This is a genomic window from Halorubrum sp. JWXQ-INN 858 (assembly GCF_009806985.1).
Taxonomy (GTDB): Archaea; Halobacteriota; Halobacteria; order Halobacteriales; family Haloferacaceae; genus Halorubrum.
This window is the reverse complement of the sequence record NZ_WUAX01000011.1, coordinates 390307-447254: the sequence shown is the minus strand read 5'-3', so window position 1 is coordinate 447254 and position 56948 is coordinate 390307. Positions and strand designations below refer to the sequence as shown.

Genomic DNA, 56948 nt, shown 5'->3' with positions numbered 1-56948 from the left:
ACGGGAGCCGGGTCGCGTCGCCGGCGACGACCGACAGCGACGTCGCCTCGCGGGCGACCGACAGGAGCGCCGGGTCGGCGTCGACGCCGATCACGGTCGCGTCCGGCGGGGCTTCGGCGGCGAACACGCGCGTCAACTCGCCAGTCCCGCAGCCGACGTCCAGGACGCGGCGGCGGCCGGGGAGGTCGAGGTCGGCGAGCGCCTCGCGCCCGTCGGTCCACATCCCCTCGCGGGTGCGTTCGAGGTAGTCGGCGGAGAACCGTCGCACGCCGCGGCGTTCGCGGCGGGGCGGATTAAGCGCCCGGATCGCCGTCGAGGGGCGGATCCCGATCAGTCGCGGTCGGGTCGACTGCGTTCCGATCAGTCCCGGGCGGAACCGACCCCGATCACGTCGGCGACGAGCGCGGCGGTGACCCCGGCGCAGAACCCGACGAACGCGCTGGTTACGCCGACGAGCGCGAACCGAACGATGAGACCGCCGACCGCCGCGCCGGACCCGATCCCGGGGACTCCGGCGACGGTCGTGACGACGAGGAGTGCGGCGAGGACGGTCGCGGGGACGACGCCGACGGCGAGACACGCCGGACCGCCACAGCGGGCGTACGCCCCGGCAGCCGCGATCGGCGCGGGTGCGTAGAACAGCAACAGCGGGAAGCCGCGGTCGACCAGCGCGCCGACGGTCGGAAGGTCGGCGGCCTCCGCCGCCAGCGCGGCGAGCATCGCGGCCCCGACGGCGACGGCGAACCCGCCGACAAGCTTGACCGCGAGGTCCCGCCGCCGACCGATGAGTAGCGCTTCGGTGGTGGCCATACCGGCCGGCCACGGCCGCCAACGGGATAAAGACGCGTCGGACGCCGCACGGGTTCGTGACCGATCGCGGCTTATTTCCGTCGAGTCCGACTACCTCGGGTCGACCATGGACCCGCTCCACGCCAAGTACCCGTTCTTCGAGGCCGCCCGCGACGCCGTCGCGGAGGCCTCGGTGTCGCTACCGGAGCTGGTCGCGGCCGACGCGCCGGCGGTGGAACGGGCGCGCGAGCGCGTCGAGCGCGCGCTGTTGGAGGGAACCGTCGAGCCGGAGGACGGCCCGTTCGAGCCGTCCGGCGGCACCGACGCCCGGATGGAGCTGCTCTCGTACCCCATCGCTCGGATCCTCGTCTCGCTGCTCGACTCCGCGCCGGCGGTCCGCAAGTACGCGGCCGCGGAGGCGGCCACCGCCGCGGAGCGGTTCCGCGCCGACTTCGAGGCGGACGACGACGACCTCCAGTCGGTGTCGACGCCGACCATCGACCTCGACGACGTGCTCGGGGAGTTCGAGCTGGACGGCGCGGTCCGATCCGAACCGATCCGCGGGTCGCGGGACCCGACCCACTACCGGATGGGCGTCGGGGCGTACCTCCGGCTGACCTCCCCGTCGTGGGGGGTCTCGTGGCGGCTCGTCAACCGCGAGCTGGCCGACGGGGAGGTGCGGGTGACCCGCGAGGAGCTGCTCGACGCGGTCGAGGTCGCCGTTGAGGAGCGCGTGCTCGAGGGGCTCCCCTTCGAGCTGGAGTCCGGTGAGGGGATCGCGGCGGAGCTGGAGTCGGGGGTCGCGGACCTCAAGCGGCTCCTCTCCGAGCGCACGTACGCCGGCCCCGTCGACGTCGTCGTTCCCGACCTGTTCGCCCCGTGTATGACGAACCTGATCGAGAAGGCGGAACGCGGCGTCGAGCTGTCGCCGCCGGAGAGCTTCGCGCTGATGGCGTTCCTGACGGGGATCGGGATGTCACCGGACGAGATCGTCGCGTTCTGTGCGGACACGAGCCTCGAGGCCGAGGGCATCCGGTACCAGACGGAGTACCTCCGCGACGACCGCGGGACGCAGTACCCGCCGCCGACCTGCGAGACGCTGTCGAACTACGGGATCTGTCACAACGAGGAGGACCACATGCGGATCGCCGCGGACCCGCTCTCCTACTACGAGAAACGGGTGGAAGCAGCCGACGACCCGACCGACTGGCGGGAGACGCAGGCCGCCGACGGGACGGAGGGGGCGATCGACGGCGAGGCGGACTGACCGCGGTCGCTGGTGCGGGGGGCGGACTCGCTGGCAGGAGAGGCGGACTGACAACGGCTAGCGGCGGCTGTCGGCGATGACGGACACGAGTGACGGGAGACACGGCGTGTGACGGGAGACACGGCGCGAGCCGGACACGATGCGGACGAGCGTGCGCGCGGCTCCTACTCCTCGTCCCCGCGGTTCGCGCGGATGAGGTACGCACCGACGACCGCCATCAGCAGCACGAACCCCGTGAGTAGCCCGAGCAGCGCGATCGCACCGTCTTCGGGCAGTCCTCCGGCCCCCCCGAACGTCACCCCGATGGCGATCAGCCCGGCCACGAAGACTGCGGCCGCCAGCAGGGAGACGACGATCTGCCGACGGAGCTCCGCGTCGATTTCCATGGAAGCGGGTTCCCGTCGCCGCTAAAAAAGGACTTCGAAGGGGCCGCCGGCCGATCGGCGACGGTCGTCCTCGCGGAACCCCCGCCGTCTGCGGCCTCGTGCCCGCCACGGAACCGCACCGAGCTCCGCATCCAGACGGGTCCGAAACCCCCGATACCGGCCGGGAGGACCCTTAAGCCCCTGGAGAGCCTACTATCGAACGAGACGGGAGACCCTCCCGAAACCCGATCATGACGCCACGACGAGACGGTCCCACGCCACCGACCGCACGACGGTCGCCGTCGGCGGTCGCCCCGCCGATCGACGGGCTCCGGTTCCCCTCGACTTCGGGCGGCGACCGAAGACACACCGCTGACGGAGTCCGTGCCGGCACCGCCGACAGCGACGCCACCGCCGACAGCGACGCCACCGCCGACAGCGACGCCACCGCCGACAGCGACGCCACCGCCGACAGCGACGCCCCCGGTGGCGACGACGGACGGTCGGCGCGGGCCCGTACGGATCGGATGACGGTCCGGCCGCTCCGCGACCGTCGGTACGTCGTCGAGACGGACGGCGGCACGTACGTCGTCGCGCTCGACGCGGGCACCTGCACCTGCCCGGACCACGCGATCCGCGGGTCGCGGTGTAAACACCTGCGGCGGGTCGCCATGGAGGTGACCGAGGGGACGATCCCGGGCCCGGACGAGCGCGTCGGCGTCTGTGCCGTCTGCGGCGCGGAGACGTTCGTCCCGTTCGACGCCGCGGGGCCCCAGCTCTGTGCTCGCCACGGGTTCGAGTCGGGCGACCTCGTCCGGGACCGCGAGACGGACACCCCGCTCGTCGTCGTCGCGGTCACGGCCGAACGCGCCGACGCGTACCGGACCGAGACGGGGCGGCCGATCGCGGCGTACGCGACCAACGCGGCCTACGGCGACCACGAGCCGGTCGTCGAGGCGGTGTACGTCGACTCGCTCCGGCCGGGCAGCGACGTGGTCGACGCGAAGCGGTACGGCTTCCCCGCCTCCCGGCTGGTTCGGGCCGACGACGCGGAGCGGGGCCGATCCGACGACGCGGGACGGGAGACGAACGACGCCGCCGAGGGGAACCGCTGACGACGAGGACCGGGGACGACGAAGATGACCGACGAGCACCGCCGACGGCGTCCCCGGCGATCGTTCTCGAACGATTGATATCCGCCGGGATGGTAGGGAGGCTCATGAGTGAGAGTCACTCGCAGATCCATCTGTACTGGGCGACCGGCTGCACCAGCTGTCTCCGGGCGAAGGAGTTCCTGGAGCGCAACGAAACGCCGTTCGTCTCACACAACGTCATCGAGGACCGGAGCTTGCTCGACGAGATGGCCGAGCGAGGGATGCCACAGCACGTCCCGATCGTCAGACGCGGGGCGGACTGGGCGAACGCCCAGGAGCTGAGCGCCGTCGCCGAGATCGCGGGGATCGAACACGAGGCGGACCCCCTCCCCGTGGACGAGCTGCGCACCCGTCTGAACGTCGTTTTCGACGCGCTCGAACGCGCGCTCGAGGCGCTCTCCGACGACGACCTCGTCACCGACATCCCGAACCGACCGCGGAGCGTCGGCGAGATCGTGTACCACGCGTTCAGCATCCCGGAGTCGTTCCTCGAACACGAGGACGGGTCGCCGCTCAAGAGCTACAAGCCGGAGCCCGCCTGGGCGAACCGGTCGACGGCGGCGCTGGCGACGTACGGGCGACACGTCCGGGCCCGGACGGACGACTGGTTCGACGCTCACGGGGCGGACCGCGACTGGTCGGCGACGGCGGACGTCTACTACGGGACCCCGTCGGTCCACGAGTTCTTCGAGCGGACGGTGTGGCACGCCGGCCAACACACCCGCCAGCTGGAGTGGATGCTCGTGGAGGAGTTCGGAGCGGAGATCGACCCCGTCGATCCGTCCGTCTGGGAGGGGTTACCGATGCCCGAGAAGGTCTGGGACGCGCTGTGAGCGGTGATCCGCTAAGCGTCACATGACGTCGACGGCGTCGTCGACGGACATGTGGCCGTCCCGGACGGCCTCGAGGATCCCGCGTCGTTCGGCGTCCGGGTCGCCCGCGCCGTCCGCCGCGTCCGCCGCCTCACGGCCCACCTCGTCTAAGGTCACCTTTCGGGTGTCGCCGACGAACTCGGCGAAGTCGACGCCGTCGGCCAGCGCGGTCTCCTTTTTCACGCGGTAGGAGCCGGCGTCGGTCGTGTAGAGGTCGCCCGGGTGAAAGAAGTACCAGTCCTCGCGGTCGAACCGGACCGCGATCCGGGCTTTCGCGCCGAAGTTCCGTGCGAAGAACAGCAGCGCCTCGACCTCCTCGCCGGTGAGGTAGATCGGGTTGCCCGCGCTCGATTTCGCCTCGATCGCGTAGAAGACCTCGCCGTCGCCCGCGAGCACGTCCGGGAGCTCGCGCTCGGTGGCGGAGCCGCTCGCCGGCGCGCGCATCACGGCGAAGCCCGCGTCGTCGAGCGCGTTGACGAGCTCGCGTTCCCGCCGGTCGCCCTTCCGGTTAGCGGACATCTGTCTCACCCGGATCGGTCATTGTCGACCGGTACTCCCGTGGGAGACAAAAGGGGCGCGACTCGTGACCGCGCCGTCCCCACGGCCGCACCGTCCCTGCGACCGTGCCGTCCCCACGACCGCACCGTCTCCGCGATCGTGCCGTCCCCACGACCGCACCGTCCCCGCGATCGTGCCGTCCCCACGACCGCACCAGATCCGCGATCGTGCCGTCCCAGCGATCGCACTGCTTTTGTATTACTGGGTAAAATCACTCGGTAATGAACCGACGAGCGTTCCTCGCGACCGGTGCCGGGACGGTGAGTGCCGGATTGGCCGGCTGTGCGGCCGAACGAACCGACGACGGGGCTGGAGTCGGCTCCGACGACGGGGGCGGAAGCGGCTCCGACGACGGGTCGGCGGGCGGCGACGGAACCTCGACCGAAGGGGAGACGGTGGGGGAGACCGACGACACGCCGACGCTGACGGTCGCGACGTACGACACCCTCGTCGACGCCCCGACGACGAGCCCCGGCGAGTGGATCAAGGAGCGGTTCGAGGCGACCCACGACGCCGAGCTGGAGTGGGCGGTTCCCGACGGCGAGGTGAATCACTACATCCAACGTCGGCAGGCCGGGCTGGACGTCGAGCCGGAGGTGTACCTCGGCGTGAAGCCGTCGGACCTGTACCGGGTCGACGCGGAGACCGACGGCGACCTCTTCCGCGCGACGGACCGGTCGGCGCTCGCGAACGTCGACGACGTGCGCGAGGCGTTCGAGTTCGACCCCGACGGACGGGTGATCCCGACGTACCAGAACTACTGTGCGGTCGTGTACGACGGCCGGACCGTCCCGGAGCCGACCTCGTTCGCGGACCTGCTCGACCCGGTGTACGAGGGCGAGATCGGGATCCCGAACCCGTTGGAGGGCGACACCGGCGAGATGTTCCTGCTGTGGACGATCGCCGAACACGGCCCGGACGGCTACCTCGACTACTGGAACGACCTCCTCGAGAACGCGGTCGTCCTCTCCTCGTGGTCGGAGATGTACCCGCAGTTCGAGGCGAACGAGCTGAACGTCGTCGTCTCCTACTCGAACGACCGCGTGTACGCCGAGCGGTTCGGCAACGACTTGGAGAAACACCGGGTCGCGTTCCTCGACGGCGGCGGCTACGCCAACCTCAACGGGATGGCGCGGTTCGCCGACGGCGACGACGACGAGCTGGCCCACGCGTTCATGGACTTCGTCCTCGCGGACGACACCCAGCGCGCCATCGCCGAGCTGAACGTCACGGGGCCGGTGACGGGCGTCGAGCCGCCCGCGGTGTACCGCGAGTTCGCGGAGGAGCCCGCGGACATCGTCCACTTCGACTACCCGACGCTCCGCGAGAACCGCGCCGACTGGCTCGACGCGTGGGAGCGCGAGGTCGCCGGCGGTCGGTGACGAGAGAGTGAGGGAGAAACGGGAGTGTGGCGGCGTCCCGGGTCGGAGGCCCCGTCAGACCTCGATGATGTCGTCATCGTCCGCGGCGTCGGGGAGCGCGAGCTCACCCCGCAACGAGACGACGGCGTCGCCGCCGACGCGCACCTCGTCGCCGTCGACCCGCACGTGGACTAGCCCCGGTCGGTCGAGGAAGTGCCCCTGCTCGAAGCGCATTTCCGCGGGCGCGTCGCCGTCGAACGCGTCGACCGCGTGGAGGTACGCGCCGCACGCGCCGCTGGCGGTCCCGGTCACCGGGTCCTCGGGGACGCCCGCCGCGGGGGCGAACGCCCGGCCGTGGAGCGTCGATCCCGCCTCGACCGCGTCGAAGGTGAACGCGTAGACGCCGGCGACGTCGTGTTCGGCCGAGAGCGCCTCCACGGCGCTCAGGTCCGGGTCGGCCTCGCCGAGCCGTTCGAGGAAGTTGACGGGGACGACGAGGAACGGAAGCCCGGTCGAGGCGACCGCCACCGGGAGGTCCGCGCCGACGTCGCGGAGCGCGGCGGGGTCGACCCCGAGCGCGTCACCGAGCCGGTCGTAGTCGACGTCGACCGGCCGCACCGTCGGGGCGTCCTGTGTCATCCAGACGCGGCCCGACTCCTCGACGTCGATCGGGAGGTCGCCGACGTTCGTCCGGAGGACGTCCGCGCCGGCGTCGACGACTCCGTCCGCGAACAGCGCGACGTAGCTCGCGATCGTCGCGTGGCCACAGAGGTCGACCTCGGTGGTCGGCGTGAAGTAGCGCACCCGGCGGTCGGCGTCCGCGCCGTCGTCGAGCGGCGTGAGGAACGCCGTCTCGGACGCCCCGAGCTCGGCGGCGATCCGCCCCATTCGGTCCTCGCTCAACCCCTCCGCGTCGGGCACCACGCCGGCGACGTTGCCGGCGAGCGGCTCGTCGGTGAACGCGTCGACGAGCAGCGTGCGTCGCGTCTCCATGCGCGGTCGTCGCGGGCCGGGTTCAAAAGGACCGGGGACGGCTGCCGCCACCGTCGGCTCTCCCCATCGGCTCCGTGACCGTGTCGACACACGCCACAGGAGTTCCGTTGCCTTCGCGGGGCGTTTATAAGTGAGTTCGGTCGGATTCGCGAGGCGTTTATAAGTAGTTCCTGCCGGATCCGCGGGGGCGTTTATATACTATTCCCGTCCGCTCCGATCGCTTATAAACCGAGCCGTTGTCGCGGACAGAGCCGTCATCACGGACCGAGCCGGCCGGCGGCGGTCGGCTCACTGCCGGGTCGGGACCGCGGCGAGGTGTGGGACGCCGTGGAACGCGATCCGCGCCCCGCCGTCGTCGCTCTCGGCCGCCTCGACGCGCCACCCGTGCGCCGCCGCGATCTGCGAGACGATCCCGAGCCCGAAGCCGGTCCCGTGCTCGCTCGTGGTGTACCCCAGCTCGAAGACGTGCTCGCGGCCGTCCGCCGGGATCCCGGGGCCGTCGTCGTCGACGCGGAAACCGGTCGTCGTCCGCGTGACGGTGATCGTCACGTCGTCGCCGCCGTGTTCGACCGCGTTCCGGAACAGGTTCTCGAACAGCGTCCGGATCCGGGAGCGGTCGCCGGCGACCGTGCCCGGATCCGCGACGACGAGCGTCGCCGCCCGGACGTCGACGGTCGCCCACGCCTCCCGGGCGACGTCGTCGAGGTCGACCCGTTCGACGTCGACCACCTTGGTCCCGAGCCGGGCGAACGAGAGCGCGTCGTCGATCAGCTCGGCCATCCGATCGAGCGCGTCCGCGGCGCGTGCGAGCCCCGGCGAGTCGCCGTCCTCGCGGGCCAGGTCGACGTGGCCGGCCGCGACGTTGAGCGGGTTCCGCAGGTCGTGTGAGACCGTGCCCGCGAACGTCTCCAACCGGTCGCGCTCGCGGGCCGTCTCCGCCTCCGCCGCCCGCCGCTCCAGCTCGTAGCTCACCCACCGCGCCATCAGGTCCACGAGGGTCACTTCCCACTCGGAGAACGGCTCCACTCGTTCCTCGCGGTCGTAAAAGCAGAACGTGCCATACACGTCGTCGTCGACGACGACGGGGGCCCCGAGGTAACAGGAGATCCCGAGCTCCGTGAAGCCGGCTCGCCGGGACAGCTCCGTGTCCGTGCCGACGTCGCCGATCTGTAGCGACTCTTCGCTGACGATCACCCGCTCGCAGTTGGTCGCGTCGAGCGGGGTCGTCGCTCCGCGCTCGAACGTCCCCGTGTCGTCGTCGACGACTTCGGCGGTGTACTCGCCACCCTCGACGCGGGAGAGGACCCCCGACTCGACGCCCAGCGTCTCCTTGCCGAGCGCCAGGAGCGCTCCGACCTTCGTCTCGAACGTCCCGTCCTTCCCCGCGATCGCCTCGTACAGCCGGCGCATGGTTCGCTCGCGACGCTCCAGCTCCCGACGCTCTCGGACCGACTCGGTGACGTCACGGAAGTACATCGACACGCCCGACTCGGAGGGGTACACCCGCGACTCGAACCAGCGGTCGAGCGGCTCGACGTATCCCGTCGCCGCGGTCGCTTCCCCGGTCGCCTTCGCCTCCGCGAACGCCGTGGCGAACGCGTCGTTGTCCACGCCCGGGAACGCCTCCTCGAGGGGTTTCCCGACGAGGTCCGCCGGCTTCCGGTCGACGATCCCCGCCACCCGGTCGTTGGCGTAGGTGACGTGGCCGTCGCCGTCGACCGCGACGAACCCGTCGGTCATCCGGTCCAACAGCTCGACGCGCTCCTCCGCGAGACGGGTCTCCTCGGTGATGTCCGTCGCGATCCCGTACATCGCGTACGGCTCGCCGTCCTCGTCGAACAGCGGGATCCGGACGGTGACGAACCGCCTGACGCCGTCGGGACGCGGGTAGTGCTCCTCGAAGCGCCGGAGCTCCCCGACCCGTAGCGTCTCGGCGTCGTGTTCGTCGATCCACGGCACGGCCGACGCGTCGTGGAGCTCGGCGGCGGTCCGGCCGATCACCTCGTCGCGGCCGCGACCGACGAACTCCACGAACGCGTCGTTGACGAGCACGTACCGCCCCTCGAGGTCCTTCATGAACACGATGTTCGTCGTGTGCTGGAGGATCGCGTCCAGCCGCCCGGCGAACCCTTCGAGCCGCTCGGCGGTTTCCGCGCGGTCGACGTGGACGGCGACGAGGTCCGCGACGGACCGGAGGAGGTCCGCTTCCTCGGGTAAGAACACGCCCGGGGCGTCGTCGGGGTCGGCGCCGGACCGGCCGTCCGCGAAGCCGAGATCCGCAGGGTCACCGACGTCCGCCACCGTGAGCCGGACGGTCGTCTCTCCCGCGGTCGCCTCGACGGACTGGGTCGCGACCGAGTCGTCGACGAAGTTCGGGGTCCGGTACTCGACGCCGTCGAACGCGAGACGCGCCGCGGTCCGGTCCGGTCGCTGCCAGCCCGCGGGCAGCGCCGTGACCACCTCCTCTAACCGCTCCGCAAGCGGGGCGTCCGCGGCGAGCGCGGCGCTCACGGCGTGGAGCGTCGCGAGCTCCCGGGTCCGCTCGTGCCGGGCCCGTTCCGCCCGGTAACTCGCGACCGCGCGGCGGATCCGCTCGCCGATCAGGGCGACGGCCTCCGGGTCCCGCTTCCTGACGTAGTCGGTCACGCCCGCGCCGATCGCGGCGGCCGCGACGCGCTCGTCGCCGTCGGCGACGAACACGAACGGGAAGGCGTGGTCACGTGACCGGACGCGTTCGAGGAGGTCGAGGCCCGTCCCCGACCCCAGGTCGCGGTCCGCCACGACGCAGTCGATGTCGTCGGTACCCCCCGTTCCCGGCTCGCCGATGCTCGCCGCGTCGACCGCCGCGACCGCCTCCGCGTACGTCCGAGCGCGGGTCAGCTCGAATCCGATCTCCCCGTCGTCGAGGTCCCGCTCGACCGCGGAGACGAACGCGTCGTCTCCGTCCGCATAGAGGACGTGCAACGGGGGGCCGCTCATGGGGACCGTACTCCCCATCGGTACTTGGATGTGGCGGGACTACCGCGGTCGTTCGCGTCGGCAGGGGGTGCGTTCACGTCGGCGGGGAGCGCGTTCTGGCCGTCGATCGTGACGTCACGCGGGATGAACGGATGTGAACCCTTTTGGGGGCTACCATGGAATGGGTGTGTATGGGTCTATTCGATCGGTTGCGGGGCGGTGACACCCCGCGCGTCGCGTTCGTCGGGATCGACGGCGTCCCGTACGACCTCGTCGCCGACAACCCCGAGACGTTCCCCACGCTGACGGCGCTGGCGAAGGAGGGGTCCAGCGGACCGATCGACAGCATCGTTCCGCCGGAATCGAGCGCGTGTTGGCCCGTGCTCACCAGCGGGGTCAACCCCGGAGAAACCGGCGTGTACGGCTTTCAAGACCGAGAGATCGGATCGTACGACACGTACGTGCCGATGGGGCGGGACGTACAGGCCGACCGGATCTGGGACCGCGCCACGGAGGCGGGCCTCGACGCCACGGTGATGAACGTCCCCGTTACGTTCCCGCCACAGCGGAGCGTTCAGCGGATGGTGTCCGGCTTCCTCTCGCCCGACGTCGACAAGGCGGCACATCCCGAGGAGCTACGGAACTACCTCGTGGAGTCGGGGTACCTCCTCAGCGTCAACGCGAAGCTCGGCCACAAGGCCGACAAATCGGCGTTCTTCGACCACGCACACAAGACGATCGAGCGCCGTGCCGCCGCGTTCAAACGGTACGTCGAGCGCGACGACTGGGACCTGTTCCTCGGCGTCTTCATGACTCCCGATCGAGTCAACCACTTCCTGTGGCGCGACTACGTCGAGAAGGGGACGTACCACGAGGAGTTCATGGAGTTCTACCGGTCCCTCGACGGCTACCTCGGCGAGCTCCGCCGGGCGCTCCCCGACGACGTCACGCTCGTCGTCGCCTCTCCACACGGGTTCACCACGCTCTCGTACGACGTCAACTGTAACGAGTGGCTCGAACGCGAGGGGTGGCTCTCCTATGCGGACGACGATCACGGGTCGCTCTCCGACATCGACGACGACACCCGCGCCTACTCGCTCATCCCCGGGCGGTACTACCTCAACCTGGAGGGGCGCGAACCGCGCGGAAGCGTCCCGCAGGACGAGTACGACGACGCTCGCGCGGAGCTGAAAGCGGAGCTGCAGGCCATGGAGGGGCCGACGGGGCGGCGGGTCGCGCGCCGCGTCGTCGAGCGCGAGACCGCGTTCCGCGGCGACCACGACGAGATCGCCCCCGACCTCGTCGTGATCCCGAACCACGGTTTCGACCTCAAGGCCGGCTTCAAACCCCACGAACGGGTGTTCGACTCGGACGGCCCACGGACCGGGATGCACACGTTCGACGACGCCGCGCTGTTCGTCGACCACCCGGACGCGACGATCGACGACGCGGACCTGCTCGACGTCGCCCCGACGCTGATGACGCTGCTCGACCTCGAGTACGCGCGCACCGACTTCGACGGCGCGAGCCTGATCTGACCGGGCGGCTCTGGTCCTCGCTGCGCCGGAATCGACCTGGAGCGCGCTGGAATCGACCTGCAGCGCGCCGGGAACGCCGATAATTCCGTCCCCCTACTCGATCACGGCCACGCTGTCGACGCGGACCCGTTCCCCGTCGACCCGTTCGCCCGAGAACAGGTCGCGATCGAACCCCGCCGGCACCGTGACCGTCGCCGGCTCGGGGTCGAAGTTGACGACGACGAGGAGCCGGTCGGCGGCCGTGTCATCCTCCCCATCGGTCGTGTCCTCCCCCCCATCGGCCGTGTCATCCTCCCCATCGGTCGTGTCCTCCTCCCCATCGGTCGTACCGCCCTCTCGACGACGCAGGTACGCCGTCACGCGCTCGGCGTCGCCGTCGTCGACGGCGACCGCCGCGGCCGCGCCGTCGAACGCGACCTCGCCCTCCCGCAGCGCCGGCTGGGCGGCGCGGAGCGCCGAGAGGTCGCGGTGGTAGTCGGTGAGCGCGTTGTCGCCGTCGTGCCATCGCATCGGGCCGCGGGTGGACACGTTGCCGCGTTCCTGGCCCGCGTACACCATCGGCGCGCCGGGGAGCGTGAACGTCACCGCGGCGGCCGCCCGGAGCGCGGCCTCGCCGTGCGCCGCGAGGTAGCGGTCCTCGTCGTGGTTCTCGACGTACCGCATCTGGACGCCGGGGTCGTCGAAGCCGAGCCACGTGGCCCGGTCGAGCGCGTCGGCGACGGCGTCGGCGGGCTCGTCACCCGCTCCGATCCCCCGGAGCGTTCCGTACAGCGAGGTGTCGTAGTGGAGGTCGAACTCCCCCTCGCCGTAGAAGGGGTCGTGCGGGAGCGTCTCGTCGAGCAGGAGCACGTCGTCGGGGACGCGGTCCGCGACCTCCTTCCAGAAGCCGTGGGGGACGCCCCACGCGACGTCGGCGCGGAACCCGTCGACGACGGCCGCCCAGTCGTCGACGACGTCGAGCAGCCACGCCCTGACGGTCGGGCTGTCGAAGTTCAGGTTGGGGATCCGCCGCCAATTGAAGTAGTACTCCGGCATGTCGCCGGGATCGAGCGACGCCCAGTCCGTGTCGGTGACGTCGAACGCGCCGTCCGTCCGTCGGTAGTGGTCCCGATAGGCGTCGACGCCGGCCGCGTGCAGCTGGAACGCGGGGTGGTCGCGGGAGGTGTGGTTGATCACCAGGTCGAAGACGACACGGATCCCCGCCTCGTGACACCTGTCGACGAGCGACTCGAACGCCTCGCGGGGGCCGAGGTCGGCGGCGGTCTCGGCGAAGTCCGTCACGTGATAGCCGTGGTCCGTCGGCGACGCGAGCACGGGGGTCAACCAGAGGACGTCGACGCCGAGGCTCTCGACGTACGGGACGCGGCGCTCGATCTCCCGGAACGTCGTCGGAAGGGTGTCGCCCGCGAACGACCGGACGAACACCTCGTAGATCGTCGGCGACGCCGCCCACGCGGGCCGCTCGTGCGGGTCGGTGACCGATATCGGCTCGCGATCGCCGTCCTCGCCGAGGTCGATCCGGACCGTGTCGATCGCGCCGTACCGCTCGGCGTGCGGGACCGCGTGGACGCGAACGCTCCCGGACAGCTCCGCGAGCGGCACGGACAGCACGTGGCCGTCCGCGCGGGCCTCGATCCGGGCGGCGGCCTCGGGGTCGACGTCGCGGTCGTCGAGCAGGAACGCGACGTCGACGTCGGCGGGGTCGGTCCCGGAGCCCGGCGGGACCGCGACGTCGGCGGTGATCCGGAGGGTCGCGGCGTCGGTATCGGCGGCCGCCGTCCCGGCGTCGATATCGGTGGCCGCCGTCCCGGCGTCGGCTCCCGCTCCGGCGACGACCTCCTCCCCGTCGGCGTCGAGGGGGACGCCGTCGAGCGTGAGACGTGGGCGACCCGGGCCGGGGACCTCGACGCCGTCGCGATGCTGGTCGGTCAGGTCGTCGTCGACGACGAAGCCGAAGCCGTGGCGGCCTGGCGGCGCGCGCGTCTCGATGACCCAGTCGTCGCCGTCGCGTTCCGGCCGGTCCCGCGCGAGGAGACGGTCGTTCCGCGCCCACATGAGCGAGACGCGGTCGACCGACGCCGGGTCGTCGACCGGGAGGTCGGCGGCGGGGACGCGGAGGTCGACCGGGCGTCGCTCGTCCGGGAAGGCGAGAACCCGTTGGCGATGGGTCCCGTCGGGGGCGTCGAGTTCGAGGACGTAGGTCCCCGGCGCGTCCGGATGGAGGTGGACGACCGGGTCGTCCCGGCGGGTCGTTTCGCCGGCACGCAGGACGCCGTCCCGCGCGTCGCCGGGCGTGGTGTCGACGGCCGCGGCGCTTCCGGCGGGAACCGAACGGAGCGTCCACCCGTACTCGCCCGACGGGTCCGGGTTCCGCGGGGCCAACTCGACCGACTCCCCGACGCTCGTCGCGCGCGGCGGACCGGGTTCGTGCATACCGATACCCCGGGCCGCCTCGGCTTGAGGGTTCCCCCTTTCGAAAAAAGTGTGAACGATAATTACACCAAAGATTAATGCCTTCGGCACCCGCAGCGCCGGGTATGCAGCTCCGCGAGGCGATCGACGACTACAAGCGCCATCTCGGCCACGAAACGCGGTTCCCGGGCGAACGGCGGACGACCGAGGGCCGGTTCACCGGGGCCGACGGGCGGCTCGTCCACGTCGACCCCGGCGGTCGGCTCCGCGACTTCGGCGAGCCGTTGACCGGGCTGACCGGGGCGACCGTCGTCCGGTTCGGGCTCGCCGTCGACGACGACCTGTGCTGGCTCGACGGCTCGCCGACCGAGCAGCGCTACGTCGGCGACACGACGCTGGTGGAGACGGTTCACGACGCCGCCGTCGCGACGGTCACGCGACACGACCTGGCGGTCGGCGACGCCCACCTCACCCGCGCGACGGTGGAGCCGGCGGCGGACGCCGACGTCGCGGCCGACGACCCGTCGCTCGTCGTGTACGCGTCGTTCGCGCCGGACGGCCGGGACACGCGGGTCGGACAGCTCCGCTACGACGACGCCGTCGAGGTGTACCACGCGGACGAACACGACTTCCTCGCGAGCGCGACCGGCTTCGACGACCTCCGCGGACAGCTCCCGGCGACGTTCCCGGAGATCCTCGACGACCGACCGCTGGACCTCCCGCGCGACCGCGACAGCGGCCGATACGAGGAGGAGCGGCTCTCCGGCGAGGTCGTCGTCGAGGTCCCCTTCGTCGACGGCGTGGCGACGGTCGGATCGCTGCTCACGGACCGCGCCGAGACCGACCGCGAGGCGGCGCGCGAGCGGCTCGACGCGCTGTTCGCGGACCTCGACTCCACCGAAAGCCTTCACGAGGCGGCGGCGGGGTCGCTCCCGTCGGTACCGGCGTCGACCCCCGAACGGGACGCCGCGGTCGCGGACCTCCGCGTGCTCTCGCTGCTGTCGGCCGACTCCGGACTCCGGATCGCGGGGCCCGATTTCGACCCGCACTACCGGCACTCCGGCGGCTACGGCTACACCTGGTTCCGCGACGACGCCGAGATCTCGACGTTCCTGTTGACCGCCGACGAGCGCCTCGGGCTCGGGCTCGACGAGTGGCACGTCCGGTCGGCGCGCATGTACGTCCGGACACAGCGGGCGGACGGCTCGTGGCCCCACCGCGTCTGGCCGCGGAACGGCGCGATCGCGCCCGGCTGGGCGAACGCGCGGATCGAGGACGGCCCCGACGTCGACTACCAGGCGGACCAGACCGGGAGCGTCATCGCGTACCTCGCGCGGGCCCGGGCGGCCGGCGTCGACGTCGACGGGCTCGACGCGACGCTCGTCGACGCGCTCGCGGGGCTCGACGAGACGCTCGCGGACGACGGCCGACCGGTGGTCTGTCAGAACGCCTGGGAGGACATGATCGGCCGGTTCACGCACACGACGGCGACGTTCCTCGAGGCCTACAGCGACCTCGCTCGGTACGGCGAGGGGCTGGCGGCGAGCGAGGGAACGTCGTCGGTGGGTTCGAGCGCGGGAACGTCGGTGGATTCGAGCGCGGGGACGGCCGGGTCGGACGGCGAGGACGTCCCGGCCCACGCCGCCGCGCGCGCCCGGGAGGTGTACGATGCGCTCGACGACCTCTGGGTCCCCGAGCGCGGGTGTTACGCGCTCCGCGAGACCGCCGACGGCCGGATCGACGACCGGCTCGATTCCGCGACCCTGGCGCTCCCGAGCGCCCATCGGTCGTTCGACGCGATGACGGACGGCGGGGTCGACGCCGACCGGCTCGACCGGCTCGTCGCCCACGTCGAGACCGTCGTCGACGGGCTCGCGACGGGGACCGATGCGATCGACGGGCTGATCCGCTACGAGGGCGACGGCTGGCGGCGGTCCACCCAGGGCTCCGAGAAGGTGTGGACGGTGTCGACGGCGTGGGGGGCGAACGCCTGCGCCGAGCTCGCCGTCCTGCTCGCGGACCGCGACGACCCGCGTGCGACCCGGCTGGCCGCGCGGGCCCGTGAGCTGCTCGGCCACGTCTCGCCCGACGGCCCGCTCTGTGCGTCGACGACGTACCTGCCCGAGCAGTTCTTCGACGACGGCACCCCCGACAGCGCGACGCCGCTCGGCTGGCCGCACGCGATCCGGCTGTCGACGGTCGCGCTGCTCGACGCACACGACCACCGCTCGACCGACGCGCTCGCGGCCGACGACGACTGACGCCCCGGCGGCGGTGGTTTATAAACAGATCGGCTCCGTTGAAATCCGCCGACCTGACGAGAATCGAGTGTCGAATACAACACGGGCATCTCACACGGAGAGTTCAAGCGAGACCGATCGTTCCGATCGGTCTATACAGGTGAACAACACACTGCGTTCAGACTCTTCCGTCAATATAAATAACCTATTTATGTATTTATAAACAAGTCCCATACAGTACTCATGCAATCCGATTCTCCACCATCGAAAAACGTGCTTATGTTTGGTTCTGGGACACTATTGTTAGTGCTTGGGTATGTTTTAAGCGGGGCATTTGGATCGGCGATCGGGTTTGTAGCGGGATTAACGATGGGCGAACGCTACTTTCTATATCAGAAATCGCGATTTGAAATGTTGAACAGAATTGAGGAGTTGGAAAACAGAATGGAAGAGGTCCACGACACTGATTAAAATCAACACGCAACTGAACCTCAACTATTTGATGCCTTTCGTTTCATTACTACGAGATACGTGGCCCGTGTCCTGCCGCTATCGGCGGACCCGTCATTCAGGATCGTGTCTGAATGGTCGCGTTCAACGGAGTCGGTGAGCGACGCTCCGCCGACGATCGTTTCCGAGTGAGCGGCGCGCCGGCGACGCTTTCTTATAAGTGTCCGCGTGTCGGCGGCGGCGTCGACCGGCGATCCGGTTCGGCGTCGTCTCACGCCGTCTTCCCCACACCGTCTCGCCTCACACCATGTCGCCGCGCACGGACGACCCCTCCTGCTCGTCGCGCCGGGCGGCGAGGACGGACGCGATCTCGGCGGCGACGTCGTCGTCCGCGCCCAACATCCCGAGCGCGGCCTCCAGCGTCGGCATCGCGAACTCGGCGCGGCGGAGCCGGTCGAACGCGTCGTCGTCGCGCTCGCCGTCGACCCACAGGCAGACGCCGCGCGGGTCGAGCACCTCCGCGTACGCCTCGCGCGCGAGCGCCCCCTTCAGCCGCTGGGTGACGTTGTCCCCGAAGCTCGCGTTACACACCTCCAGGTGGATCGGCTCGTCCGGTTCGAGCAGCTCCGCGGCCAGACACGCCTCGGGCGCGGCGTAGCCGTTGTCGCTCGCGCGGACGCGGTCCGGGTTCGCCTCGGCCCAGTCCGCGCGAACGGACGTGCCAACGCCCTTGACGCCGTACTCCGCCTCGAACGCCCGCGCGGCGTCGGCGTCGCCGCGCAGCAGCACGTCCTTCGTGACGTAGACGTCGAGTCGCGACACCGGGTCGAGCCCGAGCGCGACGTCGCCGAACGCCCACACCTCGCGGACCGGGACGGGCATGGTCTCCGACTCGACGCGGTCGACGATCGCTTCAAGCCGGTCGACGGCCGCGTTGCGGTCCATCGGCGGCTACCCGTCCAGCCGGTCGCGGAGGAGCCCGTTCACCTGACCGGGGTCGGCGCTGCCGCCCGTCGCGGCCATCACCTGTCCGACGAGGAAGTTGATCGCGCCCGCGTCGCCGTCGTGGTAGTCCGCGACGGCGTCGGGGTTCTCCTCGATGGCGGCCGCGACCGCGGCCTCGACCTCGCCGGTATCGGCCGTCCCGAGCCCCTCGCGGTCGATGACCGTCTCCGGGTCCGCGCCGTCGTCGAGCATCGCGCGCAACACGACCTCCTCGGCGTTCTTCGTCGTGACCTCGTCGCCGTCGACGAGCGCGATCAGGCGCGTGAACTCGTCGAGGCGGTCCTCGACGTCCGTGATCTCCATCTCGCGGTAGTTGAGCTCGCCCAACAGGTTGTCCGCGACCCACGTCGCCGCGAGGTCGGGGTCGAACTCGCTGGCGACGTCCTCGAAGAAGTCGGCGACCGACTTCGTGGACGTGAGCTTGGAGGCGGCCTCGCGGTCGAGCCCGTACTCCTCGCGAAAGCGCTCGCGGCGGGCGTCGGGCAGCTCCGGGATGGGGATCCGTGCCTTCCAGTCGGACACCTCCAGCGCGGGGAGGTCGGCCTCGCGGAAGTAGCGGTAGTCCTTCTCCGCCTCCTTCGAGCGCATCGAGACGGTGACGCCGCGGCCCTCGTCCCAGTGGCGGGTCTCCTGTTCGATCTCGCGCCCGCGGCGCAGGCGGTTCCGCTGGCGGGTCACCTCGTACGCGAGCGCGCGTTCCGCGCCCCTGTGACTGGAGATGTTCTTCACTTCGGCGCGGTTGACCCCGGCGAGCACCGCGTCGGGGATCGAGCCGTCCGCCGCCACCTCGTCGGCGGGGACGAGCGAGACGTTGGCGTCGACGCGGAGGCTCCCGTCGCGGGTCGCGTCGAACACGCCGAGGTACTCGAGGACCTCCGACAGCTTCGCGAGGAACGCGCGGGTCTCCGCGGGCGACCGGAAGTCCGGCTCCGTGACGATCTCCATGAGGGGCGTACCCGCGCGGTTGTAGTTCACGAGCGTGTGCGTCGCCGACTCGATGGAGCCGCCGGCGTGCTGGAGGCTGCCGGGGTCCTCCTCGAGGTGTGCGCGGGTGATCCCCACCGTCCGCCGGTCGCTCTCGACCTCGACGTCGAGCGAGCCGCCGGCACAGATCGGCGCGTCGTACTGGGTGATCTGGAAGTTCTTCGGCAGGTCGGGGTAGTAGTAGTTCTTCCGGTGGAACGTCGTCGTCTCCGGGATGTCGGCGTCGATCGCCTTCCCGATCTTCACGGCGGCCTCGACCGCGCCCTCGTTGAGGACCGGCAGCGCGCCCGGCAGCCCGAGACAGGTCGGGCACGTGCGCGTGTTCGGTCCCTCGTCGTCGTCGGGCTCCGTCGAACAGCCGCAGAAGATCTTCGTGTCGGTCTCGAGCTGGACGTGGACCTCCAACCCGATCACGACCGCCGTCTCCTCCGCCGCGGCCTGTGTGCTCATTGTCGAGTCGTTGCGTGTGAGCCCCCTAAACCGTGTCGGGATGGGTCGTTTGACCCCCTCCCCGTCGGAGAACACGAGACGCGACCCCGATCTTCCATCGCGGGCCGTGGGCAGGGATCGACCATGTCCGATCGAGGCGTGTACACACGGCGATTGAAAGATATATACAAAAGAATCCTCGGTCGTTGCTAAATCACGTTATTTTCGAGATATAGATGAAGATTACTGCCTCTAGAATGACATACACAGACTTATTACCTCGGGAAACTTGCTATCGTTCAGCATGCAACGACGAAACTTCATTCGGACGACCGGTGCCGTCGGCACCGCAGGTATCGTTGGACTCGCCGGCTGTGCGGACGACGAGCCCGGCGACGAAGGCCCGGCCGACGACGGTGCAGCCGACGACGGCGCGACCGATGACGGCGCGACCGACGACGGCAACGGAGGCGACGACTTCCCCACCGACGACCTCACGTGGATGGTGCCGTGGTCCGAGGGCGGCGGGACCGACACGTACGCACGGCAGGTCGCCGTGCCGATGGAGGAGCCGCTCGGCCAGTCGATCACCATCGACAACCGTCCCGGGGCCGGCAGCCTCGCGGGCTCCGAATGGCTCTCGACGCGCGACCCCGACGGCTACACCTTCGGGACGATCAACAGCGCGGGCGCACACTTCACCTGGCGCGCCAACGAGGTCGAAGGCTGGCACATCGAGGAGGACTTCGACCCGTTCGCGTACTCCGGCGTGTTCGGCTACACGCTCATCGTCAACAACGACGTCGCCGACGAGTACGGGATCGACGACTACGGCTCGCTCCGTGACGCCTACCAGGACGGCGACATCGAGAACTTCGGCTACCAGGGCGCGGGGAGCGACTCGCACCTGACGACGCTGCTTCTGCGCGACAACTACGGCCTCGAGTACGGCAACGAGGTCCCCTACGACGGCGGCGGCCCGACGATGGAGGCCGTCATCAGCGGCGAGGTCGCGGCCGGCTTCGCGACGAACACCTCCGCGGTCAACGCCGAGGAGTCCGGCGAGGCGAGCGCCATCGTCAACCTGATGGACATCGACCTCACGGGCACCTGGCCGGAGATCGACCGCATCGACAACTACGGCGACAGCCTGGGTTGGATCACCGAGTTCACGCTCACGCAGCTCGCGCCCGCCGGCACCCCCGACCACATCAAGGAGACGCTCTCCGACGCGGTCGAACACGCCGTCGAGTCCGACTCCGTCCAGCAGTGGTCGGAGGACACCGGCAACATCGTCCAGTACGGCGACGTCCAGGAGTCCGAGGACCTCTGGTACGGGATCGTCGAGCAGATGGAGGCCGAGGTCGACGCCGCCATCGGCGGCTTCGACGAGTTCCTCGCGCTCGCGCAGGAGTAGTCCGCTCCCACCCGGCACCCTGACATATTTTAGACGCCGACGATGGAACGTGTCGAGACCACGAACGGATCGCTTGATGAAGACGACCGACCCGGAAGCGACGGCTCGGTCGGTCGCAACCGACCGGCCCGTCCGGACCGACCCGACCGACCGACCCATTCGGGTCGACCGCATCGACGGATCCGGTCGAACCGCAGCGCCGTGAACTGATACACGATGGTACAAGACGAATCGACGACCGACGAACTGTTGGCCCGCCTCCGGGACGCACAGCGGGTGCTCGCCGACGCGATCGAACCGGTGCTTCGCGAGCGCCCGACGATGGAGCACGTCCTCCTGTCGTTGTTCCTGGTGGCCGGCACGTACATGTACTGGGGCGCGCTCGAGTTCTCGCCCGCCGCCGCGGAGTTCCCGCGGATCATGGCCGGCGCGACCGCGCTCCTCTCGTTTCTGATCCTCGTTCGGAACTACCTCCACGCCGTCGTCCCGGTGTTGGCGGCCGTTCTCGGCGGATACGCCGTCTATACCGGCGCGCTCGCCTTCCTCGCCGACGACGGGGGGCTCGCCCGCATCCTCGTGGGCGTCGGGCTGCTCGTCGCGACCGGCGCGTTCAGGACGCAGCTGGTCGACGGCGCGGAGTCGTTCATCGCCGAGCCGATGCAGGTGCTCGGCGAGGACGACCTCATCGGGGACGATGACGACGAAACGGCGGCGGACGACGAATCCGTCGACTCGGACGCGGAGGGCGACTCGGGCGCGATGTACGTCTACGAGATCGACGACCCCAAGGGGCCGGTCGTGACCGGGCTGTTGTGTACCGGCTACATGGTGCTGACGTTCGCGATCGGGATGCTGTACGCGACGCCGGTGTTCGTCGCCGCGTGGGCGCTGTGGGTCGGCATGGACGCCGCCAAGGGGGCGGCGCTGACCGGACTCGGCCTGGTCTGTTCGTACCTGTTTTACGACGTCATCCAGTCGGACATCTCGGAGGGGTGGCTGACCGGGTGGGAGCCGACGCCGCCGGACGACCTGTACGCGTGGTACGTGGATCCGCTGTTACAGCCCCTCTTCAGGGTTATCGACCGGTACGTCATCTATCCGTTACTTCGACTCCTTACTGATGCGACGCCCCTCGGGGTGTCGCTGTTATGACCGTCGAGACGTTCCTCGGCGCGATCGACGCCCTGCTGACGTTCGACACGATGGTGTGGCTCCTCGCCGGGGTGATCGTCGGGATCATCGTCGGCGGGCTGCCGGGGCTCGGCCCGCCGCTGGGGATGGCGATCATCCTCCCGCTGACGATCCCGTTGGCCCCGGCCGACGCGATCATCCTGCTCGTCGGCGTCTACAGCGGGTCGATGTACGGCGGGTCGATCGCCGCGATCCTCATAAACACGCCCGGGGTGTCGTCGTCCGCGGCGACCATGTTCGACGGCTATCCCATGTCGAAACAGGGGCGCGCGGCGACGGCGCTGTCGGTCTCCGCGACCGCCTCCGCGTTCGCGGGGCTGTTCACGATCACGGCGCTGATCCTGTTCTCGCCGGTCCTGATCGAGTTAGTCCTCGCGGTCGGCACCCCCGAGCGGTTCCTCGTCGCGCTGCTCGGGCTGTCGATGATCACCGTGATCACCCGCGGCTCGTTCGCGAAGGGATTGTTGGCGGGGGCCGCCGGTCTGCTGATAACGACGGTCGGGTCCGCCCAACCGATCGCGCTCGAACGGCGCTACGCCGACTCGTTGCTGCTGTTCGACGGGATCGACTTCGTCGCCGTCCTGATCGGGCTGTTCGCCATCGCGGAGATGATGAAACTCGCCGGGCAGGAGGGCGGCATCGCCGAGGGCGAGGTGACGATCGACCGCGCCGGGATCAAAGAGGGGATCATCGAGACGGTGAAGCGACCGGTGACGGTGTTCAAATCCGGGATGATCGGGATGGTCGTCGGCGCGATCCCCGGGGCCGGCGCGACGGTCTCGAACTTCGTCGCCTACTCCGAGGCGGTCCGCGCGTCCGACGACCCCGACTCGTTCGGGTCCGGGAACGTCGAGGGGGTCGTCGCCAGCGAGGCGTCCAACAACGGGACCGTCGCGGGGTCGCTCGTCCCCGCGATCTCCTTCGGTATCCCGGGGAGCTCCTCGACTGCCGTGCTCATCGGCGGGCTGCTCATGCACGGCCTGCAGCCCGGCCCGAGCATGTTCCAGGTCGGTGGCGAGCTCTCGTTGACGTACACGATGCTGCTCGCGCTGCTCGTCGGGAACGTCGTCATCCTCGTCTTCGGGCTGACGGCGGTGACGCGGCTCGGTTACCTCACGAAGATCGACACCGACTACATCATTCCGATGGTGATCGTGTTGTCGTTCCTCGGGACGTACGCGCTCCGCGTGAACCCGATGGACATCATCACGATCATCGTCTTCGGTATCATCGGCTTCTACATGGTGCGGTACAACTACTCGGTGATCGCCTTCGTGCTCGGCGTCGTGCTCGGCGACATCGCCGAGGACAACCTCTACACCGCGCTCCAGCTGTCGGGGGGAACCTACGACATCTTCTACAACCCGTTCGCGCACGGGCGGCCGCTCTCGTTCCTGCTGTCCGTCGCGATCTTCCTGCTGCTGTTCGGGCCGTTCATCAAGGCCCGAGTCGAGAGGTTTAGGGGCGAGTGAGGGCCGTCCGCGGGGCGTCCGTCCCGCGGATCAGACCCCTTATTGGGCCGGCCGATACATGACCGGATATGAGCGACCTCCCGGACGACTTCGACTGTACCATCACCAACTGGGAGTACATCTACGGCCTCTGTCGAACCGTCTCCGACCAAGTGAAACGCGCGGACTTCGAGCCGGACGTCGTCGTCGCGCTCGCGCGTGGCGGCTGGTTCGCGGGACGGTGTATCTGTGACTTCCTCGGGCTCGACGACCTCACGAGCCTCAAGATGGAACACTACGTGGGCACCGGCGTCAAGTCCGACGAGCCGCAGATCCGCTACCCGATGCCGGAGGGAAGCGTCGAGGGGAAGAACGTGCTGATCATCGACGACATCGCCGACACCGGCGGCTCGATCCGTCGCGCGGAGGAGTACGTCTCCGAGCGCGACGCCGCCGAGATCCGGACCGGCACGCTCCAGCTGCTCGGCAGCTCCGAGTTCGACCCGGACTTCGTCGGCGAACGGTTAGAGGAGTGGACGTGGGTCGTCTACCCGTGGAACTTCATCGAGGACATGATCGACCTCGTCTCGGGCGCGATGGAGCGGGCCGACGTCGAGACGTTCGACGCGGAGGACGTCCGCCACGCGCTCGATGAGTTCCACGGGATCGACCGGATCGGGATGGAGATCGCCCAGCCCGCCCGGCTTGAGGAGGTGCTCTCGGAGATGGATCGACGGGAAGTCATCGAGGCGGCCGCCCCCGGCGAGTGGCGGCTGACCGCGTAGCCGGGCATGAACGCTCGCGACGGAGGGCGCGACGACGCCGCCGAGAAGAGCGAGGACACCGCCGAGGAGTGCGAGCACCCGGGAGGCGAGGACGCGACCGACGATCCCGCCGTCATCGACGCGGTCCTCGACGCGTACGCGCTGAAGGACGAGTGCCGGACCGGCTGGCAGCTCCGCGGCGTCCGTGACCCAGAGTCGGTCGCCGCCCACACGTGGGGGGTGGCGTACCTCGTGTTGGCGCTCGGCGACCGCTTCCGCGAGGACCTCCCCGGCGTCGACCTCGATCGGGCGCTCCGGCTCGCGGTCGTCCACGACGTCGCCGAGGCGGAGACGGGCGACGTGCCGCGGCGTGCCGACCCCGACGCGGAGTCGGTCGACCCCGACGCCAAGGCGGCCACGGAGCGCGCCGCGATGGTCGACCTCGCCGGGCCGCTCCCCGAGCGGGTCCGGGAAGCGTGGGAGGCGTACGAGGCGCGGGAGTCGCCGGAGGCGGTGCTCGTCAAGGAGTGTGACCTGCTCGACGGCTGCCTCCAGGCGACGGTCTACGAGCGGGACGACCGGTACGACCCCGCCGCCGGCGACCCGGACGCGTTCGTCGCGTACGACGACCTCGACGAGTTCTTCGCCACCGCCGAGCCGCGGCTCCGGACGGATGCCGGCCGCGGCCTGTTCGAGCGGATCCGGGAGCGGTATCGAGCGTATCGGGAACGAACGGGCGGATGAGGGCGCTCCGCACCGCACGATGGACGAGAGGGCGTCACACCGGAGCACCGCACGACTGACGAGGGGGCATCACACCGGAGCACGGCCCGCCGGTCGGTGCGGGCGGTCGCCGCCGAGCACCCGTTTTTCCGGAACTCATCGCCGCTACCGTGTGCGCGGATAGGAAACCAATTAACCCTCCGGTCGGGAACTGTGGGTGAGAACCGCGTGCTCGCGGCACGACCCTGGTACGATATTCATGGATACGGACCTCATCATCATCGGTGGCGGAATCAGCGGCGCATCGCTTCTGTACACGGTCTCGAAGTTCACCGACGTCGACGACGTGACCCTCATCGAGAAGGAGCGCAAGATCGCGGCGGTGAACTCCCACCACACGAACAACTCCCAGACGCTCCACTTCGGCGACATCGAGACGAACTACACCCTCGAGAAGGCCGAGGAAGTAAAGGAGGGTGCCGAGCTGCTGGCCGGCTACCTCGAGGCCGTCGACCCCGACCGCGAGATGCACAGCAAGCGGAACAAGATGGTGCTCGCGGTCGGCGAGGAGGAGGTCGCCGAGCTCGAGGCGCGCTACCACGACGAGGGGTTCGGCGAGCTGTTCCCGAAGCTCGAACCGATCGGGCGCGAGGAGATCGCCGAGCTCGAGCCGAAGGTCGTCGAGGGCCGTGACCCCGACACCGAGCTGCTCGCGCTCCGGACCCCCGACGGCTACGTCGTCGACTACGGGATGGTCGCCGGATCGTTCGTCGACGACGCCCGCGAGGAGGACGGCGTCTCCGTTCACCTCGGGACGACCGTGACGAACGTCGACGAGACCGACGACGGGTTCCGCGTCGAGACGGACGACGGCGACTTCGCGGCCGAGGCGGTCGCGGTCGCGGCGGGCTCACACAGCCTCCAGTTCGCCCAGGAGATGGGGTACGGCGAGGACAAGTCGCTCCTGCCGGTGGCGGGGAGCTTCTTCCTCGCCGACGACCTGCTGAACGGCAAGGTGTACACCCTCCAGATGAAGAAGCTCCCGTTCGCGGCGGTCCACGGGGACGCGGACGTCCACGACGGCAGCGTCACCCGGTTCGGGCCGACCGCGAAGGTCGTTCCGACGCTCGAGCGCGGCCGCGTCTCGACGGTGACCGACTTCGCCGACGTGTTCGGCTTCACGCCGGCGTCGTTCGCGAGCTACGCGAACGTCCTCTCGGACCGGATCCTGTTCCCATACGTCGTCCGGAACCTGGTGTACGACGTCCCGGAGGTCGGCAAGCGGGCCTTCCTGCCGAACGTCCAAAAGGTCGTGCCGACGGTCGAGGCGTCCGACATCGACCGCGCCAGCGGCTACGGCGGCGTCCGGCCGCAGATCGTCGACACCGACGCGAAGGCGCTCGACATGGGCGAGGCGAAGATCACCGGCGACGGGATCCTGTTCAACATCACGCCCTCGCCGGGCGCGTCGACCTGCCTGAAGAACGCCATCGCCGACACCCACACCCTGCTCGGCTTCCTCGACGGGGACCACTCGTTCGACGAGGCGGCGTTCCGTGACGCGACCATCGGCACGTTCCCCCGGCTGAGCGACGACACTGCGGCGGGCGCGGCCGATGCCGACGGCGAGACCGCCGCGGAAGACGGGACCGCCGCGGACGACACGGACGACGACGCGGTCGTCCCCGGAGCGAGGGACTGACGGCAATATGCCCGCCAACGAGCCCGCGAGCGACGGGGACGACGCCACCGAGACCGACGGGGTCGCCATCGAGACCGACGGGGACGTCGACGCGACGGCGGCAGGCATCGGCGATCACCTCGTGGCGACCTGGACGGGACTCGATCGGGGCTGGCAGGCCCTGCTGCTCGGGGTGGCGATAGTCGCCGTACACCTGCTGGGGCAGCTCCTCTGATGGGGGCGACCGCCGCGGTCCGATCGCTCCTTCCCGGGCTGGCGCTGCTGTGTGCCGGGGCGCTGTTCGCACACCTGGTGGCGGGGGCCGTCGACGGCCTCCAGCCGCTCGTCGTCGCGGTCGCCGTCGGCGTCGTCGTCGGGAACCTCGTCGGCACGCCCGCGCCGGCCGAGGCGGGCGTCGGCACCCACAAGCTCTTCTTGGAGACGGGGATCGTCCTGCTCGGCGCGGCGGTCGTCGTCGAGGAGTTCATCGCCGCGGGGCCGACGGTGCTCGCGCTCGTCGTCGCCGCGGTCGCGGGCGGCGTCCTGCTGGCGGAGGGGATCGCCCGGCTCCTCTTCCGGCTCGACGGAGAGACGCCGTCGCTTCTGGCCGCCGGCGCGAGCATCTGTGGCGTCTCCGCGGTCGTCGCGGTCGGGCGCGTGCTCGACGCGCGGGGGACCGCGCTCACGTTCGCCGCGGCGACGATCCTGCTGTTCGACGCCGTCACGCTCGTCGCGTTCCCGCTCGCTGGCGAATGGCTCGACCTGTCGGCCCGCCAGTTCGGGGTGTGGGCCGGCGTCAGCATGTTCTCGACCGGGCCGGTCGCCGCCGCCGGGTTCGCGCACTCGGCGGAGGCCGGCCAGTGGGCGACCGTGACGAAGCTCGCCCGGAACTCGCTGCTCGGCGGGGTCGCGATCGCCTACTCGCTCGCGTACACCGCCCGGTCCGCCACGGACCCCGGCGTCCGGAAGCTGTGGACCGAGTTCCCGAAGTTCCTGCTCGGCTTCCTGCTCGTCGCCGTGATCGCCAACAGCGGGGTCCTCTCGGCGGCCGCGATCGACTCGATCGGGGCCGTCTCGAACGCCCTGTTCACGCTCGCGTTCGTCGGGCTCGGGCTCTCGATCCGGGTCCGCGAGATGCGCAAGGTCGGCGCGGCCCCGGTCGGGGTCGTCCTGATCCACCTGCTGGTCGTGAGCGCGCTCGCGCTCGTCGCGGTCCGGCTCCTGTTGTGAGGCGGGCGGGACGACGCTCCCGTCACGGCTCTACGCTACGCTGTTCTCACGTCACGCCGCCGTCGTCGCCGTCGTACGCCTCGTACGCCCCCGAGTCGAGGACCGCCGCCAGCTCGTCGACGACCGCGATGACGTCCGCGAACGCGGTGTACAGGGGGGCGGGACAGACCCGAACGACGTTCGGCGGGCGGAAGTCGACGACGACCCCGCGCGCCTTCAACGCCCGGCTCAGCCGCTCGGCGTCGGGGTGTTCGAGCGCGACGTGGCCGCCGCGGGCGTCGTGGTCCCGCGGGGTCCCGATCGACACCTCGGGGAGCCGAGCGTCGACGAGCGCGATCAGCAGGTCGGTGAGCGCGAGCGACTTCCGGCGGAGCCGGTCGACGCCCGCCTCGCGGATCTCCGCGACCGACCCCTCGAGAGGGGCAGCCGCCAGCAACGGCGGCGTCCCGATCTGCCACGCGCCCGCCGAGTCGGCGGGGGTGTACGTCGGCCGCATCTCGAACTGGGTCGCCTTCTCGTGGCCCCACCAGCCGGGGAGCGAAGGGGTGAGCCCGTGGTGGCGCTCGGCGACGAACAGCGCGCCGACCGATCCCGGCCCGCCGTTGAGGTACTTATACGTACACCAGACGGCGAAGTCGACGCCCGCGTCGGCGAACGCGTGGGGGACGACCCCGACCGAGTGGGCGGCGTCGAACCCGACGTACGCGCCGGCGTCGTGAGCGGCCGCGGCGATCCGCTCGACGTCGAACAGCTGGCCCGAGCGGTAGAGCGCGGTCGGCATGAAGACGATCCCGACGTCGTCGTGCTCCTCGAGCGCGGCCTCGACGTCCGCGGGGTCGATCGTCCGCCCGTCGCGGCTGGGAACGGTCCTGAGCTTCGCGGCCGGGTCGATCCCCCGCGCGCGGAGCTGGCCGCGGATCGCGTAGTGATCGGAGGGGAAGTCCAGCTCGTTGGCCAACACGGCCGGCGTCACGTCGGCGTCCCACTCGCTGGCGGCGGCGTGGCCGTCACGGTCGGGGCCGTCGCGGTCGGGACCGCGACCCGCGAGCAGCTCGTCGAGGAACGTGCCGACGAGCGCGTGGACGTTCACCGTGATCGAGTTGCCGACGACGACCTCCGCGGGGGCCGCCCCGACGAGCGGCGCGAGGGCGGCCCCGAGCCGCTCGCCGACGTCGAACCACGGCGGGTCCGCGTCGGTCCACCCCTGGATGAGGAGGTCGCGCCACTCGTCGACGACGCGGTCGAGCCCGGCGAGCGCGGCGTCGCTCGCGGGACCCAGCGAGTTCCCGTCCATGTACAGCCGGCCGTCGGGGACGTGATACCGGTCGCGGAAGCCGGCGAGCGGGTCCGCGGCGTCGAGCCGAGCGGCGGCGGTGGCCGGGTCCGCACCCTCGTCCGTCACACGGTCGACCGCTGCGTACGGATCGACGGGGGCCTCGTTCGAGTCCATGCCCGTGGGGGCGTGGCCGACGACTAAGCCCTTCCGGGACGCGGGACGGGCGAGGTCGTCCCCGGCTCGCCCGGCTGGGTCGTCCTCACCGCCGCCCTCGCCGACCCGGCTCCGAAGAGCAACCCTTAGGCGGCGAGCCCTCCGATGCGGGATATGAACGAGACGACGGTCGGCGGGGCCGACGGGGCCGGGCGAGCGTCGATCGACGGAGCGACGCGCGGGGACGGGGAGCCGCCGACGATCGTGGCGGAGGGCGTCCGGAAGGCGTACGGCGACGTGGTCGCGCTCGACGGGGTCGACCTCGCGGTCGACGCCGGCGAGGTGTTCGGGCTCATCGGGCCGAACGGGGCCGGGAAGACGACGCTCGTGCGCGCGCTTACCGGGACCACCGCCTTCGACGGGCGGGTCCGGGTGTTCGGTGTGGGGCCGGACGCGGTCGACCCACAGCGGATCGGCCTCCTCCCGCAGTCGTTCGACCCGCCCGAGCGGCTCACGGCGCGCGAGCTGGTCGCGTACTACGGCGGGCTGTACGACGAGTCGCGCGACGTCGAGGCGGTCCTCCGCGACGTCGGGCTCGCGAACGACGCGGACGCGTGGTACGAGACGCTCTCGGGCGGCCAGCGGCGGCGGACCTGCGTCGCGACTGCCCTCGTCAACGACCCTGACCTGCTCTTTCTGGACGAGCCGACGACGGGGATCGACCCGGCGGGCCGCCGCTCGATCCACGGGCTGATCGAGGGCCTGGCCGACGCGGGGACCACGGTGTTCCTCACGAGCCACGCGATGGACGAGGTCGAGCGGCTGGCCGACCGGGTCGCGCTGTTGCGCGACGGGGCGATCGTCGCCGTCGGCGCGCCCGAACGGCTGATCGCCGACCACGGCGGCGAGCCCCGGTTGGAGGTCGTGATCGCCGGGGACGAAGCCGCGGGGAGCGGCGGCGGGGAACCCGGTGGCGAGACCATGGGAACCGGCGGCGAGGAGTCCGACGGCGAGGAGGCCACCCAGAGGGCCACACAGGAGGTCGTCGACGAGGTCGCTGACGGGATCGCTGACGGCTCCGCGGTCGAGGTGTCGGCGACCCCGGCCGGGCTCCGGTTCGTCGGGGTCCGCCCCGAAGGGATCGGCGAGGCGGTCGCGGCGCTGGAGGCCGCGGGCGTCGGCTTCGAGTCGCTGTCGTGGTCGGAGCCGACGTTGGAGGACGTCTACCTCCGACTCACCGGCGAGGCGTATTCGCCCCGCGCCGTCGCCGACGCCTCGGTCCCCGCGTCGGCGGAGGTGGTCGATCGATGAGCCGGGCGGGACGGGTCCGGGCGGAGGCGACCGCCGCGGCGCGATCGTTCCTCCGGCGGCGGACCGCGGTGTTCTTCACGTTCTTCTTCCCCGTGATCCTCGTCGTCATCTTCGGCGCGCTGGTCCGGACGCAGCCGACCGGCGGCGGCCTGTTCGCGGAGCCCGCCGGCTACTACCTCCCCGGCTATCTCGCGGTCGTCGTGCTGTTCACGCCGCTGTCGCGGGTCGGATCGGAGATCGCCCGCCACCGGGACGGCGGGCGTTTCGAGAAGCTGGCGACGACGCCGCTGACGCGCGTCGAGTGGCTGCTCGCGCACACGCTCGTCAACGTCGGGATCATCGGCGCGGCGAGCCTGCTGATCTTCGGGCTCGTGGTGGCGGTGACGGACGCGACGGTCGTCGTCTCACCGGCGCTCGCGGTCCTGCCCGCCTTCGTCGCCGTCGGCGTCGCACTCTTTTGCGGGTTCGGGGCCGTCCTCGGCGCGCTCGCGGACTCACAGGACGGGGTCATCGCCGCCAGCAACACGGTCGCGCTCCCCCTGCTGTTCCTCTCGGAGACGTTCGTCCCGCCGTCGCTGCTGCCCGAGTGGTTCCTCCCGGCGGTCGCCGCGTCGCCGCTGACGTACTTCGCACGCGGCGTCCGGGCGATCACCTACGAGGGAACCGCGTGGGCGACCGATCTCGCCATCCTCAGCGTTCTTGCGGTCGTTTTCCTCGCAGTCGGCGCGTACGCGATCCCGCGAACCGACTGAGTTCCGTCAAAGGACGCGTTCGCGGACGCAACCCCATCGATCAGGCCGATCGGCGCTCACTCGATCTCCCGAATGACGACGTCGTGGGCGCCGTCGCGCAGCGTCGCCTCCTCCACGGCCTTCAGCTCCTCGGCGGTCGCGTCGACGGTCGCGAAGTGGTTGCCGGCCAGCTCGCCCGCGGGACTTTTAAAGCAGGTGGGCCCGCAGGGGAACAGGATCTCCTGTTCGTTCCGGTAGCCCGGATACAGGAGGAGGTCGCCCCGGGAGGGATAGACGGTGTGGTTCTCCCGTGGGATCTCCGGGAGGTCGATCTCGTCGATCTCGATCCACGTCGCGATGCCGCTCCAGCGGACGTGCATCAGCTCCGATTCGAGCGGCAGGAAGTCGCGAACGGCGGCGACGGACTCCGGCGCGCGGTCCGGGTGCAACTCGGCCTCGAACGTCGTATCCTCGATCTCGATCTCCAGCATGGGTGGCGTCGTGACCCACGTGCACGACGGGGTTAAAAGTCGACTCCGAGCGGCGAAGCCGCCACGGTCGTCGGCCGATCCGAAGCGGTCCACGCCGGACTCGCGGCCACCCCACCCACATTTAAGTGTTCACTCGGCCGTGAGTGAGTCATGAACGAGACGCTCGACCGGATCGTCGACAGCGGCGTCGTCGCGGTGTTACGCGGCGTCGAGGCGGACCAGCTCATCGACATCGCGGACGCGCTCCGCGAGGGCGGCGTCACCGCCATCGAGGTGACGGCCGACACCCCGGACGTCGCCGACCTCATCTCGGACGTCGCCGGCTCCTTCTCCGAGGGCGAAACCGTGGTCGGGACGGGGACCGTCCTCGACGCCGAGACCGCCCGGACGACGCTCATGGCCGGCGCGGAGTTCGTCGTCTCGCCGAGCCTCCACGAGGACGTCATCGAGACGTGCAACCGGTACGGGGCCGTCAGCGCGCCCGGCGTGATGACGCCGACGGAGGCGATCCGCGGCTACGAAGCCGGCGCGGACTTCGTGAAGGTGTTCCCCGCCTCGACGGTCGGTCCGAGTCACCTCGCGGCGATGAAGGGGCCGCTCGGACAGGTCCCGATGATGCCGACCGGGGGCGTCGGGCTCGACAACGCGGCCGACTTCCTCGCGGCGGGCGCGTTCGCCGTCGGTGCGGGCGGCGCGCTCGTCGACTACGAGGCGGCCGAGCGCGGCGACTACGAGGCGATCACGGAGACGGCCCGGGAGTTCTCCCGGATCGTCGAGGACGCTCGCACGGACGACTGAGATCGGCGCGGTCGGTCCAGGGGCGCGGTCAGTTCAGGAGCGCGGTCGGTTCAGGAGCGCGGTCGGTTCAGGAGCGCGGTCGGTTCAAGAGCGCGGTCGGTTCAGGGGCGCGGGTCGTGCGACCGCTCGTCGCCGCGCGTGCCGTCGGCGTCCGCGGGGCGCTCCTCCTCGACCGGGATCTGATGGGCGGAGTCGGCGAACCCCGCCGAGAGGATCCGGGTCATCCCCTCCTCGACGCTCTCGCCGGTTTCCTCGATCCGCTCGGGTTCGACCTCGATCACGAACCCGGAGGTGATGTTCGGCGCGGTCGGCATGAACAGGACGATCTTACCGTCGCGGGTCTTCTTCCCCGTTTTAAACGCGGTCATTCGGATCCCGGCCCACGTCTCGAGGTAGACGGGGCTCTGCAGCTCGTCGGTGCCGGAGAGGGCGGTCTCGACGGCGAGCTTCGAGGCGTTGTACACCACGCGGAGCGCGGGGATCCGGTTTATGCTGTCGTCGATCTTCGACTCCGCCAGCCGGCCGAGCGTCGTCCGCATGAAGTACCCCACCGCGAGCACGAGCGTCGTGAACACGGCGATGGCGATGATCACGCGCGAGAAGGGCAGCAGCGGGCCGGGGATGATCTCCGGCTGGAGCGCGTCGATGAGCGGGATCGACGCGATGTGCCGGTAGATCCACCGAATAACCAACAGGAGGACGAGGAGTGGGGCCAACACGATGAGGCCGCTCGCGAAGTCGCGCTTCCACGTGGACATCTATCGACCCACTATGTGTCGGGGGCCCTTAAGAGGGCTTCTACGTGTCGACGACGACCGTCCCGGGCCGCCGTCGACGACCGTTCCCGGGCTGCCGTCGTCGACCGTTCCCGGCCGCCGTCGTCGACGACGGGACATCACCCGACGATCGCGCGCACGGCGAAGAGCGCGTTCTCCTTGCGCTCGCGGATCCGCCGGTAGAAGTACGAGAGCCACTTGTCGCCGTACGGGGCGTACTGGTGGACGTCGACGCCCTGCGCCGCGAGGTCGCGCTGGGCGTCCTCGCGGACGCCCATCAGCATCTGTACCTCGTAGTCGGTGCCGAACTCGTCGGCGAGACGGGTCGCGAGCGACACCATCGCGGGGTCGTGGCTCCCGACGGCGACGCCTCGATCGCGGTGTTCGAACAGGTACTCGATGTCCGCGCGGTACGCCTCGTTCACCCGCGCCTTGTCGGTGTAGGCGACGGCCGCCGGCTCGTCGTACGCGCCCTTCACGATCCGTATCTTCCCCGGGACGTCGACGAGCCGCTCGAGGTCCTCGCGGGTGCGTTTGAGGTTCGATTGGAGACACTGGCCGACGCTCCACGGGTACGTCTCGGCGATCGACTCGAACGCATCGAGGGTGGCGTCGGTCGTGTCCGCGTCCTCCATGTCACACCAGACGAACGCGTCGTGCTCGTGGGCGTGCGCGACGATCTCCCGATAATGCTCCTCGAACAGGTCCACCGAGACGTCGAGGCCGATCTGCGATGGCTTCACCGAGACGCAGGCGTCGAGGTCGGCGTCCGCGATGTCGTCGATCAGCGCGAGGTAGGCGTCGACGTCCTCGCGCGCCGCCGCGGGGTCGTCGTAGTGCTCGCCGAGGAGGTTCAAGATTACCTTCACGCCGTCCTCGTTGCAGGTCCGCGCGTGTTCGAGCGCCTCCGGAACGCTCTCGCCGGCGACGAACCGTCGCGCGATGGGAAGGATCATGCTCGCGTCTTGCGGCGGCACGGTCTTTACCGTTGTCACTTTTCGGTGCCTCCTCCCGTTGGCCTCTCGTTATCCCCTTCTGCCCAGTCCCGGGCGAACCAGGGTGAATCGACGACTCGCGGCCGTCGGGCGCGGCGCTTCGCGGACGTAGTTTATAAGCGAGACGTGGTCTCCGGGAGGTGGAGTTTATAAGCGAAGCGTGGCCTCTGCGGATAGGACTTATAAACGGAACGTCACCGGCTGCGGACGGGGTTTATTAGTAGTCGGCCGGCACGTCACTCCCCGTCGCCGGCGTCGTCGCCGTCGGGATCGGTCGGGACGCCACAGAGGTTCCCGTCCCCGTCGAACCGCTTCGCTCGGAGGAACCGCGTCCGGTAGCGGTTCGCTCCCTTATAAACGTCCGCCTCGCGGATCTCGTCGATCCGGCCGTCGGCGACGGCGTCGATAAGCGCCTCCAGCTGCTCCTTCTCGCTCGGGGTCAACTCGAACTCGTAGGTTCGCTCCGGTTCGCTCTCCAGACGGGTCCACTTGCGCGCGGCCGAAACCACGAGCGAACACGGCTCGCGGCAGGGGAAGACGCCGTCGCCGCCGTCGACGTCGAGGTCGGTGTCGGCGTCGTACTCCCACTCGCGCCGCTTCAGGCACTGTGAGTCCGCACAGCACGTCTCGGCCACCCAGTTCACGTGCTCGTGCCCCTCGCCGCGGTCCCACGTCTCGACGACGCCGTAGATCCCGGACTGCCGCGCCATCGTCTCGCGCCAGTGGTCGACGTCGAGTTCCCCCTCCCGCTCGCGGTACCAGTTGGCGACCGTCGCGGGGTAGACGGTCTCGACCGTCTCGTACGCCTCCCGCGGGCCGAGCTCCGGGAAGACCCAACCGGTCCGCAGCGTCGGCGCGGTCTTCAGGGGCCGGTAGCGCCCGTCCGCGTCGAGCGTCACGATCTCGCGCGCCTCGCGGGGGTCGTCGTGGGCGGTCAGGTCCTCATGGGCGACGCCCGCGTCGTCGACGTGACGTACCTCGTACCGGCGCTCGCCCCGGTCCGTCACCGTCGCGGTGACGCGCAGCTGGCCCCACTCGCGGACGACCCCGTCGGCGAGGGCGGCGTATCGCCGCGCGACGGGCAGCCCGTCGGCGTCCTCCAGCCAGCGGAGGAACGCCCGCCGCGGGCCGAACTCGCCGACGACGCGCTCGAAGAGGTACCAATCCGTGACGGCGGCGGCGTGGTCGGCGAGCGCCTCGTGGAGCTCGCGGTCGCCCAGCCCGGGCCGCCGGTCGCCGCCGGTTTCGAGCACGTAGCCGTCGTCGTCAGCCGCGAGGGTTCCCCCCTCGAACCGGACGACTGCGTCCGGCTCGAGCGTGTCCGCCGCCGCGAGCAACGCGTCGAACGCGTCTCCCGGGAGATCGACGTCGACCACGTCGCCGGCGGCCGTCGTGTCGTTTCGGGTGGCGTCGGTCACGGGTCAGTCCCCCGTGGCGACGCGGGTGGTTTCGCGAACGTCCTCGAGCGCCCCGCCGAGGTCCGCCCCGGCCTCCCCGGCGCGTTCGAGGATCACGTCCGCCATGAGCGGCTCGGTGCCGACCGCCCCCGCGTACCAGACGCGGGTCCCGTCGACGACCGCCGGCACGTCGTATCCCTCCGTGTGGTCCGCACAGAGCCCGACGTCCTCGGGGATGTCCTCCTGGGTGTGGTAGCCGTCGGCGATGAACAGCGGGACGAGCACGACGTCGTCGCTCTCGAAATAATCCGGGAGGTCGTCGACCTCCGGGTCCTCGTCCATGTACAGCGCGCGCACCTCGTCGAACCGGCCGCGGTCGCGGATCCGGTCGGCGTGGTACTCGATCGCCTTCGCGGAGTTCTCGTTGCGCTCGGTGCCGTGCCCCACGACCGCCAGCCCGAACCCCTCGCCGACGTCCGGGTCGTCGGTCACCGACTCGGCGCGGCGGACGATCACGTCGGTCATCGCGGCGTGGGTGCCGACGGGGCCACAGTAGTGGACCGCCCGGCCGATGTCCTCGGCGACGAGCGTCGCCTGATCGGCGGAGAGCCCGTCGGAGTCCCACTCGGCGACGTCCCAGCCGGCCAGCCGGAGCTCCCGGGGGATCACCTCCTCGGTGAAGTAGCCCTCCGAGACGAACAGGGGGACGACGTAGATCTCGTCGCCCTCGACCGTCCGGAGCACCTCCCTGAGGTGTGGTTCCTCCTTCCAGAAGCCGGTTCGGACCTCGTCGAAGGCCCCGACCGCACGGATCGTGTCGGCGTGGTCGTACGTCGGCGCGCTCGAGTCCGGGTTGAGGTGGGAGCCGTGCGCGACGATGACGAGCGACTGCATACGTCCGATCGGGGCGCGCCGCTCTTAGGGACTTCGGAGGCGGCGTGGCTCGTGGGCGGAACGGGGGCGAAGGGGAACGAAACGATCTTGAGGGATCCGCGCGCACGACCGCCCATGTCGCTCGCAGCCGCGGTGAGGGAGGCGGTCCGTGAACGCCCGTTCGTCCGCGACGCGCTCCGCGCCGGCCTGGTGAACCACGCGGCGGCCGCCGAGTGGCTCGCCGCCGATGCGGGCCTCGACGGCGACGCGGACGCGATCGCGACGGCCCTCCGCCGCTTCCGGGCGGACCTCCCGGAGTACGCGACGGCGGGGCGGACCGCCACCGTCTCGATGCGGAGCGGGGTCGGGGTCGTGACCGCCCCCGCGTCCGCGGACGAGCCGCTCCTCACGGTCGGCGGGACCGCGGTCGTTCCGGAGGGCTCCCGGACCGCGATCGTCGCGACGGGCGCGGTCGATCCGGCGGCGCTGGGGGCGGCGCTCGGTCGGCTCGCGGCGGTCGAGGTCGCGGTCGCGGCCGCCGGCGTCGCCGGCGACACGCTGCTCGTCGTCGTCGAGCGGCGCGACGGCGCGACCGCGGTCCGGACCGTCGAGGCCGCGCTCGGGAGCGTCCCGACGGACGCCTCCGAGGCCTGAGCGGCGGGGGAAGCCACTGATCGGTCGCTGACCGACGCCGACCGCCGCTGATCGACCGCCGCGAGCCGACCGATCGGCCGGGAACGGCGTTCCGGATCCGGATACCTTTTTGACGCCCCCGGATATCCGGGCGGTATGTCTCCCGTCACCATCGACGCGATCGAGCGCGCCGCGAACCGGGCTGCCGCCGCCGACATCGTCCAACGCACCCCGGTCGAGCGGAGCCGGTCGCTGAGCGAGCGGTGCGGGGCCGAGGTGCTGCTCAAGATGGAGCACCTCCAGCGGACGGGGTCGTTCAAGACCCGCGGCGCGCACAACGCCCTCGCGCGGATCGCCGCCGACGAGCCGGAGATCCGCCGGGTGGTCGCCGCGAGCGCGGGCAACCACGCACAGGGAGTCGCGCTCGCGGCGACCGAGGCCGGCCTCGACTCGACGATCGTGATGCCCGAGTCGGCCCCGCAGGCGAAGATCGAGGCGACCCGGAGCTACGGCGCGGACGTCGTCCTCCACGGGGCCGCCTTCCCCGACGCCATGGCGCACGCCCGAACGCTGATCGACGACCCCGAGGTCCGGTTCATCCACGCGTTCGACGACCCCGACATCGTCGCCGGACAGGCGACGCTCGGGCTGGAGGTGCTCGATCAGGTCCCCGACGTCGACACCGTGATCGCGCCGATCGGTGGCGGCGGGCTGATCGGCGGGGTCGCGGCCGCGCTCGCGGCCCGCGCGCCGGACGTGCGGGTGGTCGGCGTCCAGACCGAGGGCTCCGCCACGGTCGCCGCGAGCCTCGCGGCGGGCGAGCCGGTGTCGATCGACGACCCGGACACGATCGCCGACGGGATCGCCACCGGCGGCGTGAGCGACCTCACGTTCGGGCTGATCCGCGAGCACGTCGACGACGTGGTCGTCGTCAGCGACGACGACGTCGCCGCCGCGATCCTGCTGCTGCTCGAGCGCGCGAAACAGATGGTCGAGGGCGCGGGCGCGACCGCGACGGCCGCGCTGATGAACGACGCCGTCGTCGACGAGCTCGACCTGGCTGGCGAGACGGTCGTTCCCCTGCTGTGTGGCGGCAACATCGACATCACCACGCTTCAAGAGGTATTGACCCACGCGCTGGTCGACCGCCACCAGCTGATCGAGCTGGCCGTCCGGATCGACGACCGCCCCGGGAAGATGGGGGAGATCTCGACGCTGATCGGCGCGGAAGGGGCGAACATCCGGACGGTGCGTCACGAGCGCAGCCGGCCCGACCTCCCCGTCGGCGACGCCGACCTCGTCTTCGAGGTGGAGACGAACGGCCCCGCCCACATGGAGCGCGTGTTGACGGCCGTCCGCGGCGCGGGCTACGTCGTCGAGCGTACGACCGGTGCCGGATCGTCCGCCTGACCGATCTCCGGCCGTCCGTCTGACTGATCTCCGGCCGTCCGCCTGACCGATCCGACGCTTTAAAACGCCGTCCACGGCTATCGACGCGGCATGAGCCTCCTCGTCACCGACACCCTGTCGGACGAACGCGTCGAGTTCACGGCCGACGGCGACGTGACGCTGTACGTCTGCGGGCTGACGGTGTCGGACGACCCCCACCTCGGGCACGCCCGACTCTGGTTCCACGCCGACGTCGTCCACCGCTGGCTGGCCCACCTCGGCTACGGGGTCCGACACGTCGAGAACGTCACCGACGTCAACGAGAAGGTCACGGCCCGCGTCGGCGAGCGCGCCGAGTGGACCGCCGAGCGCGACGTCGCCGAGGCGTTCACCGCCACGACGTTCGGAGCGATGCGCGGGCTCAACCTGCTCCGCGCGGAGGTGTATCCCCGCGTCACCGAGCACGTCCCCGAGATCGTCGCGCTGATCGAGACGCTGGTCGAGAAGGGATACGCCTACGAGTCGAACGGCTCGGTGTACTTCGACGTCACCCGCTTCGAGGGGTACGGGAAGCTCTCGAACCAGGACGTCGACGAGCTGGAGGCGCAGGGCGAGCCGGACGAGCGCGCCGAGAAGCGCCACCCCGCTGACTTCGCGCTGTGGAAGGCCGACGGCGTGAGCGAGGCCGCCGCGCGCGAGCACGCGAAACACGACCACGGCGAGTCGACGCCGACCGGCGAGACGTGGTCGTCGCCGTGGGGCGACGGGCGGCCCGGCTGGCACGTCGAGTGTTCCGCGATGTCGACGACGCACCTCGGCGACACCCTCGACATCCACATGGGCGGGCGCGACCTCGTCTTCCCGCATCACGAAAACGAGATCGCCCAGTCGACGGCCGCGACCGGCCAGGAGTTCGCCCGCCACTGGCTCCACGTCGGGCTGCTCTCGATGGAGGGCGAGAAGATGTCCTCGTCGATCGGCAACTTCTGGACCGTTCCCGACGCGCTCGAGGAGCTCGGCGTCAACGTCGTCCGGACGTTCTACGCCGGCGCGGCCTACCGCTCCGATCAGGCGCTCACCGAGGAGACGATCGCCGAGGCCGAGACGCGATGGGACCGGCTCTCGCGGGCGTACGACCGCGCGGTCGACGCCCTCGACTCCGTCGACGCCCGGACGAAGGCCGTCGACGACGACCTCCGCGAGACGACCGCCGGCGTCCGCGAGGCGTTCACGGCGGCGATGAACGACGACTTCAACCTGCGGGAGGCGACGACCGCGCTCCTCGACCTGACCGACGCCGTGAACCGACACGTCGACGGCGTCGAGGAGGTCGAGGGAGCCGAGGGGATCGCCGCCTACGACTATCGCGGGCTCCGCGAGGCGGTCGAGACGTTCGAGGCGCTCGGCGGCGACGTCCTGGGGCTCCAGTTCGCGGAGCCGAGCGACGGCGACGTCGAGCTCGCGGGCGAGCTGGTCGAGCTGGTCCTCGACGTCCGCGAGGCCGAGCGCGAGGCCGGCAACTACGAGCGTGCCGACGACCTCCGCGACGCGCTCGACGCGGTCGGCGTCGCGATCGAGGACGGCCCCGACGGCGCGACGTATCGGTTCGAGTGAGAACGGTGAAAACGGGCGTGAAAACGGGTATGAGTCGGGCGTGAGAACGGGCGTGGGTCGGGCGGCGTGAACCGCCGCTGCTGTGGCTTATAAGTAGGTGAACCACTCGTCGTGGTCGTCGCTGCGGCGCTCGACGAGGTCGAAGAACGCGCCCTGTAGCTCCTCGGTCACCGGGCCGCGCGTGCCCGAGCCGATCTCGGTGTCATCGACCGAGCGGATCGGCGTCACTTCGGCGGCCGAGCCGGTGAAGAACAGCTCGTCGGCGGTGTACAGCTGCCCGCGGGAGATCACGGCCTCGTCGTGGACGGTGTAGCCGCGGTCCTCCGCGAGCGTGATGACGGTGTCCCGGGTGATCCCCTCGAGGATCGACTGGGCGGGCCCGGTCGTGTAGATCTCGCCGTCGTTCACCATGAAGACGTTCTCGCCGGGGCCCTCGGCGACGTTGCCCTCCTTGTTCAACACGATCGCCTCGACGTAGCCGTTGCGGCGGGCCTCCTCGCCCGCGAGCATGGAGTTGACGTACAGCCCGGTGGTCTTCACGTTCGTGGGCACCTGCGAGGAGGCGTGTTTCCGCCAGGAGGAGACCATCACGTCGACGCCCTCGTTGAGCGCTTCCTCGCCGAGGTACGCGCCCCACGGCCACGCCGCGAGCACGAGGTCGGTCGGACAGTCGGCCGGCGAGACGCCGAGCGTGTCGTAGCCGTAGTAGGCGATCGGCCGGATGTAACAGGACTCGAGGTCCTGGCGGTCGAGCAGCTCGACCGTCGCCGCGGTGATCTCCTCGCGGTCGTGTTCGATCTCCATGTCGTACATCTTCGCGGAGTCGAACAGCCGCTCGAGGTGCTCCTCCCAGCGGAAGATCGCGGGGCCCTTCTCCGTGTCGTAACAGCGGACGCCCTCGAACACCCCGCTCCCGTAGTGGAGCGCGTGCGTCAGAACGTGGGTCGTCGCGTCCTCCCAGTCGAGGAACTCCCCGTTCTTCCAGATCGTGTCGACGTCCATCTCGTCGAATCCCATGATCCTCCCGTCGGAGTCCCCCGGCTTAAAATTATGACATACGGCGGACGGCGCGGCGAGCCGCCGTGATCGACGGACCCGGCTCCGGGCCTCGTCGCCTCGAGCCTCACTGCCCCGGGCCTCGCCGCCCCGAGCCTCACTGCCCCGAGCCCCACCCCCCACGCTATTGCAGCGCCGCGACCAGCGCCGATCCCTCGACGTAGGGGATGTCGCGCCGTGCGGCGTACGCCGCGGCGTCTGCGGGCGTGAGCGCCGCGCCCGTCTCGTCGTCGAGCATCTCACAGACGACCGCGGCGGGCGCGGCGTCGACCGCCTCGGCCATCGCGAGGCCGAGCTCGGTGTGTCCGACCCGGTCGTCGATGCCGGCGCGGGCCCCGCGGAGCACGTGGACGTGGCCGGGAGCGCGGAACGACGCCGCGAAGTCGTCGGCGTCGTACGCCTCCGGGTCGCCGTCGACCGCCGCGGCCGCGGCCGCCAGCTCGGCGATGGTCAGCGCGCGGTCCGCGTCGGTGATCCCGGTGAACGTCTCGCGGTGGTTCACCGGCAGCGAGAACGACGAGCGGTCGTCGTAGTCGGGCGAGTCGTCGACCGCGGGGTGATCGAGCGCCTCCGCGAGGAACGGGAGCCCGAACGCGTCCGCGATGTGGTCGGCGACCGCCACGCAGACGAGCCCGCCGGCGTCGTTGCGCATGTGGGCGACCGCCGCGGCGTCGACCGCCGCCGCCGGATAGACGATGTCGGTCTCGCCCTCGCGATCGGCGAAGTCGTGGACACAGACCGGGTCGCCGGCGCGGAAGGCGGCGAGCGCCCGGTCGACCGCGTCGGTCGTGTCCCCGACGTCGGCGTCGTGCTCACCGTCGGGACCGACTGCTCCGTCGACGTCGGCGTCGGCCCGCATCACGCCACCTCCACGCCGGCGGGGTCGTCACCCTCGTCGGCCCGCGAGGCGGCCTCGACGCGGACCTCGATCGCGTCGCCGTCGGCCAACCCGAGCGCGTCGCGGAGCCGGTCGGGCGCGATCAGCTCCAGCTGGTCGTCGTCGTGGTGGGTCCGGTCGGGGACGATGGCGTGTGCCTCCCCGTACCGCTCGCCGTCGGCGACGACGACGACGCCGTAGCAGGTCGCCGCGCCGTAGGTGCGCTCGTCGTCCTCCCACGCGTCGATCGGTACGGCGTCGACGCCCGCGATCTCGCCGCGTCTGCGGACGCTCTCGGCGTCGAGCGCGACGTTGAGCGTGCCGGGGAACGGCTCGTAGCCGAGCCGCGACTCGAACTGCGCCGCGTAGCCGGGGAGGGTGATGTAGTGTCGCCCCTCGCCCATCCCGCCGGTGACGGTGCCGCTCAACACGAGCTCGACGTCGGCCTCGAACAGCCGGCGGTAGTCGGCGTACTCGGCGCGGAGCGCGGCCTCGCCCGCGTCGGTGAGCGTGACCCACTGGCCGTCGCCGACGACCTCGCGGCCGATCAGCCCCGCGGAGTCGAGCGACTGCAGCCGCCGCGAGGCGGTCTGTGTGGACGCGCCGAGCCGGTCGCCGAGCGCCGCACACGACACCTTCGTCTCGGTCAACCCGCCCGCGAGCGCGACGTGTTTCAACGCCGCCAGTGCCGCCGGGTCGGGTTCCGCCGTCATCGCCGGTTCTGCCATACCCGACCTTGACTATCGGGGGTGAAAAGGATAACGAATGTGGTATGCTTCTCAAAAGCGTTATGGACTGTCACGGCTCCGTGACGCGTCACGGAGGTGGGCGGCTCCGACCGAAACGCGGGACGCGACCTATCTAAGCGCGTCGGTCGGGGCGCGAACCGCCGGGAGCGGTGACGACGCCCCGACGGTGCCGGGGAGTCCGCGTTCGGTTCGGAAGGGCCTTTTAACCCCACCGACGAACGGACGTGTATGTTCAGACGGTTCCGCTCGGAGGTGGAGTCGGCGCTCGCCGACGCGCTCGCGGGCCTCGACCTGCCGACCGACGACCTCGGTATCGAACGACCGCCCGACGACATGGACGCGACGCTCGCCTCGAGCGTCGCCTTCCGGCTGGCGGGCGTGGTCGGTGACGCCCCGCCGAACGTCGCACGAGACGTCGCCGCCGCGGTCGACGTCGACGGCTACGACTACCTCGTCGCCGTCGACACCGCCGGCCCGTACGTCAACTTCCACGCCGGCGACCGCTACCTCGCCGACACCCTGACGACCGCCGCCACCGATGCGGGATACGGGGCGCTGCCCGACCGCGACACCTCCGTCGTCGTCGAGCACACCAGCGCGAACCCGACCGGCCCCGTTCACGTCGGCCGCGCGCGCAACCCGATCGTCGGCGACGCGGTCGCGAACGTCCTCGACTACGCCGGCTACGACGTCGAGCGACACTACTACGTCAACGACGCCGGCCGACAGATGGCGGTGTTCACCTGGGCGTACGAGACGTTCGACGAGGAGGACCTCGAGGACGATCCCGCCCGCGACCGGATCGAGTACGACCTCGTCCGCTACTACCGCAAGGGGAACGCCTACCTCGAGGACGCCGACCCCGAGGACGCCGCGGCCGCCGAGGACGAGATCGCCGCCATCCTGCAGGGGCTCGAGGCGGGCGAGGAGGCGACTTTCGAGCGCGTCGGCGAAGTCGTCGACGCGGTGCTGGGCGGGATGACCGAGTGCCTCTCGCGGCTGCCCGCCGAGTTCGACGAGTTCGTCAAGGAGACGCGATTCATGCGCGACGGCTCGACCGACGACGTCGCGGAGCGGCTCAAGGCGTCCGAACACGCCGTCTACGAGGAGGAAGCGTGGCAGCTCGAGCTCGACGAGTGGGGGATCGACAAGAACCTCGTCTTCCTCCGGTCGGACGGCACGTCGCTGTACACGACCCGCGACCTGGCCCATCACGAGTGGAAGTTCGCCACCTACGACCGCGCCGTGACGGTGCTCGGCGAGGACCACAAGCTCCAGGCGGACCAGCTCGACGCGGTGCTGCGGATCCTCGGCAACGACACCGACCGGCTCGACTCGATCCACTACTCGTGGGTGAACCTGCCGGAGGGCGGGATGTCGACGCGCGAGGGTACCGGCGTCATGCTCGACGACCTGCTGGACGAGGCGATCGCCCGCGCCCGCGAGGAAGTGGAGACGCGCCTCGACGACCGGATCCGCGACGACGACCTCGACGAGACGGACGTCGAGCGCATCGCCCACCAGGTCGGCATCGGCGCGGTCCGGTACGACATCGTCTCCAAACAGCCCGCGAAGGCGATCACCTTCGAGTGGGAGGACGCGCTGGACTTCGAGGCGCAGTCGGCCCCGTACGTCCAGTACGTCCACGCGCGTTGTTGCGGGATCGTCGACGAGGCCGCGGCCGCCGGCCACGACGTCCCCGGGGTCGAGGGGGCCGTCGACGTGGACGCGGGCGCGTTCGTGACCGACGAGGCGCGTGACCTCCTCCGGGAAGTCGCCCGGTTCCCGGCCGTGATCGAGGCGGCAGCGGACGACCTGGAGCCGCACTCCGTCGCCACGTTCACCCGCGAGTTCGCCGAGGCGTACAACGCCTTCTACCGCGAGTGCCCCGTCTTGAGCGCCGACGGCGACGACCTCCGGGACGCCCGGCTCGCGCTCGTCGTCGCCGCCCGCAACACGATGGCGAACGCGCTCGCCGTCCTCGGCGTCGCCGCCCCCGAGTCGATGTAGGCGTCGCCGCCCCCGAGTCGATGAGGGCGGCGAGCGGCGTCCGGCGGCGTCGAACCGTGGCGGACCGAAGGTCAAAGCTTACTTACACGCACGGGCGCGATTGGTAGGTAATGAGCAGCGACGCCGAAGGAGCGAGCGAGGACCGGCGGAAGTACGAGTTCCGCAAGGTCATCGAGGAGCTCAAGGACTACGAGGGCTCCGGCACCCAGCTCGTCACCATCTACATCCCGGAGGACAGACAGGTCTCCGACGTGGTCGCCCACGTCACCCAGGAGCACAGCGAGGCGGCCAACATCAAGTCGAAACAGACGCGCACCAACGTGCAGGACGCGTTGACGTCGATCAAGGACCGCCTGCGGTACTACGACACCTTCCCGCCGGACAAGGGGATGGTGATCTTCTCGGGAGCCGTCGACGCCGGCGGCGGCCAGACCGACATGGTCACCCGGACGCTCGAGTCGCCGCCGAACCCCGTCGAGTCGTTCCGGTACCACTGTGACTCGGCGTTCCTCACCGAGCCGCTCGAGCACATGCTGGAGGACGCGGGGCTGTTCGGGCTGATCGTGTTGGACCGACGCGAGGCGAACGTCGGCTGGCTGAAGGGGAAACGCGTCGAGGCCGTCAAGTCCGCCTCGTCGCTCGTCCCCGGCAAACAGCGGAAGGGTGGTCAGTCCGCCCAGCGGTTCGCCCGGCTCCGGCTGGAGGCGATCGACAACTTCTACCAGGAGGTCGCGGGGATGGCCGACGACCTGTTCGTCGCGAAACGACACGAGCTCGACGGGATCCTCGTCGGCGGGCCGTCGCCGACGAAAGACGAGTTCCTCGACGGCGGCTACCTCCACCACGAGCTGCAGGACAAGGTGCTCGGCAAGTTCGACGTCGCGTACACCGACGAATCGGGGCTGAAGGACCTCGTCGACGCCGCCAGCGAGGCGCTCGCCGATCAGGAGATCGTCGACGACAAGAACCAGATGGAGGAGTTCTTCGAGAACCTCAACACCGGCGAGGAGGCGACGTACGGCTTCGAGCAGACCCGTCGCAACCTGATCATGGGCTCCGTCGACCGCCTACTCATCTCCGAGGACCTCCGCTCGGACGTCGCCGTCTACGAGTGCCCGAACGGCCACGAGGAGTACGAAGTGATCGACGCCCGCCACTCGACGCCGGACCACGAGTGCGTCGAGTGCGGGGAGGAGGCGATCGTACAGGAGCGAGAGGACGTCATCGAACACCTGATGGCGATCGCCGAGCAGCGCGGGACGGAGACGAAGTTCATCTCGACCGACTTCGAGAAGGGCGAACAGCTGCTCGACGCGTTCGGCGGCGTCGCCGGCATCCTCCGGTACTCCACCGGCGTCTAATCCGTTTTACTGACATCTGATACGTTCTGCTGACATCTGACCTGTTCTACTGGCGTCCGAACGCGTCGCGCTCGAGCCCTTGCGGACGATCGATCGCGTCGAACCGACCGACCGTCCCCGTGACCGCGCCACGGGACATGACAATACCTAACCCGGTCCCGACCGACGGTCCGGCCAACGTTCGATGGTACTCCAGGAGGCGTTCGTCACGGACTTCGCGCTCATCATCGTCACCGCGACGGTCATCGGCTACCTCGCCAAGCAGACGGGGCAGCCGACGATCATCGCGTACATCCTCACGGGGCTGATCCTCGGCCCGGTGTTCCTCGACGTCGTCACCGAGGAGGGCCTCGTGGAGCTAATGGCCGAGCTCGGGTTGGGGTTCCTGTTGTTCCTGCTCGGGATCAAGATGCGCTTTTCGGACATCAAGGACATCCTCCGTCCCATCGTCAACATCGCCGTCCTCCAGACGGTGCTCCAGACGGCGCTCGCGTTCGGCGTCGCGTGGGTCCTCGGCTTCGACCTCACCGAGACGATCGTCATCGCGCTCGCGACCGTCTTCGGCGCGACCCCGATCATCGTCAAGATCCTCACCGACAAAGACGAGATCACGAGCCTCCCGGGGAAGATCGACGTCGGGGTGCTCATCGTCCAGGACATCTACCTCGTGATCGTCCTCGCGCTGTTCTCGGCCGACGAGCTCACCAACGCGACGGAGGTTGGCGTCACCCTGGCGACGATCCTCGTGATGATGTCGTTCATCGGCCTCTTCTCGCTGCTCTCCTCGCGGTACTTCCTCCCGACGCTGTTCCGGCGGATCGCCGACAACAAGGACGTCTTCTTCGTCATCGGCATCGCGTGGGCGTTCCTCTTTATCGCCGTCACGGAGCACCTCGAACTCTCCGTGGAGGTCGGGGCGTTCCTCGCGGGGATCAGCCTCGCACAGCTCCCGTACAGCAAGGAGTTGGAGGAGCGCATCTCGCCGATCACCGACTTCTTCATCCTCGTCTTCTTCGCCTCCATCGGCCTGCAGATCGCCGCCGACGACCTCACCGCCTACTGGGTCGAGGCGATCGTCGCCTCCGCCGTCCTCATGGTCGGGAACTTCTGGATCATGTTCTACCTCATCGACCGGGAAGGGTTCACCGTCGAGACCAGCTTCCTCGGCTCGATCAACATGATCCAGGTGAGCGAGTTCTCGCTGGTCGTCGGCGCGCTCGCCGTCACGCAGGGGTACATCGGCACCGAGGTCCTCGGCTACCTCAGCCTGATGGCGCTGTTGACGATGAGCCTCTCGACGTACGTCATCAACTACAACCACGCGATCTACGCGCGCGTCGAGCCGTTCTTCCGCCGCTGGCAGTCCGACGAGCAGACGGACGTGGAGCTCCGCGAGTTCGACGGGCACGCGGTCGTCGTCGGCTTCGACGGGGTGACCGAGGGGCTGTTGCCCCTGCTCGCGGACCGGTTCGACGACGTCGTCGTCATCGACCGCAACGTCGAGCACGTCGAGGAGCTCGAGGGCTTGGAGCGCTACGAGACCGTCTACGGCGACTTCCGTCACGGGGAGATCCGGAAGGCGGCGAACCTCTCGGACGCCGCGTTCGTCTTGAGTTCGACGGTGCAAGCGGAGATCAACGAGCGGCTCTTGACGGAGGTCGACGACGACGCGACGGTCGTCGTCGAGGCCGAGACGGCCGCGGTCGCCCGCCGGCTGTACGACGCCGGCGCCGACTACGTCGTGATGAGCACGCAGCTCACGGCCGACCACGTCGCCGAACGGCTCCGCACGGTCCTCCGGGACGGCGGGACGTTCGGCGACATCGACACGTCGCGCGGGCCCGTCCGTGACGGCGACGCCGCGGCCGACGGGGGTGAGCGCGATGTCTGAGATGATCGCCGCCCTGTCGGTGATCTTCATCAGCGCCGGAGTGCTGCTGCTCGTCGCCAACCACCTGTCGCTCCCGACGATCCCGTTCTACATCATCGCCGGGTTCGTCGCGGGCGCGTTCGTCCCGCAGGAGGGTGTCCTCGATCTCGCACAGTGGGGGATCGCGTTCCTCGTGTTCGTCTTCGGCGTCGGGGTCGACCTGCCGAAGCTCTCCACCGTGTTCCGCGACAGCGAGTTCACGGCGTCCGCACAGCTGATCGTGCTCGCGCCCCTCGGGTACGGCGTCGGGGTCCTGTTCGGGTTCGACCCGCTGAACGCGCTCTACTTCGCGATCGCGGCGACGCTGAGCTCGACGCTCGTCGGGACGGGCCTGCTCGAGGTCGAGATCCGAAACAACCTGGTTCACGGGCGGCTGGCGAAGTCGATCCACCTGTTGGACGACTTCGTCGCCATCGCGCTCGTGTTGGTCCTGAGCGCGTCGGCGTTCACCGCCGACGCCGTCGCCGCGAAGATCGGATACGGCGTCCTCGTCGTGCTGCTCGCGCTGATCATCCAGCGGCACTTCTTCGAGTACCTCACCCGCTACGCCGAGGGGTCACAGGAGCTCCTGATGATCGGCGCGATCTCGCTGCTCATCGGGTTCCTCACGCTCTCGGAGCTCGTGGGGATCTCGCCGGTGATCGGGGCGTTCGCCGCCGGCCTCGCGATCCGCCGCGACTACACCCGGAACCTGGGGATGCTCAACGGGATCGGGTCGATCAAGGACTTCTTCGTGGTGATCTTCTTCGTCACCCTCGGCGCGCTCGTCTCGGTGCCGTCGCCGCGCGTGTTCGCGGTGGCGGCCGCGCTCGTCGTCCTCACCGCCGTCTGCAAGCCGCTGATAACGATCGCGGCGTTGCTCTACGAGGGGTACGACGTGCGGACCGCAACGTTGACGAGCGTGAGCCTCGACCAGATAAGCGAGTTCGCGCTGATCATCGCCATCCAGGCGCTACTCATCGGACGGATCGCCCCGGACCTGTTCGACGCGCTCATCCTCGCGGCAGCGTTCACGATGGTGACGTCCTCGCTCACCCGTCGATACGACGAAGCGGTGTTCGAGCGGGTCACCGGGCCGCTGTTGGGCGATCGACAGACGCGGAAGATCGACGAGCAGAGCAGCGTCGGAGGGGCGCCCACTGACCACGTCGTGATCGTCGGCTACGGGCGGGTAGGGCGGCGGCTCGCGGCGACCTGTGAGTCCGCGGGCGTCGACTACGTGGTCATCGAGAACGACCCGGCGATGATCGCCCAGCTTCGGGAGGGTGCGGACCGGTTCGTCGTCGGCGACGCGATGTACGAATACGTCTGGACGAAGGCGAACGTCGGCGAGGCCCGGATCGTGGTCTCCACCGTCGACCAGCGCCGCGTCACCGACCGCGTGCTCGACCTCGACGTCGCTGCCGAGATCGTCGTCCGATCGGCCGACTCGGACGAGGCGGCCGAGCTCCGCGCGGCGGGCGCGTCGTTCGTCATCGTCCCGGACGTGCTCGCGTCCGAACGACTGGAGGCGATCGTCGCGGACCTCCTCGACGGCTCCGTTGAGGCGGACGCACTCAAGACGCGACACCTCACGGAGCTCGACCGACTCGAAGAACACGGGTTGGACTCACAGACTCCCGACGAAAGGCCGATTTGAGGGGTTCCGGGCGACGTGCCGGCGGCTTGGGGCTGCCCAACCGCGACGGTGCTGCGCGACGCGCGTCGTCCGCCGCCTTCTCGCGGCAGGTCACGTTCCTGTGGTTCACGCCCCGCTAGTCCCGGTTCTCCTCGTTCTTCCCGTCCTTCTCGTTCGAACCGCTCGTCCCTCCTCGGCCGCGTCGAGACCGGTTGCCGGCCGTGCTCAGCGCGGAGTCGACGAGGATCCCGCCGCCGATGCTCGCCGGGCTGATCACCGCGTCCGCGCCGGCCCGTTCGAGCTTCCGGACGTTCTCGCGGTTGGTCGCGGCGGCGACGATCCGTGCGGAGGGGTTACCGCTCCGAGCGGTGAGGATCGTCAGCGCGTCGGTTCGGTCGTCGTCGGTCGCGACGAGCACGACGTCACACGACTCGATGCCGGCCCGTTCGAGCGTCGCGTCGTCGCTGGGGTCGCCCGTGATGACGACGACGCCCTCGCGTTCGAACGCGAGGGCCTCGGACGCGGTCGAGACGATGACGGCCGTCCGGTCCCCGCCGAGCGCCTCGAGGATCGGGGCGGTGAGGCTCCCGCTGCCGAGGACGATGACGTCCGGATCGATCGGCCCGTCGCTCCTGTCCATACCTGCGGGACGCGTCCCCGCCACCATAACGGCACCTATCGTTGGCTGATCCACTCCCGATCGTCGCGCTGCCGCCGGTATCGTCGGCTTCTTGGTGCCGTCGCGTGCGAGTGCGTCCATGGCGTCCCGCCGCGTCTGGATGGGAGCCGCGTGCCTGTTCATCGCCGGCGACGGGATGGCGATGCAGGCGCGCGGGCCGTTGCTCGCGAGCTTCGAGGCGGAGTTCGGGGCCTCCCAGTCGCTGCTCGGGCTCGTCGCGCCCGCCGGGACCGTCGGGTTCGTCGTCTCCATCCTCGCCGTCGGCCTGTTCGCGAGCCGCCTCGACGTCAAGCGGACCCTGCTCGTCGGCGCGGTCGCGACCGCGGCGTCGCTCGCCCTGCTGGCGGCGGCCCCCGTTTACTGGGTGTTCCTCGGCGCGCTGCTCGTACAGGGCGCGTCCGCCGGCGTCTTCCGGGCCATCGACCGGCCGCTGTTGAGCCACCTCTACCCCGACACGCTCGGCCGGGTGTTCGTCCTGTACGCGCTCGCGTGGGCGGTGGGGGCCGTCACCGGCCCGATCGTCGTGAGCGCGGTCCTGGAGCTGACCGGCTGGCGGTGGACGTTCCTCCTGCTCGCGCTGTGGTTCGTCCCGGTCGCCGTCGTCGTGGCGGCCAGCAGCCTCCCGACGACCGCGTGGGACGAACGCACGATCGACCGGCGCGAGCTCCGGGCGCTGTGTCGCCGGCCGTCGATCGCCGGGACGCTGGTCGCGATGGCGCTCGTCGGCGGGATCGAGGGCGCGATCTTCACGTGGCTGCCGTACTACGTGGGGACGTTCACCGACCCGACCCTCGCGAACCTCACGCTCTCCGCGTACCTCCTCGCGTACGTCCCCGGCCGCCTGCTCTACTCGCGCGTCGTCGGGCGCGTCGCGTACGTCCCGCTCGCGATCGCGACGACCGTGTTCGCCACGCCCGTCCTCGCGCTGGTGTTTTACGCCCCCGGCGGCGTCCCGATGCTCGCGTCGATCCTCCTCGCCGGGGCGTTGCTCTCCGCGCTGTTCCCGGTGCTCTCGGCGTTCGGCGTCGAGGCCGCCCCGGAGTACAGCGGCCCGGTGAGCGCGCTCGCAACGGGGGCGACCTACCTGGGGATCGCGGTCGCGCCCGTCGCGATCGGCGTCCTCGCGGAACGGATCGGCATCGCGGCCGCCATGTCCGGCGTCGTGTTGACGCTGTGTGGGCTCCTCGTGGCGACGCTGGTGTCCGTACGCCGACTGACGACCGCGTGAATCGGGGGCTTCAGGAGGCGTGAACCGGTCGCGAGCGGCCCACGACCGCCCCGCCGGGTTCGCTCGGGACGACGGAGATCGGCCCTCGTTGACACCGCCCGTGCGAGCACGACGCCGAGAACCTGTCGTCGCCGTTCTCGCTCATCCGGTCACCATACTGGTGGTAAGCAGAGTACTACAATAGCGTTCTCCGCCGACCGGAACTCCATGACTGTCCGAAACCGACTGGGCATCGCCATCGCCGTTCTGTTCGTCGTTATGGCGCTCGCTGGTGCGGTCACGCTCTCGACGGCCGGGGTGGGTGCACAGGCGACCGATGACCCCGGGCCGAACGTGGCAAATGACACCGGGCCGAACGTGGCAAATGACACCGGGCCGAACGTGACGAATGACACCGGGCCGAACGTGAGGATCACCGTCGGCGCCACGGGAACGGCCAGCGCCGCGCCCGACCTCGCCGTCATCGACGTCGCCGTGGAGGCATCCGCCGACTCCGCCGACGCTGCTCGCGCCGGGGTCGCAAATAACGTTTCCGGGATGCGTGAGGCGCTTACCGAAGCTAACGTCTCGGACGATCAGATCAGGACGACGTACTTCTTCGTTCAGACGGAGCGAGACGGCGACGGAAACACCAGTTACTACGCGGTCCACGGATTCGAGCTTCGCGTCCCCGTTGACGACGCTGGCTCCGTGGTCGACGCGGCCGTAGCCGGTGGCGCGACTCGTGTCGACGGTGTCCGGTTCACTCTCTCCGAGGAGACGAACCGCGAACTTCGCGGCGACGCCCTTGCATCCGCACTCGACGACGCGCGTGCTGACGCGGATGCCATCGCCAGCGCAACCGGCGTCGACGTCCGAACCGTACGGTCAGTACAGACAGGCGACGGGGGCATCGGCCCGGTGTTCGCCGAGGATGCCCCCGAGGACGGAACGGCGTTCGATCCCGGTCCGGTGACCGTTACCGCCCACGTCACCGTCACCTACGAGGCGGGCTGATCGACGAGCCGGTCGGGAACCAGTATCGTTCGTGAAGGCACGCACCGACCGACAGGTTTCCCTTACCGATCACGGCCGCTATTCCGTACGGCGCACCGGTGTCGTCCCCCATTCCTCCGGGTTCGGATCGTAACTCGGGCCGACGAAGAACTCCATCGCTCCCGGCTGGCTGTCGACCGTGAGTTCCGTCCCGTCGATCATCTCGCCGTCGAGACTGAACTGGACCGGCGCTCCCTCGTGTACTACGTGCAGGTGAGACGTCTTCACTCGCGTGAGGTGCGTGGCGTTCCGACGGAGCAGTTTGTCGGCGGCACCCGTCGAGAAGTAGTCGAGCCTCGGCACGTCCTCGATGATGACGACGTTCACCAGTCCGTCCTCCATGTTCGCCTGACGCATCCGTTCGCCGGGGAACCGTCTGCCGTTCCCGATCAGCAACATCAGCGCGTCTCCGGTCCAGACGGGGTCCCGGTCGGGGCCCACCGAGACCCGTAGTTTCAGTCCCTCGAACCCCCGAGACAGCGACATCGTCGTAAGCACGTACGCCAACACGCCGAGCCGTCGCTTGCGGGCGGGCGTCGTCTTCGCGCTCGCGTCCGCCGTCAGACCACCGACACAGGAGTTCAGGAAGGGGCGACCGTTCGCCATCCCGATGTCGAGCGCACGCGTGTCACCGGATCCGATGACCTCGAAGGCGTGCTCGACGCCACGGATTCCGACGTTGTCCGCGAAGTCGTTCCCGGTCCCGGCCGGGATAACGCCCAGCGAAACCTCGTCTAACTTCCCCGCCTCGAGGACGCCCGTGAGCGTCCCGTTCAAGGTCCCGTCGCCTCCGCAGGCAACGACCGCGTCCGCGCGTTCCGCCGCCTCGGCCGCGAGTTCGACCGTGTCGTCCCCGCTCTCGCTGTCCAGGACCTCCCAGCCGCGTGCAACGGCCATTTCGCGTGCCAGCCGGGTCCGCTTCCCGTCGCCGCTACGTGGGTTTCTGACGACGACCGTACGTGGTCCACTCATACCACGTCGTGACGCCACGTCCTGAAATGGATGGCGACTACACCCGGGGCGTGCGGAGGGCGTGCGGAGGGCATGCGGGGGCGTGCGGGCACCGCCCACTCCCTGCGAGCGAGCTCCGTCGGTCGATACTGGTGTTTTATGGGGAGCGCGCGACCAGAACGACCGTGTTCGACTGCGACCTCCATACGCACAGCCGGTTCTTCCATCGCGCTCCCGGGTTCGCGGCCGGCTACGACCCCCACGGCGTACGGGCGACCCTCACGGTAGCACGCCGGCGGGGACTCGACGGGGTCGCAGTCACGAATCACGACTTCTTTCGGCGTGACACCCTGGTGAGCGACGCCTGTATCCCGGGTATCGAGATCTCGACGACGGCGGGTCACCTTCTCGTCATCGGCCCGAACCCGCCCGAACGCACGCAGGCCGGGACCCTCTCTCCCGAAGCCGCCGTCGAACTCGCACACCGGCACGACTGCGTCGCGATCGTCGCCCACCCGTTCCGGAACAGTCGCCTTCGGGAGAGCGACGCGGACTTCGACGCGATAGAGATCAACGGCAAACACCCCGAGCATCGCAAGCGCATCCGCCGTCTCGCGAGCGATCGCGGCCTCCCGGTCGTCGGCGGCAGCGACGCCCACTTCCCGTTCGAGGTCGGACGGCTCTCGACGCGACTGGACATCGACCGGCTCACGCCGGAGGCCGTCGTCGAGGCGATCCGCGACGGCCGGGTCGAACCGGTCGTTCGCGACGGTCGCTTGGTGCGGGCCCTCGGCTCGGTGTACGCGAACGTCCACAGACTGCGTGGGCATCTGTGACACCCGCCTCGCCGTGAACGGAGAGGGAGGACGTCACGTACGTCCGGCCGCCAGCATGCCGACTCGCTCCGTCAGAGGGATCCTCCCATTGGTGGGTCCGTGTCGTCGCCGAATCCGCTTCCGTACGATTCGAGGACTTCCGTGACGGTGACCTCGTAGGCGTCGTACCACTCCGTCCACCGTCGTTTCGCCCGTCCGTGGTCCGGATGTGCGCCGAACGACTCGAGCGCGTCCAACGATTCCCAGTAGTACACGACGAGCACCTCCTCGCTCTCCGGGTCGTGCCACGTCCGCTCGTCCAGATATCCCTCCGTGTTCTCGGCAGCCGCCTGTATCGCGTCATTCAACTCGTGAAACTCCGTATCGTACTCACCCGGATCGAGACGGAACGTTACCACATACATCTGCGCTACTCACTCGTCCGCGTCAACAAGACGCTTCCCCACTACTCTAACGAGACAGCTTTTTGCTAATACCGAGGAGATCTATATTGAATGGTGGAGCCGATCTTAAAATGGGCGGGTGGGAAGCGCCAGCTTCTCTCAGAGATCACGGCGCTGTTTCCGACCACATATGAGGCGTATCACGAACCGTTCGTAGGAGGTGGCGCTGTCTTTTTTCATCAGGCTCCTGACGATGGGACAATAAACGATCTGAACACGCGGTTAACGACGTTTTATGAGATTGCTCGAGACCAACCGAACGCCCTTATTACCGAGAACAAAACACACGAACACACCGAAGAATACTACTACAACGCTCGCTCGGAGTTCAATTCGCTCCTTACACAGTCGGATCTAACACGGGACGAGCGGGTTCGAGAGGCGAGCTTACTTTTATATTTAAATCGGACGTGTTTCAACGGATTGTATCGGGAGAACGGTGATGGCGAATTCAACGTCTCTTTCGGACGATATTCAAATCCGGATTGGGTACAAGAGCAGCGGATTCGGAAGGCATCACGTGTTCTCCAAGGCACGGCGGTGTTCAATACGGATTTTAGCTACGTCATGGATGAGGCTTCTAGCGGTGATCTTGTATATTTTGATCCGCCGTACGAACCGGTGTCGAAAACCGCGGATTTCAATTCATATCAGGCGGATGGATTTGACCGAGAGGACCAACGCCGACTTCGTGATGTCGTGATAGAACTCACGGAAATGGATGTTTCCGTGATTCTCTCTAATTCGCCGCCGGTCACGGAATTATACGAAGGCCACGACGTGTTCTCGATCAGCTACGTAGACGCCACTCGTGCCATAAATAGCGATCCCAGTAGTCGTGGGGAGGTCTCGGAAGTACTCATTACGAACGTTCCACGGGATGACCGACGGCGAAAGACTCTCTCCGACTTTACTGGGTGAGTCGTCGAAGACCACTCAACGTGGCGTTGAGGCCAGAACGTATTGTTGCTCGGATCCCCTCCCATTCGTAGTGATCTCTGGAAGGCGGACGAGCCACTGCCCAACTGTTCGGGCGCGTCGACGAGTGGTTGAGTTCGAGAGATCCGTTTCGGCAGCGAGGATCTCCGTAATATCACGTCGGGAGAGAGTACCCTCTGCTTCTAGTTGAGCGTATACACGAGAGATGATCTCGACATCGCGGATCTGCTGTGTGAGAAGGGAATTTGCAGATTCTCGATTGCCACGATCGAGATATGTGAGGTATTCCTCACCGAGCCTGGTGAGTCCCCAACGACGGATGGTGCGGTTGTCGATTTCGATCTCCTGTTCTTTGTGGAGAAACTGGAGAAGCCACGCGGCAATACCATAATAATCGGCTTGCCGTGGATCGAACGTGTCCGTATCCGTCTGTCTTCGAACGTAGTCTGCGATCTCGGGCTTAATATCCGAACCCGATCCAACCGCCCGAGTGACCGTACGTATCACGCTGAAATTGTCCGCCTGTGGTACTTCTAGTGACGGAATCGTATCGGTGCGCTCCGGCTTCTCGAACGCACTCCAAAACGTGGGATCGAGTTCGTATGATTCATCGTCTGTAACGACGCCGATGCTGCTCTCGATCATGATGTCCGTGAGCCGGTCTCCGTCGATCAATCGGATGAAATCTTGGTCTGCGCTTGTCTCTGCTCCGGACGTGAACGAGGACGTCGTGATCACCGTTCCGATGTGATACTGTTGCTCCGAGAGTGCACCTTTAAATCCGCGGAGGGTGCGAGCGCCGACGGTGTTTCCGGCAGCATATTGTTTCGCTTGTACGCCGAGCCGTGCGTGGAACAGTTCTCGATCGATGACTGCGTGAATATCGATCCCACCATCGCCACGGAACGGTGTTAGTTCGAGTTCGCGCGTTGGCTCCGCACGCTCGATCACCATCTTACAGAGCTGT

Annotated in this window: 50 protein-coding genes (2 of these 50 only partly in view); 28 read left to right on the top strand and 22 right to left on the bottom strand. The window is 69.4% G+C overall.

Going from position 1 to position 56948, the window contains the following annotated elements:
* A protein-coding gene (locus tag GRS48_RS10975; protein ID WP_321168404.1) for a methyltransferase domain-containing protein crosses the window boundary here: on the bottom strand, nt 1-268 show its start. The gene continues 554 nt to the left of window position 1, outside the view; only the first 268 of its 822 coding nucleotides appear in the window; its start codon is at nt 266-268; its stop codon lies beyond the left edge, outside the window.
* 92 nt (nt 269-360) lie between these two features.
* Nucleotides 361-810 (bottom strand): hypothetical protein, encoded by a 450-nt coding sequence (locus tag GRS48_RS10970; RefSeq protein WP_159486377.1) that lies wholly within the window; start codon nt 808-810, stop codon nt 361-363.
* A 106-nt stretch (nt 811-916) separates the two neighbouring features.
* Between GRS48_RS10970 and GRS48_RS10965 the strand changes: the two genes are divergently transcribed.
* A complete protein-coding gene (locus GRS48_RS10965) occupies nt 917-2056 on the top strand; it encodes a DNA primase (protein ID WP_159486375.1) in 1140 nt (379 codons plus the stop codon).
* 164 nt (nt 2057-2220) lie between these two features.
* On the opposite strand, the gene GRS48_RS10960 is transcribed toward GRS48_RS10965, so the two are convergent.
* Nucleotides 2221-2442: a hypothetical protein gene (locus GRS48_RS10960; RefSeq protein ID WP_159486373.1), complete on the bottom strand. Its 222-nt coding sequence runs from the start codon at nt 2440-2442 to the stop codon at nt 2221-2223.
* Nucleotides 2443-2672: 230 nt separating this feature from the next.
* On the opposite strand from GRS48_RS10960, the gene GRS48_RS10955 reads away from it, so the two are divergent.
* On the top strand, nt 2673-3536 hold the full coding sequence (locus GRS48_RS10955; protein ID WP_235028047.1) for an SWIM zinc finger family protein: 864 nt from the start codon (nt 2673-2675) through the stop codon (nt 3534-3536).
* 104 nt (nt 3537-3640) lie between these two features.
* Nucleotides 3641-4408 carry a DinB family protein gene (locus tag GRS48_RS10950; protein WP_159486371.1) on the top strand — a complete coding sequence of 256 codons (768 nt, stop codon included), beginning with the start codon at nt 3641-3643 and terminating at the stop codon, nt 4406-4408.
* Nucleotides 4409-4426: 18 nt separating this feature from the next.
* On the opposite strand, the gene hjc is transcribed toward GRS48_RS10950, so the two are convergent.
* On the bottom strand, nt 4427-4966 hold the full coding sequence (gene hjc / locus GRS48_RS10945) for a Holliday junction resolvase Hjc (RefSeq protein ID WP_159486369.1): 540 nt from the start codon (nt 4964-4966) through the stop codon (nt 4427-4429).
* A gap of 260 nt (nt 4967-5226) precedes the next feature.
* Between hjc and GRS48_RS10940 the strand changes: the two genes are divergently transcribed.
* The gene (locus GRS48_RS10940; protein WP_159486367.1) at nt 5227-6387 is read left to right on the top strand and encodes a thiamine ABC transporter substrate binding subunit; all 1161 of its coding nucleotides are present in this window, start codon (nt 5227-5229) and stop codon (nt 6385-6387) included.
* Between the two features lie 54 nt (nt 6388-6441).
* Here the strand turns inward: GRS48_RS10940 and GRS48_RS10935 are convergent, their stop codons facing one another.
* Both GRS48_RS10935 and GRS48_RS10930 read right to left on the bottom strand, forming a co-directional pair.
* The gene (locus GRS48_RS10935) at nt 6442-7359 is read right to left on the bottom strand and encodes a PhzF family phenazine biosynthesis protein (protein WP_159486365.1); all 918 of its coding nucleotides are present in this window, start codon (nt 7357-7359) and stop codon (nt 6442-6444) included.
* Between the two features lie 288 nt (nt 7360-7647).
* Nucleotides 7648-10338, bottom strand: a complete 2691-nt coding sequence (locus GRS48_RS10930) for a PAS domain-containing protein (RefSeq protein WP_159486363.1) — start codon at nt 10336-10338, stop codon at nt 7648-7650.
* 170 nt (nt 10339-10508) lie between these two features.
* Here GRS48_RS10930 and GRS48_RS10925 point away from each other — a divergent pair, with 170 nt between their 5' ends.
* The gene (locus tag GRS48_RS10925; protein WP_159486361.1) at nt 10509-11855 is read left to right on the top strand and encodes an alkaline phosphatase family protein; all 1347 of its coding nucleotides are present in this window, start codon (nt 10509-10511) and stop codon (nt 11853-11855) included.
* Between the two features lie 93 nt (nt 11856-11948).
* Here the strand turns inward: GRS48_RS10925 and GRS48_RS10920 are convergent, their stop codons facing one another.
* Nucleotides 11949-14288, bottom strand: coding sequence for an alpha-amylase family glycosyl hydrolase (locus GRS48_RS10920; RefSeq protein WP_159486359.1), 2340 nt, complete (start codon nt 14286-14288; stop codon nt 11949-11951).
* A 104-nt stretch (nt 14289-14392) separates the two neighbouring features.
* On the opposite strand from GRS48_RS10920, the gene GRS48_RS10915 reads away from it, so the two are divergent.
* Nucleotides 14393-16528, top strand: a complete 2136-nt coding sequence (locus GRS48_RS10915) for a glycoside hydrolase family 15 protein (protein WP_159486357.1) — start codon at nt 14393-14395, stop codon at nt 16526-16528.
* Between the two features lie 729 nt (nt 16529-17257).
* Here GRS48_RS10915 and GRS48_RS10910 read toward each other — a convergent pair.
* Entirely contained in the window at nt 17258-17902 is a 645-nt protein-coding gene (locus tag GRS48_RS10910; RefSeq protein WP_159486355.1) for a hypothetical protein, read from the bottom strand.
* Nucleotides 17903-17908: 6 nt separating this feature from the next.
* Nucleotides 17909-19396: an Asp-tRNA(Asn)/Glu-tRNA(Gln) amidotransferase subunit GatB gene (gene gatB, locus GRS48_RS10905; RefSeq protein ID WP_159486353.1), complete on the bottom strand. Its 1488-nt coding sequence runs from the start codon at nt 19394-19396 to the stop codon at nt 17909-17911.
* A 283-nt stretch (nt 19397-19679) separates the two neighbouring features.
* On the opposite strand from gatB, the gene GRS48_RS10900 reads away from it, so the two are divergent.
* From GRS48_RS10900 to GRS48_RS10865, 8 genes are all read left to right on the top strand, one after another.
* Entirely contained in the window at nt 19680-20792 is a 1113-nt protein-coding gene (locus GRS48_RS10900; RefSeq protein ID WP_200840253.1) for a tripartite tricarboxylate transporter substrate binding protein, read from the top strand.
* Between the two features lie 216 nt (nt 20793-21008).
* On the top strand, nt 21009-21944 hold the full coding sequence (locus GRS48_RS10895) for a hypothetical protein (protein WP_200840252.1): 936 nt from the start codon (nt 21009-21011) through the stop codon (nt 21942-21944).
* Nucleotides 21941-23455: a tripartite tricarboxylate transporter permease gene (locus GRS48_RS10890; protein ID WP_159486351.1), complete on the top strand. Its 1515-nt coding sequence runs from the start codon at nt 21941-21943 to the stop codon at nt 23453-23455. The genes GRS48_RS10895 and GRS48_RS10890 overlap by 4 nt, the downstream gene beginning before the upstream one ends.
* A gap of 68 nt (nt 23456-23523) precedes the next feature.
* Complete coding sequence (locus GRS48_RS10885) at nt 23524-24219, top strand: phosphoribosyltransferase (protein ID WP_159486349.1); 696 nt, start codon at nt 23524-23526, stop codon at nt 24217-24219.
* 6 nt (nt 24220-24225) lie between these two features.
* A complete protein-coding gene (locus GRS48_RS10880) occupies nt 24226-24942 on the top strand; it encodes an HD family hydrolase (RefSeq protein WP_159486347.1) in 717 nt (238 codons plus the stop codon).
* A 238-nt stretch (nt 24943-25180) separates the two neighbouring features.
* Nucleotides 25181-26623 carry an FAD-dependent oxidoreductase gene (locus tag GRS48_RS10875; protein ID WP_159486345.1) on the top strand — a complete coding sequence of 481 codons (1443 nt, stop codon included), beginning with the start codon at nt 25181-25183 and terminating at the stop codon, nt 26621-26623.
* A gap of 7 nt (nt 26624-26630) precedes the next feature.
* Nucleotides 26631-26837, top strand: coding sequence for a hypothetical protein (locus GRS48_RS10870; RefSeq protein ID WP_159486343.1), 207 nt, complete (start codon nt 26631-26633; stop codon nt 26835-26837).
* Nucleotides 26837-27832, top strand: a complete 996-nt coding sequence (locus GRS48_RS10865) for a YeiH family protein (protein WP_159486341.1) — start codon at nt 26837-26839, stop codon at nt 27830-27832. The genes GRS48_RS10870 and GRS48_RS10865 overlap by 1 nt, the downstream gene beginning before the upstream one ends.
* Nucleotides 27833-27878: 46 nt before the next feature.
* On the opposite strand, the gene kynU is transcribed toward GRS48_RS10865, so the two are convergent.
* Nucleotides 27879-29282 carry a kynureninase gene (kynU, locus tag GRS48_RS10860; RefSeq protein ID WP_159486339.1) on the bottom strand — a complete coding sequence of 468 codons (1404 nt, stop codon included), beginning with the start codon at nt 29280-29282 and terminating at the stop codon, nt 27879-27881.
* 153 nt (nt 29283-29435) lie between these two features.
* Here kynU and GRS48_RS10855 point away from each other — a divergent pair, with 153 nt between their 5' ends.
* Together GRS48_RS10855 and GRS48_RS10850 are read left to right on the top strand one after the other, a co-directional pair.
* Nucleotides 29436-30572: an ABC transporter ATP-binding protein gene (locus tag GRS48_RS10855; protein ID WP_159486337.1), complete on the top strand. Its 1137-nt coding sequence runs from the start codon at nt 29436-29438 to the stop codon at nt 30570-30572.
* Nucleotides 30569-31324: an ABC transporter permease gene (locus tag GRS48_RS10850; RefSeq protein WP_159486335.1), complete on the top strand. Its 756-nt coding sequence runs from the start codon at nt 30569-30571 to the stop codon at nt 31322-31324. Before GRS48_RS10855 ends, GRS48_RS10850 begins: the two co-directional genes overlap by 4 nt.
* A gap of 56 nt (nt 31325-31380) precedes the next feature.
* On the opposite strand, the gene GRS48_RS10845 is transcribed toward GRS48_RS10850, so the two are convergent.
* Nucleotides 31381-31794, bottom strand: coding sequence for a DUF3830 family protein (locus tag GRS48_RS10845; RefSeq protein ID WP_159486333.1), 414 nt, complete (start codon nt 31792-31794; stop codon nt 31381-31383).
* A gap of 150 nt (nt 31795-31944) precedes the next feature.
* On the opposite strand from GRS48_RS10845, the gene GRS48_RS10840 reads away from it, so the two are divergent.
* On the top strand, nt 31945-32592 hold the full coding sequence (locus tag GRS48_RS10840) for a bifunctional 4-hydroxy-2-oxoglutarate aldolase/2-dehydro-3-deoxy-phosphogluconate aldolase (RefSeq protein ID WP_159486331.1): 648 nt from the start codon (nt 31945-31947) through the stop codon (nt 32590-32592).
* Nucleotides 32593-32693: 101 nt separating this feature from the next.
* Here the strand turns inward: GRS48_RS10840 and GRS48_RS10835 are convergent, their stop codons facing one another.
* From GRS48_RS10835 to GRS48_RS10820, 4 genes are all read right to left on the bottom strand, one after another.
* Nucleotides 32694-33350 (bottom strand): DUF502 domain-containing protein, encoded by a 657-nt coding sequence (locus GRS48_RS10835; RefSeq protein WP_159486329.1) that lies wholly within the window; start codon nt 33348-33350, stop codon nt 32694-32696.
* Between the two features lie 137 nt (nt 33351-33487).
* Nucleotides 33488-34324, bottom strand: coding sequence for a proline dehydrogenase family protein (locus tag GRS48_RS10830; RefSeq protein ID WP_159486327.1), 837 nt, complete (start codon nt 34322-34324; stop codon nt 33488-33490).
* 275 nt (nt 34325-34599) lie between these two features.
* Nucleotides 34600-35781 carry a DR2241 family protein gene (locus GRS48_RS10825; protein WP_321168403.1) on the bottom strand — a complete coding sequence of 394 codons (1182 nt, stop codon included), beginning with the start codon at nt 35779-35781 and terminating at the stop codon, nt 34600-34602.
* Nucleotides 35782-35784: 3 nt separating this feature from the next.
* Nucleotides 35785-36654, bottom strand: a complete 870-nt coding sequence (locus tag GRS48_RS10820; protein WP_159486325.1) for a CbiX/SirB N-terminal domain-containing protein — start codon at nt 36652-36654, stop codon at nt 35785-35787.
* Between the two features lie 114 nt (nt 36655-36768).
* Between GRS48_RS10820 and GRS48_RS10815 the strand changes: the two genes are divergently transcribed.
* From GRS48_RS10815 to cysS, 3 genes are all read left to right on the top strand, one after another.
* Nucleotides 36769-37287 carry a hypothetical protein gene (locus GRS48_RS10815; RefSeq protein ID WP_159486323.1) on the top strand — a complete coding sequence of 173 codons (519 nt, stop codon included), beginning with the start codon at nt 36769-36771 and terminating at the stop codon, nt 37285-37287.
* Nucleotides 37288-37422: 135 nt separating this feature from the next.
* Nucleotides 37423-38676 (top strand): threonine ammonia-lyase, encoded by a 1254-nt coding sequence (gene ilvA / locus GRS48_RS10810; protein WP_159486321.1) that lies wholly within the window; start codon nt 37423-37425, stop codon nt 38674-38676.
* Nucleotides 38677-38766: 90 nt separating this feature from the next.
* Nucleotides 38767-40269, top strand: coding sequence for a cysteine--tRNA ligase (gene cysS / locus GRS48_RS10805; protein WP_159486319.1), 1503 nt, complete (start codon nt 38767-38769; stop codon nt 40267-40269).
* 87 nt (nt 40270-40356) lie between these two features.
* Here the strand turns inward: cysS and GRS48_RS10800 are convergent, their stop codons facing one another.
* The 3 genes from GRS48_RS10800 to GRS48_RS10790 all read right to left on the bottom strand — a co-directional run bounded on the left by GRS48_RS10800 (nt 40357) and on the right by GRS48_RS10790 (nt 42930).
* Nucleotides 40357-41286, bottom strand: a complete 930-nt coding sequence (locus GRS48_RS10800; protein ID WP_159486317.1) for a branched-chain amino acid transaminase — start codon at nt 41284-41286, stop codon at nt 40357-40359.
* 163 nt (nt 41287-41449) lie between these two features.
* On the bottom strand, nt 41450-42184 hold the full coding sequence (gene ribB, locus GRS48_RS10795; protein WP_159486315.1) for a 3,4-dihydroxy-2-butanone-4-phosphate synthase: 735 nt from the start codon (nt 42182-42184) through the stop codon (nt 41450-41452).
* Nucleotides 42184-42930, bottom strand: a complete 747-nt coding sequence (locus GRS48_RS10790; RefSeq protein ID WP_159486313.1) for a DUF120 domain-containing protein — start codon at nt 42928-42930, stop codon at nt 42184-42186. The genes ribB and GRS48_RS10790 overlap by 1 nt, the downstream gene beginning before the upstream one ends.
* A 249-nt stretch (nt 42931-43179) precedes the next feature.
* On the opposite strand from GRS48_RS10790, the gene argS reads away from it, so the two are divergent.
* The 4 genes from argS to GRS48_RS10770 all read left to right on the top strand — a co-directional run bounded on the left by argS (nt 43180) and on the right by GRS48_RS10770 (nt 49891).
* A complete protein-coding gene (gene argS / locus GRS48_RS10785) occupies nt 43180-44961 on the top strand; it encodes an arginine--tRNA ligase (protein WP_159486309.1) in 1782 nt (593 codons plus the stop codon).
* Between the two features lie 110 nt (nt 44962-45071).
* Nucleotides 45072-46322, top strand: coding sequence for a peptide chain release factor aRF-1 (gene prf1 / locus GRS48_RS10780; protein WP_159486306.1), 1251 nt, complete (start codon nt 45072-45074; stop codon nt 46320-46322).
* 184 nt (nt 46323-46506) lie between these two features.
* Nucleotides 46507-48213: a cation:proton antiporter gene (locus tag GRS48_RS10775; protein ID WP_159486303.1), complete on the top strand. Its 1707-nt coding sequence runs from the start codon at nt 46507-46509 to the stop codon at nt 48211-48213.
* Nucleotides 48206-49891 (top strand): cation:proton antiporter, encoded by a 1686-nt coding sequence (locus tag GRS48_RS10770; protein WP_159486301.1) that lies wholly within the window; start codon nt 48206-48208, stop codon nt 49889-49891. The genes GRS48_RS10775 and GRS48_RS10770 overlap by 8 nt, the downstream gene beginning before the upstream one ends.
* 115 nt (nt 49892-50006) lie before the next feature.
* On the opposite strand, the gene GRS48_RS10765 is transcribed toward GRS48_RS10770, so the two are convergent.
* The gene (locus GRS48_RS10765) at nt 50007-50510 is read right to left on the bottom strand and encodes an NAD(P)-binding protein (protein ID WP_159486298.1); all 504 of its coding nucleotides are present in this window, start codon (nt 50508-50510) and stop codon (nt 50007-50009) included.
* Between the two features lie 118 nt (nt 50511-50628).
* Here GRS48_RS10765 and GRS48_RS10760 point away from each other — a divergent pair, with 118 nt between their 5' ends.
* Together GRS48_RS10760 and GRS48_RS10755 are read left to right on the top strand one after the other, a co-directional pair.
* Nucleotides 50629-51777, top strand: coding sequence for a sugar MFS transporter (locus GRS48_RS10760; protein ID WP_159486293.1), 1149 nt, complete (start codon nt 50629-50631; stop codon nt 51775-51777).
* 207 nt (nt 51778-51984) lie between these two features.
* A complete protein-coding gene (locus tag GRS48_RS10755) occupies nt 51985-52773 on the top strand; it encodes an SIMPL domain-containing protein (protein WP_159486291.1) in 789 nt (262 codons plus the stop codon).
* 78 nt (nt 52774-52851) lie between these two features.
* Here GRS48_RS10755 and GRS48_RS10750 read toward each other — a convergent pair whose 3' ends face one another.
* The gene (locus tag GRS48_RS10750; protein ID WP_159486289.1) at nt 52852-53784 is read right to left on the bottom strand and encodes a diacylglycerol kinase family protein; all 933 of its coding nucleotides are present in this window, start codon (nt 53782-53784) and stop codon (nt 52852-52854) included.
* A gap of 164 nt (nt 53785-53948) precedes the next feature.
* On the opposite strand from GRS48_RS10750, the gene GRS48_RS10745 reads away from it, so the two are divergent.
* The gene (locus GRS48_RS10745) at nt 53949-54599 is read left to right on the top strand and encodes a PHP-associated domain-containing protein (protein ID WP_321168401.1); all 651 of its coding nucleotides are present in this window, start codon (nt 53949-53951) and stop codon (nt 54597-54599) included.
* Between the two features lie 71 nt (nt 54600-54670).
* On the opposite strand, the gene GRS48_RS10740 is transcribed toward GRS48_RS10745, so the two are convergent.
* Nucleotides 54671-55003 (bottom strand): antibiotic biosynthesis monooxygenase, encoded by a 333-nt coding sequence (locus tag GRS48_RS10740; protein ID WP_159486285.1) that lies wholly within the window; start codon nt 55001-55003, stop codon nt 54671-54673.
* Between the two features lie 90 nt (nt 55004-55093).
* Between GRS48_RS10740 and GRS48_RS10735 the strand changes: the two genes are divergently transcribed.
* The gene (locus GRS48_RS10735) at nt 55094-55963 is read left to right on the top strand and encodes a DNA adenine methylase (RefSeq protein ID WP_159486283.1); all 870 of its coding nucleotides are present in this window, start codon (nt 55094-55096) and stop codon (nt 55961-55963) included.
* 15 nt (nt 55964-55978) lie between these two features.
* Here the strand turns inward: GRS48_RS10735 and GRS48_RS10730 are convergent, their stop codons facing one another.
* Nucleotides 55979-56948, bottom strand: partial view of a restriction endonuclease gene (locus GRS48_RS10730; protein ID WP_159486281.1) — the 3' portion only. The gene runs 68 nt beyond the window's last position; only the last 970 of its 1038 coding nucleotides appear in the window; the start codon falls outside the window, past its right edge; the stop codon is at nt 55979-55981.

Bases quoted from the DNA above. Each gene is read 5' to 3' on its own strand.
- GRS48_RS10970 (WP_159486377.1), bottom strand. From the start codon at position 810: ATGGCCACCACCGAAGCGCTACTCATCGGTCGGCGGCGGGACCTCGCG.
- GRS48_RS10965 (WP_159486375.1), top strand. From the start codon at position 917: ATGGACCCGCTCCACGCCAAGTACCCGTTCTTCGAGGCCGCCCGCGAC.
- GRS48_RS10960 (WP_159486373.1), bottom strand. From the start codon at position 2,442: ATGGAAATCGACGCGGAGCTCCGTCGGCAGATCGTCGTCTCCCTGCTG.
- GRS48_RS10955 (WP_235028047.1), top strand. From the start codon at position 2,673: ATGACGCCACGACGAGACGGTCCCACGCCACCGACCGCACGACGGTCG.
- GRS48_RS10950 (WP_159486371.1), top strand. From the start codon at position 3,641: ATGAGTGAGAGTCACTCGCAGATCCATCTGTACTGGGCGACCGGCTGC.
- hjc (WP_159486369.1), bottom strand. From the start codon at position 4,966: ATGTCCGCTAACCGGAAGGGCGACCGGCGGGAACGCGAGCTCGTCAAC.
- GRS48_RS10940 (WP_159486367.1), top strand. From the start codon at position 5,227: ATGAACCGACGAGCGTTCCTCGCGACCGGTGCCGGGACGGTGAGTGCC.
- GRS48_RS10935 (WP_159486365.1), bottom strand. From the start codon at position 7,359: ATGGAGACGCGACGCACGCTGCTCGTCGACGCGTTCACCGACGAGCCG.
- GRS48_RS10930 (WP_159486363.1), bottom strand. From the start codon at position 10,338: ATGAGCGGCCCCCCGTTGCACGTCCTCTATGCGGACGGAGACGACGCG.
- GRS48_RS10925 (WP_159486361.1), top strand. From the start codon at position 10,509: ATGGGTCTATTCGATCGGTTGCGGGGCGGTGACACCCCGCGCGTCGCG.
- GRS48_RS10920 (WP_159486359.1), bottom strand. From the start codon at position 14,288: ATGCACGAACCCGGTCCGCCGCGCGCGACGAGCGTCGGGGAGTCGGTC.
- GRS48_RS10915 (WP_159486357.1), top strand. From the start codon at position 14,393: ATGCAGCTCCGCGAGGCGATCGACGACTACAAGCGCCATCTCGGCCAC.
- GRS48_RS10910 (WP_159486355.1), bottom strand. From the start codon at position 17,902: ATGGACCGCAACGCGGCCGTCGACCGGCTTGAAGCGATCGTCGACCGC.
- gatB (WP_159486353.1), bottom strand. From the start codon at position 19,396: ATGAGCACACAGGCCGCGGCGGAGGAGACGGCGGTCGTGATCGGGTTG.
- GRS48_RS10900 (WP_200840253.1), top strand. From the start codon at position 19,680: ATGCAACGACGAAACTTCATTCGGACGACCGGTGCCGTCGGCACCGCA.
- GRS48_RS10895 (WP_200840252.1), top strand. From the start codon at position 21,009: ATGGTACAAGACGAATCGACGACCGACGAACTGTTGGCCCGCCTCCGG.
- GRS48_RS10890 (WP_159486351.1), top strand. From the start codon at position 21,941: ATGACCGTCGAGACGTTCCTCGGCGCGATCGACGCCCTGCTGACGTTC.
- GRS48_RS10885 (WP_159486349.1), top strand. From the start codon at position 23,524: ATGAGCGACCTCCCGGACGACTTCGACTGTACCATCACCAACTGGGAG.
- GRS48_RS10880 (WP_159486347.1), top strand. From the start codon at position 24,226: ATGAACGCTCGCGACGGAGGGCGCGACGACGCCGCCGAGAAGAGCGAG.
- GRS48_RS10875 (WP_159486345.1), top strand. From the start codon at position 25,181: ATGGATACGGACCTCATCATCATCGGTGGCGGAATCAGCGGCGCATCG.
- GRS48_RS10870 (WP_159486343.1), top strand. From the start codon at position 26,631: ATGCCCGCCAACGAGCCCGCGAGCGACGGGGACGACGCCACCGAGACC.
- GRS48_RS10865 (WP_159486341.1), top strand. From the start codon at position 26,837: ATGGGGGCGACCGCCGCGGTCCGATCGCTCCTTCCCGGGCTGGCGCTG.
- kynU (WP_159486339.1), bottom strand. From the start codon at position 29,282: ATGGACTCGAACGAGGCCCCCGTCGATCCGTACGCAGCGGTCGACCGT.
- GRS48_RS10855 (WP_159486337.1), top strand. From the start codon at position 29,436: ATGAACGAGACGACGGTCGGCGGGGCCGACGGGGCCGGGCGAGCGTCG.
- GRS48_RS10850 (WP_159486335.1), top strand. From the start codon at position 30,569: ATGAGCCGGGCGGGACGGGTCCGGGCGGAGGCGACCGCCGCGGCGCGA.
- GRS48_RS10845 (WP_159486333.1), bottom strand. From the start codon at position 31,794: ATGCTGGAGATCGAGATCGAGGATACGACGTTCGAGGCCGAGTTGCAC.
- GRS48_RS10840 (WP_159486331.1), top strand. From the start codon at position 31,945: ATGAACGAGACGCTCGACCGGATCGTCGACAGCGGCGTCGTCGCGGTG.
- GRS48_RS10835 (WP_159486329.1), bottom strand. From the start codon at position 33,350: ATGTCCACGTGGAAGCGCGACTTCGCGAGCGGCCTCATCGTGTTGGCC.
- GRS48_RS10830 (WP_159486327.1), bottom strand. From the start codon at position 34,324: ATGATCCTTCCCATCGCGCGACGGTTCGTCGCCGGCGAGAGCGTTCCG.
- GRS48_RS10820 (WP_159486325.1), bottom strand. From the start codon at position 36,654: ATGCAGTCGCTCGTCATCGTCGCGCACGGCTCCCACCTCAACCCGGAC.
- GRS48_RS10815 (WP_159486323.1), top strand. From the start codon at position 36,769: ATGTCGCTCGCAGCCGCGGTGAGGGAGGCGGTCCGTGAACGCCCGTTC.
- ilvA (WP_159486321.1), top strand. From the start codon at position 37,423: ATGTCTCCCGTCACCATCGACGCGATCGAGCGCGCCGCGAACCGGGCT.
- cysS (WP_159486319.1), top strand. From the start codon at position 38,767: ATGAGCCTCCTCGTCACCGACACCCTGTCGGACGAACGCGTCGAGTTC.
- GRS48_RS10800 (WP_159486317.1), bottom strand. From the start codon at position 41,286: ATGGGATTCGACGAGATGGACGTCGACACGATCTGGAAGAACGGGGAG.
- ribB (WP_159486315.1), bottom strand. From the start codon at position 42,184: ATGCGGGCCGACGCCGACGTCGACGGAGCAGTCGGTCCCGACGGTGAG.
- GRS48_RS10790 (WP_159486313.1), bottom strand. From the start codon at position 42,930: ATGGCAGAACCGGCGATGACGGCGGAACCCGACCCGGCGGCACTGGCG.
- argS (WP_159486309.1), top strand. From the start codon at position 43,180: ATGTTCAGACGGTTCCGCTCGGAGGTGGAGTCGGCGCTCGCCGACGCG.
- prf1 (WP_159486306.1), top strand. From the start codon at position 45,072: ATGAGCAGCGACGCCGAAGGAGCGAGCGAGGACCGGCGGAAGTACGAG.
- GRS48_RS10775 (WP_159486303.1), top strand. From the start codon at position 46,507: ATGGTACTCCAGGAGGCGTTCGTCACGGACTTCGCGCTCATCATCGTC.
- GRS48_RS10770 (WP_159486301.1), top strand. From the start codon at position 48,206: ATGTCTGAGATGATCGCCGCCCTGTCGGTGATCTTCATCAGCGCCGGA.
- GRS48_RS10765 (WP_159486298.1), bottom strand. From the start codon at position 50,510: ATGGACAGGAGCGACGGGCCGATCGATCCGGACGTCATCGTCCTCGGC.
- GRS48_RS10760 (WP_159486293.1), top strand. From the start codon at position 50,629: ATGGCGTCCCGCCGCGTCTGGATGGGAGCCGCGTGCCTGTTCATCGCC.
- GRS48_RS10755 (WP_159486291.1), top strand. From the start codon at position 51,985: ATGACTGTCCGAAACCGACTGGGCATCGCCATCGCCGTTCTGTTCGTC.
- GRS48_RS10750 (WP_159486289.1), bottom strand. From the start codon at position 53,784: ATGAGTGGACCACGTACGGTCGTCGTCAGAAACCCACGTAGCGGCGAC.
- GRS48_RS10740 (WP_159486285.1), bottom strand. From the start codon at position 55,003: ATGTATGTGGTAACGTTCCGTCTCGATCCGGGTGAGTACGATACGGAG.
- GRS48_RS10735 (WP_159486283.1), top strand. From the start codon at position 55,094: ATGGTGGAGCCGATCTTAAAATGGGCGGGTGGGAAGCGCCAGCTTCTC.